At 29.9% G+C, this 57,671-nt stretch carries 36 protein-coding genes (1 of these 36 running past the window's edge); 6 read left to right on the forward strand and 30 right to left on the reverse strand.

What is annotated here, in order from left to right:
• The 4 genes in view from IPH62_18290 to IPH62_18305 are tightly spaced (at most 11 nt apart) and all read right to left on the reverse strand, a layout consistent with a single transcriptional unit that may run on beyond the window.
• Nucleotides 1-1,790: the 5' portion of an Ig-like domain-containing protein gene (locus tag IPH62_18290; protein ID MBK7107228.1), read on the reverse strand. Its footprint begins 586 nt before the window's first position; only the first 1,790 of its 2,376 coding nucleotides appear in the window; the start codon lies at nucleotides 1,788-1,790; the stop codon falls past the left edge of the window.
• A gap of 9 nt (nucleotides 1,791-1,799) precedes the next feature.
• On the reverse strand, nucleotides 1,800-2,726 hold the full coding sequence (locus tag IPH62_18295) for a PD40 domain-containing protein (GenBank protein MBK7107229.1): 927 nt from the start codon (nucleotides 2,724-2,726) through the stop codon (nucleotides 1,800-1,802).
• 4 nt (nucleotides 2,727-2,730) lie between these two features.
• Nucleotides 2,731-3,729, reverse strand: a complete 999-nt coding sequence (locus IPH62_18300; protein ID MBK7107230.1) for a hypothetical protein — start codon at nucleotides 3,727-3,729, stop codon at nucleotides 2,731-2,733.
• 11 nt (nucleotides 3,730-3,740) lie between these two features.
• Nucleotides 3,741-5,237 (reverse strand): T9SS type A sorting domain-containing protein, encoded by a 1,497-nt coding sequence (locus IPH62_18305; protein MBK7107231.1) that lies wholly within the window; start codon nucleotides 5,235-5,237, stop codon nucleotides 3,741-3,743.
• 133 nt (nucleotides 5,238-5,370) lie between these two features.
• Here IPH62_18305 and IPH62_18310 point away from each other — a divergent pair, with 133 nt between their 5' ends.
• A complete protein-coding gene (locus tag IPH62_18310) occupies nucleotides 5,371-5,877 on the forward strand; it encodes a ferritin (GenBank protein MBK7107232.1) in 507 nt (168 codons plus the stop codon).
• Nucleotides 5,878-5,961: 84 nt separating this feature from the next.
• Nucleotides 5,962-6,201, forward strand: a complete 240-nt coding sequence (rpmB, locus tag IPH62_18315) for a 50S ribosomal protein L28 (GenBank protein ID MBK7107233.1) — start codon at nucleotides 5,962-5,964, stop codon at nucleotides 6,199-6,201.
• A gap of 109 nt (nucleotides 6,202-6,310) precedes the next feature.
• On the opposite strand, the gene IPH62_18320 is transcribed toward rpmB, so the two are convergent.
• Complete coding sequence (locus tag IPH62_18320; GenBank protein ID MBK7107234.1) at nucleotides 6,311-7,516, reverse strand: hypothetical protein; 1,206 nt, start codon at nucleotides 7,514-7,516, stop codon at nucleotides 6,311-6,313.
• A 193-nt stretch (nucleotides 7,517-7,709) separates the two neighbouring features.
• Here IPH62_18320 and IPH62_18325 point away from each other — a divergent pair, with 193 nt between their 5' ends.
• Nucleotides 7,710-9,374 carry a peptidase gene (locus IPH62_18325; GenBank protein ID MBK7107235.1) on the forward strand — a complete coding sequence of 555 codons (1,665 nt, stop codon included), beginning with the start codon at nucleotides 7,710-7,712 and terminating at the stop codon, nucleotides 9,372-9,374.
• 26 nt (nucleotides 9,375-9,400) lie between these two features.
• Here IPH62_18325 and IPH62_18330 read toward each other — a convergent pair whose 3' ends face one another.
• Together IPH62_18330 and IPH62_18335 are read right to left on the reverse strand one after the other, a co-directional pair.
• Nucleotides 9,401-9,553: a hypothetical protein gene (locus tag IPH62_18330; protein ID MBK7107236.1), complete on the reverse strand. Its 153-nt coding sequence runs from the start codon at nucleotides 9,551-9,553 to the stop codon at nucleotides 9,401-9,403.
• 149 nt (nucleotides 9,554-9,702) lie between these two features.
• Nucleotides 9,703-11,472 (reverse strand): N-acetylmuramoyl-L-alanine amidase, encoded by a 1,770-nt coding sequence (locus tag IPH62_18335; protein MBK7107237.1) that lies wholly within the window; start codon nucleotides 11,470-11,472, stop codon nucleotides 9,703-9,705.
• Between the two features lie 91 nt (nucleotides 11,473-11,563).
• Here IPH62_18335 and IPH62_18340 point away from each other — a divergent pair, with 91 nt between their 5' ends.
• Complete coding sequence (locus tag IPH62_18340; GenBank protein ID MBK7107238.1) at nucleotides 11,564-12,202, forward strand: thioredoxin family protein; 639 nt, start codon at nucleotides 11,564-11,566, stop codon at nucleotides 12,200-12,202.
• A 67-nt stretch (nucleotides 12,203-12,269) separates the two neighbouring features.
• On the opposite strand, the gene IPH62_18345 is transcribed toward IPH62_18340, so the two are convergent.
• Nucleotides 12,270-13,382 carry a TonB family protein gene (locus tag IPH62_18345; GenBank protein MBK7107239.1) on the reverse strand — a complete coding sequence of 371 codons (1,113 nt, stop codon included), beginning with the start codon at nucleotides 13,380-13,382 and terminating at the stop codon, nucleotides 12,270-12,272.
• Between the two features lie 59 nt (nucleotides 13,383-13,441).
• On the opposite strand from IPH62_18345, the gene IPH62_18350 reads away from it, so the two are divergent.
• Nucleotides 13,442-14,716: a hypothetical protein gene (locus IPH62_18350; GenBank protein ID MBK7107240.1), complete on the forward strand. Its 1,275-nt coding sequence runs from the start codon at nucleotides 13,442-13,444 to the stop codon at nucleotides 14,714-14,716.
• Nucleotides 14,717-14,980: 264 nt separating this feature from the next.
• Nucleotides 14,981-15,508, forward strand: a complete 528-nt coding sequence (locus IPH62_18355; protein MBK7107241.1) for a hypothetical protein — start codon at nucleotides 14,981-14,983, stop codon at nucleotides 15,506-15,508.
• A gap of 25 nt (nucleotides 15,509-15,533) precedes the next feature.
• On the opposite strand, the gene manA is transcribed toward IPH62_18355, so the two are convergent.
• The 22 genes from manA to IPH62_18465 form a co-directional block, all read right to left on the reverse strand.
• The gene (gene manA, locus IPH62_18360) at nucleotides 15,534-16,733 is read right to left on the reverse strand and encodes a mannose-6-phosphate isomerase, class I (protein ID MBK7107242.1); all 1,200 of its coding nucleotides are present in this window, start codon (nucleotides 16,731-16,733) and stop codon (nucleotides 15,534-15,536) included.
• Nucleotides 16,734-16,823: 90 nt separating this feature from the next.
• The gene (locus IPH62_18365; protein MBK7107243.1) at nucleotides 16,824-17,645 is read right to left on the reverse strand and encodes an endonuclease/exonuclease/phosphatase family protein; all 822 of its coding nucleotides are present in this window, start codon (nucleotides 17,643-17,645) and stop codon (nucleotides 16,824-16,826) included.
• A 59-nt stretch (nucleotides 17,646-17,704) separates the two neighbouring features.
• Complete coding sequence (locus tag IPH62_18370; GenBank protein MBK7107244.1) at nucleotides 17,705-22,117, reverse strand: Ig-like domain-containing protein; 4,413 nt, start codon at nucleotides 22,115-22,117, stop codon at nucleotides 17,705-17,707.
• 143 nt (nucleotides 22,118-22,260) lie between these two features.
• A complete protein-coding gene (locus IPH62_18375) occupies nucleotides 22,261-22,902 on the reverse strand; it encodes a response regulator transcription factor (protein ID MBK7107245.1) in 642 nt (213 codons plus the stop codon).
• A gap of 5 nt (nucleotides 22,903-22,907) precedes the next feature.
• Nucleotides 22,908-25,970: a hypothetical protein gene (locus IPH62_18380; GenBank protein ID MBK7107246.1), complete on the reverse strand. Its 3,063-nt coding sequence runs from the start codon at nucleotides 25,968-25,970 to the stop codon at nucleotides 22,908-22,910.
• A 33-nt stretch (nucleotides 25,971-26,003) separates the two neighbouring features.
• Nucleotides 26,004-26,498 carry a T9SS type A sorting domain-containing protein gene (locus IPH62_18385; GenBank protein MBK7107247.1) on the reverse strand — a complete coding sequence of 165 codons (495 nt, stop codon included), beginning with the start codon at nucleotides 26,496-26,498 and terminating at the stop codon, nucleotides 26,004-26,006.
• Nucleotides 26,499-26,767: 269 nt separating this feature from the next.
• Complete coding sequence (locus IPH62_18390; protein ID MBK7107248.1) at nucleotides 26,768-29,533, reverse strand: CotH kinase family protein; 2,766 nt, start codon at nucleotides 29,531-29,533, stop codon at nucleotides 26,768-26,770.
• 87 nt (nucleotides 29,534-29,620) lie between these two features.
• Nucleotides 29,621-30,454 carry a glycoside hydrolase family 16 protein gene (locus IPH62_18395; GenBank protein ID MBK7107249.1) on the reverse strand — a complete coding sequence of 278 codons (834 nt, stop codon included), beginning with the start codon at nucleotides 30,452-30,454 and terminating at the stop codon, nucleotides 29,621-29,623.
• A gap of 18 nt (nucleotides 30,455-30,472) precedes the next feature.
• Complete coding sequence (locus IPH62_18400; protein MBK7107250.1) at nucleotides 30,473-32,110, reverse strand: sodium/sugar symporter; 1,638 nt, start codon at nucleotides 32,108-32,110, stop codon at nucleotides 30,473-30,475.
• Between the two features lie 32 nt (nucleotides 32,111-32,142).
• The gene (locus tag IPH62_18405; GenBank protein MBK7107251.1) at nucleotides 32,143-33,999 is read right to left on the reverse strand and encodes a glycoside hydrolase family 3 C-terminal domain-containing protein; all 1,857 of its coding nucleotides are present in this window, start codon (nucleotides 33,997-33,999) and stop codon (nucleotides 32,143-32,145) included.
• 100 nt (nucleotides 34,000-34,099) lie between these two features.
• A complete protein-coding gene (locus IPH62_18410) occupies nucleotides 34,100-35,920 on the reverse strand; it encodes a family 16 glycosylhydrolase (GenBank protein MBK7107252.1) in 1,821 nt (606 codons plus the stop codon).
• Nucleotides 35,921-35,946: 26 nt separating this feature from the next.
• Nucleotides 35,947-36,978: a PorV/PorQ family protein gene (locus IPH62_18415; protein MBK7107253.1), complete on the reverse strand. Its 1,032-nt coding sequence runs from the start codon at nucleotides 36,976-36,978 to the stop codon at nucleotides 35,947-35,949.
• A 15-nt stretch (nucleotides 36,979-36,993) separates the two neighbouring features.
• The gene (locus tag IPH62_18420; protein ID MBK7107254.1) at nucleotides 36,994-40,110 is read right to left on the reverse strand and encodes a hypothetical protein; all 3,117 of its coding nucleotides are present in this window, start codon (nucleotides 40,108-40,110) and stop codon (nucleotides 36,994-36,996) included.
• A gap of 16 nt (nucleotides 40,111-40,126) precedes the next feature.
• Nucleotides 40,127-42,850 carry a TonB-dependent receptor gene (locus tag IPH62_18425; protein ID MBK7107255.1) on the reverse strand — a complete coding sequence of 908 codons (2,724 nt, stop codon included), beginning with the start codon at nucleotides 42,848-42,850 and terminating at the stop codon, nucleotides 40,127-40,129.
• A gap of 87 nt (nucleotides 42,851-42,937) precedes the next feature.
• A complete protein-coding gene (locus IPH62_18430) occupies nucleotides 42,938-45,559 on the reverse strand; it encodes a T9SS type A sorting domain-containing protein (protein MBK7107256.1) in 2,622 nt (873 codons plus the stop codon).
• Nucleotides 45,560-45,639: 80 nt separating this feature from the next.
• Nucleotides 45,640-47,205 (reverse strand): sodium/solute symporter, encoded by a 1,566-nt coding sequence (locus IPH62_18435; protein ID MBK7107257.1) that lies wholly within the window; start codon nucleotides 47,203-47,205, stop codon nucleotides 45,640-45,642.
• 182 nt (nucleotides 47,206-47,387) lie between these two features.
• Complete coding sequence (locus IPH62_18440) at nucleotides 47,388-49,721, reverse strand: T9SS type A sorting domain-containing protein (protein MBK7107258.1); 2,334 nt, start codon at nucleotides 49,719-49,721, stop codon at nucleotides 47,388-47,390.
• Between the two features lie 87 nt (nucleotides 49,722-49,808).
• Nucleotides 49,809-51,092 (reverse strand): T9SS type A sorting domain-containing protein, encoded by a 1,284-nt coding sequence (locus IPH62_18445; protein MBK7107259.1) that lies wholly within the window; start codon nucleotides 51,090-51,092, stop codon nucleotides 49,809-49,811.
• Nucleotides 51,093-51,104: 12 nt separating this feature from the next.
• Complete coding sequence (locus IPH62_18450) at nucleotides 51,105-53,117, reverse strand: cellulase family glycosylhydrolase (GenBank protein ID MBK7107260.1); 2,013 nt, start codon at nucleotides 53,115-53,117, stop codon at nucleotides 51,105-51,107.
• 260 nt (nucleotides 53,118-53,377) lie between these two features.
• The gene (locus IPH62_18455; protein MBK7107261.1) at nucleotides 53,378-54,829 is read right to left on the reverse strand and encodes a sigma-54-dependent Fis family transcriptional regulator; all 1,452 of its coding nucleotides are present in this window, start codon (nucleotides 54,827-54,829) and stop codon (nucleotides 53,378-53,380) included.
• 9 nt (nucleotides 54,830-54,838) lie between these two features.
• Nucleotides 54,839-56,317, reverse strand: coding sequence for a histidine kinase (locus IPH62_18460; GenBank protein ID MBK7107262.1), 1,479 nt, complete (start codon nucleotides 56,315-56,317; stop codon nucleotides 54,839-54,841).
• The gene (locus IPH62_18465) at nucleotides 56,314-57,594 is read right to left on the reverse strand and encodes an extracellular solute-binding protein (GenBank protein MBK7107263.1); all 1,281 of its coding nucleotides are present in this window, start codon (nucleotides 57,592-57,594) and stop codon (nucleotides 56,314-56,316) included. Before IPH62_18465 ends, IPH62_18460 begins: the two co-directional genes overlap by 4 nt.
• Nucleotides 57,595-57,671 lie beyond the last annotated feature (77 nt).

Genomic DNA, 57,671 nt, shown 5'->3' on the forward strand with positions numbered 1-57,671 from the left:
CTAACATTTTCTAATTTACAAATTCCAGAAGAATCACTAATAAAACTATATTTTAGTTTTCCGGAATTTGAACCGGAAATAAATCTGCTCGCAGAAATTGTAAATGAAGTATTTACTTGATCAATTCCAAATGTTGAAATACTTTGTTCTGGCTGCAGCCAATTTCCAATTTCTTCAAAATCAAATAAAATATTTCCATTTGTCTCAGTAACTGATTCCGTTCTAAAAATTATTGTCGTATCGGAAAGTAAATTAGAGCCTTCAGTATCTTTAATTCCATTAAGCAATTTTATTTTATAATATGTATTTGGATTTAACTCGTGCATTGGTTCAAATATAATTTCACCATTCGAATAATTTTCTTCGTTGATTAATAAATAAACATCATTATCAAGTAAATCTTGGAAGAATACATTTCCGCCAAGCGAATAAGGGTCAATCGGACCATCAAATTTTAATTTAATTTTTACAGTCCTGCTAATGTCAGTGGAATTTTGTTCCGGATACGATTTTAAAAAACTTAATGCCGATCTTGTATTAAACAAAATATTAAACGGCTGTTCAATTAAAATATTGTAATAACTTTTTGCAAAAATATTCAAGCTCACTTCATATTGAGTTCCACCAGTAAGATAATTTGATGGAGAAAATATTAATCGTTTATCATTATTTTCCCAAGTAAAAGTACCTGGAACACTTGGTGTTATTTTAAACGCCAACTGAGTTGAAGCTTTATCCATTTTTACATTAAAGTTTAGAATAATTTTTGAATCAAGTCTAACATTTTCTAATTCATTGGGAAAATATTCTTTTACAATTGGCGGAGAATAATTTGGAGCTTCCGTTAAGTATGGGTCAATAAAAGTAGTTTTATTTTCTTCAACAATTACATGCAAGGTATCTTTATTATAATTTTCCGCATCAACAATTAAATCATATTCGCCTTTCAATACTTCATCAAACAAAAAGAATCCATTGTTGAAAGAATCGCCATTATACACAATACTATCCGGCATTAAAATTGCATTAACCAAATTTGCAGGCTTGTTTTTATCTTTTGTTCCATTTAAATAAAAATAATCTACAGTTTCAAAAGCATCTCTTACAGAACCAGCAATTTCACCAAACGCGAAATCATTTAATCCATAATATTTTACAAAAGCTTTTGTAATTGCCCAAGCTTCATGCTTCAAATAAGCTTGATTTTTCAATCTGTAAGATTCCGGGATGTAATCATGAAAAGAACCTTCCGACAAAGTTCCCGGCATTGTTAATCCTTTTAGCACACCCAAATAAGGCTGTCCGGTTCCATAAAAATCGGCATCCCCCCTATTATATTTTGTTGTAGTTCTATGAGCTTTATAAATTTCATCAGCTAAATAACTACCCATAATTTTTGCTTCAGGATATGTTGGCGCATTGTCCTTTCCTTGAAATAAAATTAAAGTATAATTTGATTGACCGTTATATCCATTACTATGAATTGAATGAAAATAATCAGCATCAAAATTATTTGCATCGGCAACAATAACAGATAATCCCAAATCATCAGAAGAATTGTTTGTCGTTCTGCTGATTTTTGTTACAGCATTTAATGAATCTAATATTTCTTTAAGAAATAATCCTTTGGCTAAATTTCCTTCACTTTCCCAAAATCCGGTTTGAGAAATATATCTATCATTAGAATCGTGTCCGCCGTGACCCGGGTTTATATAAATTCTTATTCCAGAAAAATCTTGAGATTTTATACTCAACGAAATAATAAAAAGTATTAATAATATTTTCTTCAATAAATTCATTTAATTTTCAAAACTAATTTTTGCTAAATATATTTCACCTAAAATAGTATTGTAAACAATACTGGTTTGATCGTTAGACCAATCTGCAAAAATCTCAATCATATTTTCGGTATTTGTAATTTGATACTCTTTATTTTCTTCAATTGAATAAATAAATAAATCCGAAGAAATATATTTCTGTCCATCATCTTTATCTTTCATAAATAAAATAAATTTATCATCCGGAGAAAATTTTGGATAATGAGCATCTTTTATGTTTAACAAAATATTTCCTTCTAAATCACAAACAAATGAACCTTGATTTCCAAAAGTAAATATTATTTTTTCACCATCGTTCGAAAGAGATTCCCAAACATAAACTCCTTTTCCCAACGGACTAATATTCTTTATCTCATCATTTTGAATTAGAAATAAATTATCATTTTCAGAAAATATTGCTTTAGAAGTCTGATTTGTTTTAAGAAATTTATCATGCAATATTGTTTTTTTATTTACTGTAGAATTTTCAACAATTAGTAATTCCGAGCCAATAATTTGATTTGGGATTTTAATTTGTCTTTTAGATGTTTCGATAATTTCTATTTTTTCAGAATTGATATTTTTTAGATAAACTGAATGTACTTTTCGCCCTTTTTCAAAATTGAAATTTCTCAGAACATAATTTTCTTCGTCAATCAATACCGGTTTATACCCAACGCCATTTTCATCTGAAATAATTTTCGTTTGATTTGATCTCAAATTGTGTGAGAATAATCCTTTATAATTTTCCGAAGTGAAAATAATATTTTCGTCATCTTTACTAAATTGCGGATAAAATGCCGATGAATATTGGTCAATCTCAACTTTTTCAATTGAACTAATCTTTATATTTTGAGAAAAACATATTGAACTAATTAAAAATATTATTGTAAAAAAATTTTTCATCATTATTTTATTTCTTAGAAATGTTAAAAGATATTATTCTTATTTCTCCAAATTCTGTTGCAAAGACAATTTTATTTTCAATTGGCGACCAATCCGGATAAAGTTTTTGATATTTTTCATCTTCCAATATTTCTATTTCTTTATCACCGTCTAAAAATCCGATAAACATTTTTGAATCTTTTAATTGTTGATCATTGAAAATTTCTTTTGTAAATATTACTAGATTACTTTTATACAATTTAGATAGAAATCCAGCTTTCTTAAAATTATTTATTGGTTCACCGAATTTGTTGTAAATTAAAAACCCTATTGAGTTTGTAAGTAAAAATATATTTTCCAAATCTTTTGAATAGTAGCTTTCAATAGGCTTAATATTGTTTGGAATTTTAAGAGTATCAATATTTTTACTGGCTTTTAGAAATACGTTATTATTAACAAATAAAAACGGAATCTTAAATTCTTTACTAATTTTTGAATTGGATAAATTTATATTTAAAGGTGTTCCATCTTCAACCAAATAAATAAGGCTATCAACCAATAACGGCGGGGATAATCTTTTATCGGAATTATAAATTACATTAATCTTTTTTGTATTAAGTGAATAACTTAAAATGGAAAATGTTTTTTTTCCTTGTGTAACTTTATTTCTAAAATAAATATATTCGCCGGTTTTTGAAATTTGAAAATTAACTCCACATTGAGGTAAACTAATTAATTTATTTATTGTTTCGTTTGTTAAATCGTAAATCCACAATTGACTAAAATCTTCGGTGGTAAAAAATATTTTTTTTCCATCAACACTAAATTTGGGATTTCTAAATTTACCAATTGCTTTATCAACCAAAATTTTATTTTCAATAATTTCAATATTAATATTTGATGAATTTAATTTTGCATTCTCAAAATCTTGCTGATGAATTGATTTCTTTTCTTCTATAACAACTTCCTTTTCTTTTGTGCAATTTGAAATTATAAATATTAGAAATAGATATAAAATTTTTTTCATTAACTACTCGGTTATTTAATTAAAAGCATTTTTTTTGTTATTGAATTATTTTGATAATATAATTTATAAAAATATATTCCAGCTGATAAATTTGATGCATCAAAAGTTACTTCATAATTTCCGATTGATTTATTTTCATTAACTAAAGTTGCAATTTCTTTCCCTAAAACATCAAATACCTTTAAAGTTATATTCGAATTGTCATTGAGATTTCTCATTTCGTTCGAAATGACAGAAAATGGTGAAACAGAATATTCTATTGTTGTTGTTGGGTTAAACGGATTTGGATAATTTTGTTTTAGTGTAAAAATTTTCGGTAAATTATTTTCTTCATCAACATTTACCGTAACTGAAAATTTTCGCTCAAGTAAATTCCAAAGTTCCGATCTGCTTCCATCGTAACCTAAAGCCCACATACCAACGCCTTTTAGCTTTTTAGAAATTGCTAAATCATACTTCAAAGAAAGACTTGAATCAGTATCAAACCAAACTTGATGATTTTGTAAACTTTCTACGTAGCTAAACCAAGAATTCTTAAAAGTTGGCGACCATTTTATTCCATAGTTTTCTGCCAATGATTGAGCATCTCTATATCTTTTTGACTCAATAAATTTAACAATGGATGAACCTTCTTGAACAGAGGAAGTTTGCCAATGCGGACCATAATATGGTACTCCTAATATTATTTTTTCTGGATAAAATGAAGTAACCGTTTGATATTGAACATTTATAGTATTTGTAACATTATAACTTCCGCCCATTAGAGGAGCTGTTGGACCAGTAGATGTGCTCCAGCTTCCATAAAAATCATAACCCATAACAAAAAGATAATCACAACTTTGTGCTAAACCAGTTAAATTCCATCCTCCCCAATTAACTGCCGGTGCGGCAAATGAAACTTCAAGATCAGGTGAAATTGAATGGACAGAATCTGTTAATTCTTTCATAAAATCGTTTATAACATTTCCTCGGTCAGCTGTATTTAATCCTTCAAAATCAATGTTCACACCATCTAAATTATAAGTTTTTATTTTTGATTTTACTCCGCTTAAAAATATCCATTTTGAAATTGAGCTTGTTAAAATTTCATGAATATCATTTGCAGTAAAATTTACAATTACCATTATAATTTTTGTACCACTTTCATGCGCTGAGTTTATAACATCTGTCCAAGGCCAACTTGGCGGTTCTGAAATTGCTCCGGTTTTAGAAACAGGAAAATCAAAAACCGCAATATGCGAAAGCAAATCATAATTAAAATCTTGATGTGCATTTTCCAAATATTCCCAATCAGGTAAATATCCAAAAATACTTTTACTTAAATTTTTAATTACTGATTTATTCAAAGGTATTATTGGTTCCGAAGAAATAGGTTTAGAAATATTTTTTAGTTTTTCCTTAATTATCGGTTCAAATTTTTCCCTATCCAACTGATGAATACTTTTATATTCTTGTGCTGAGATGATAGACACAATTGTTAGTAAAATTATTATTAATGCTAATTTCATTTTTATTTTCTGTAAAAAGTTTATTATTCTAAAATCAATATAATTATTATGATTAAATTAAAAATAATATTTCAAAATTTTCTTACATTTGTTAATAAGATCAATAATTTCAAATCAATTAGAAAGGTTAAATATGGTATCAAATAAAATTGAATCAGCATTAAACGATCAACTTAATAAAGAAATGTTTTCATCTTACTTGTATTTATCAATGGCTGCATATTTTGAAAATAAAAATTTAGCCGGAATGTCAAATTGGATGAAAATGCAATCGCAAGAAGAATATTTACACGCAATGAAATTTTACGATTTTATTCTTCGTTTAGGCGGAAAAGTAAAATTGGGAACTTTAGAAGCACCGCAAATTGAGTGGAATTCACCAAGAGAAGTTTTTGAAAATTCACTAAAACACGAAAGATTTATTTCGGATAGTATTCACAAACTTTTTGATTTGGCAATTGCGGAAAGTCATCATCCTACAAAAAGTTTTTTACAATGGTTTGTTGATGAACAAGTTGAAGAAGAAAGTACTGTTCTACAAATTGTTGAAAATTTCAATTTAATTGGTGAAGATAAAGGTGCATTATTTATGTTAGATAGAGAATTGGGTTCAAGAATTGCTTCACCGGAAGAAAATTAAGTTTGTAAAAAGAAAAAATTATTTTTTTTAGAATATTTTTTAGCTATATTTAGAATCTTAAATTTTAAGACTTTGGAGAAAATAATGTCAAGAAGATGTGAATTAACCGGCGTAGAACCAATAACCGGAAGCCGTATTTCCCATGCTCATAACAAAACAAAAAGAAGATTTCTTCCAAATTTACAAAAGAAAAGAATTTGGGTTAAAGAATTAAATAGATTTGTAACTGTTAAGGTTAGTTCCAAAGCTTTAAAAACTTTAGCTAAAAATGGAACTTCTGAATTGGCAAAATTGGTTCAAGAAAAGAAAATTAAAATTTCCTAAAATAATTTAGTTTTACAGAAAAAAGCCCATCAATTTGATGGGCTTTTTTTTTATTTCAAAACCGATACTTAATAAAAAATCAAAATAAATATCGGTTTTTTACAGTGAGTTATTTTCTACTTTTTACGGTTCTTTTTTCTTCTTTATTGTCATCAATCTTTGAAGAATTTCTTGTTTTTTCTGTTTCTCTCTTTACTTCAATTTTAGGTTCTTTTGGAACTGAATTTCGTTCAATATTTCTTGAAGTTGATTTTTCAAATTCCTTTGAATCATTTTTCTTACTAATTTCCCTACTTTTTGAAGTAGAAGTTTTTATTTCAACATCTTTTTTTCTGCTAATAACTTTATCATCATTTTTATTTATACTTCTTGAATTTTCAACTTTTCTATCAACTTCCCTTTTTTCAATTGTTCTATCTGCTTCTCTTTTATCAACTTTTCTATCAATAGATTTTTCATTGGAATTTTTAACTTCGGTTCTTTTAGTGATTACAACTTTATCAGTTCTTAAATTTTTCAACTCTTTTCCTTTCGTAACTTTTGATCTATCAAATGAATTTTCTCTATTTATTTCATTATCATTTGGTCTAAATTCTTTTACATCGTTTCTGCTTTTCAATTCTCTTGAATCATAATTTTTATCACTAAAATTAACTTCTCTTGTTGATATTCTTTTTCCAATTCTCTTTTCAACAAATTCTCTATTTATTCCGCCGTTTACAATTCTGTTATCGTTTGAATAATAATTAGTTCTATGTTTTGTTCGTTTGTAAATACGTTCTGCATTATTTCCAAAAATATGATGTTTGCGAATATCAACAGAAACAAAGTGATTATATTTTACAAAGTTCCAGTAAAAGAATCCCGAGTTCCATCTTATTGAAAATCTAATTCCGGAATTTGGATAAAATCTTGCATAAGGTGGTAAAGGAGCCCAGCCAATATAATAATCATCATATCTCCATTCTACCCAAGATGGTCCCCATTCGCTATCTGGCATCCAAACCCAGCCGTAATAATCATCAAAAAACCATCTTCCGTAATGATATGTTGCCCAGCCGAATGGCTCGTAAGAAACCCAATACCAGCCGTTATATGTCCATTCCCATCTTCCTTCAGTATATGGTCGCCAATCGCGATATGTATTATAAGGTCTCCAAACAAATTCATCATATCCAATTTCTATCCATTCTCCGTGTGGCTCAAGTGCAGAATAGAAATAATCCACATTAATATTTTTGTTATAATTGTGTGCGTTTAGATTTATTACAAATAATCCAAACAAAATTGCGGTTAAAAATAATGTCTTTTTCATCTTACACCTCGTTGATAATTACAACTATATAATTTCACATTTAATGCCAATTTTAAATTGCTAATTTTGCAATCATTTTGGCAACTTTTATAATTTACTGTATATTCTTGTATACATAATAAGTTAAAATTTTGCACAATTTATTATCAGATTAGTTAATTTTGAATCAGAAAAAAACCGAATTGAGGTAAAAATGTTTAATCAAAATAAAATTTTAATAATTGTTTTAGCATTAATTTTTTTTTCTTGTAAAAACAATATTGATAATAAGGAATTAGAAAATATGGAAGAAAAAATTTCTCAATTTGCGGTAACCAAAATAAAATATGATAAAAATCTGCTTGATGAAAATCAGAAAATAATTATAAAAAAACTTTATGAAGCTGCAAAAATTATTGACGAAATTTTCTTGGAACAAGTTTATTCCAAAAATTCCGAAATTAAACAAAAATTGATAAATTCCGATGAACCACTTGATAAATTAAAATTAGCGTATTTTAATATTAATTTTGGTCCATTTGATAGATTAGATCATAACAAACCATTTATTGGTTCCGATGAAAAACCGCTCGGCGCAAATTTTTATCCCGAAGATTTAACTAAAGAAGAATTTGAAAATTGGATTAAAGACCATCCGGAAGATCAAAAAGGATTTACAAGTGAATTTACAGTTATTAAGCGAGACGGAAACAAATTGCGTTCAATTCCCTATTTTATTTATTATAGAGAAAAACTTGTAAAAATTTCAAAACTTTTGCGCGAAGCTGCGGAATATGCGGAAAATCAATCGCTTAAAAATTATCTTTTATTAAGAGCCGAATCTTTTGAGACTGACGATTATTTTAAAAGTGATATGGCTTGGATGGATTTGAAAGACCATACAATTGAAGTTGTAATTGGTCCATATGAAGTTTATGAAGACGAACTTTATAATTACAAAGCAAGTTACGAATGCTTTCTAACAATTGTTGATCCGATTGAGACTAAAAAATTAGAAACATTTTCTCAATATTTAAATAAAATGGAAGCAAATTTGCCTTTGCCGGAAGAACATAAAAATTTTAAAAGAGGAAGTGATTCGCCGATTGTTGTTGTTCAAGAAGTTTTCAGCGCCGGTGATAGTAAAGCCGGAGTTCAAACTTTAGCTTTTAATCTGCCGAATGATGAAAATGTTAGAAAATTAAAAGGTTCCAAAAAAGTAATGCTGAAAAATATTCATGAAGCAAAATTTGAAAAATTACTTAAACCAATTGCGCAGACAGTTTTGGATAAAGATCAATTAAAATACGTTACATTTAATGGATTTTTCACGCATACTTTAATGCACGAAATGTCGCATGGAATTGGTCCAGGATTTATTAAAGTTAACGGAAAAGAAACGGAAGTTAAAAAAGAATTAAAAGAAACTTATTCTAAAATTGAAGAATGCAAAGCTGATATTTTAGGCATGTTCAATAATAAATTAATGATTGAAAATGGAGTTTTGCCAACCGAGTTTGAGAATGAAATGTGGATAACATTTCTTGCCGGAGTTTTTAGAAGTGTAAGATTTGGAATTAACGAAGCTCACGGAAGTGGAACGGCGATTATTTACAATTTTTTATTAGAAAATGGCGGATATGAATTTGATAAAAAATCTGAAAAAGTTAAAGTAAATTTTGAAAAAATATATCCGGCTTTAAAGCAATTAGCAAATAAAGTTTTGATGATTCAAGCAACGGGAAATTATAATGATGCGCAGAAATTGATTTCCGATTATGGAAAAGAAACCAATTCAATTAAAAATTTGGTTAATAAATTATCAAATTTACCGGTTGATATTAAACCCGAATTTCAGATTGAAAGTGAATTAAAATAAATTTGATATTTAACTTTGTTTTAAAACTAAAAAGTAAACAAAGAGCCAATAATTATTACCAAATATGCAATTATTGAAATCCATTTTACGGTTTTGGACTTTGTTTTATTTTTAAGATTGCCGGAATGATTAATAAAATGATTAAGATTTGACTTAGGAATATTATTTAATATATCCATTTCTTTGCTTTCTTTTAGGATTTCTTTTTTGATAATGTAATTTAAATAATACTTGATATCTAAATTGTGTTCTAAATCACATAATCAAATATATTGTCTTGTTTTGATACATGCAAGAATTTTATATTTATAAAAGAGTTTTTATCTCGTTAATTCCAATTATCTTCACATTCGTACAGAAAATCTTGAACTCCTTGAATAATTTGTTTGCACATTTTATCCTTGAATTCGGAATCCATTAGTTTTATTTCATCATTTGGATTTGACATAAAAGCAGTTTCGACTAAAACATTCAATATTTCCGTAGGAGAATTTAGCGTAAAATTGAAATTTCCAACATTTCCAAAAGGTTCTAATCCTAATTCTAACATTCTTTCATAAATTTTTAAAGAAAGCGGTCTAAATGCAATATGTTTATAATAAGTGCTTGTTCCGCTAATTTTTACCGGATCAGCATTATAGCCAATAGAATTTGCATGAATACTTATTAAAATATCCGCATTAAAAGAAAATATTTTTTGTAATCTTTCACCGTTTAAAGTATAAGTATCATCTTCTCTGGTTCTGTAAACTTTAGCTCCCTTTTCGATTAACATTTTTTCAAGCCGATTTACAATATCAAGAGTTACATTTTTTTCAAGCAAACCGGTTGCACCAAGAGCACCATTATTTTCACCGCCATGTCCGGCATCTAAAACAAAAGAAAGTTTATCAAACTTTAAAATTTCCGGCTGTTTTTTAATTTCAATTTCGAGTGTTGAATTTTTATAGCCGATTTTATATCCCCAAATTTGTTTTCTTTTTGGCTCAATTGTAATTCTAAATAAATTATTTTCTACTTGTTCATAATTTAAATTCTTTATTCCTTCTGTTGTTAAATGTTGAGTAATCCAATTGCTGTTTGACGTTGCACCATAAATATCAACAATTATTCGTGTAGGATTTATTTCTTGTCGTGTGGAAAAAGGCAATTTCTCATTTAGATTGATAATAATTTTATCAAAATTTTTTCCGCCGTAGGCAGCCCAAGAATCTGTAAGCGAAATTGGCAAATGAGTTCCAAGCTGAAGCAAATCAACTTGATCTTTTGAAATATATGCCACCAAATTATCTGTTAATTTTACACGATATTGATCGCCGTACATTCCATTAATTATTAATTTTATTCCTTCTTCCAAAAATGATAATTTTGAGCCGCCAAGACGATCTGTTCCTAATCCATAATTTAACGAAGGTCTTTCTCCTTTTGTTATTGCAACTCTTGGCAGTTTTGTCGGAATTAATGAAACTTTCGCTTTAGAATTTTTAGTTACAATTTCTCCATCTTTTTCAAGTGAAAATGTTATTGGTAAATTTTCTAAATTATCATTATCCGTAACTTTATAAATTCCCGTATAAATTCCTCTAACACCTTTTGTTTCCTTTTCGGGAAGTTCAATCATTTTAATTCCATTCATAAATGTTGCATTGCAATCCGGAGTACCTTTAATTTTAACTTCTAAAATATCGCCAGCATCAAGCCATAAATCTTCACTCGGCATCATTAAATTATCTTCAATAATTAATTCATCAGAATTTGTGGTTTTTAACTTTTTTTCTTCCCTAATAATTGTAAATTCTTTGGTGATTTTTTCCCCATCTTTTGTTGAAATTATTTTAAAAATATTTTCACCGAATTCTAATTTCAATAAATTTACAAAAGCTCCGGAATTATAAACTTTTATATTTTCATCATTAATTGTAACACTGCTTCCGGGAAGTGTATTTGCGGCAAGTCTGTATTTTGATAATGACGTTGTAGTAATTTCATCTTCGGGAATAATTACGGAAATATAATTTTCCTTTTGTGCATATATCTTTGTGAATTCCGAGAATAAAAAAGACGTAATAAATAGAAATACTGAAATTTTTCTGATCAAAATATTATCCTTTTTTGAAGTCATTATATTATGAAAATATACTAAATTGTTAGCTTAATTTTTTGATTTAATCAACTTTTATGGTTTAAATATGAATATTGCTGTTAAAAAATTTTTAGACGAATTCCCAGTTAACAAATTATATACTTACGAAGAATTCATGAAATTTTCTGAGGAAAAAGTTAAAAATTGTGAAATAAATAAACTAACGGAACACGAGAAAATTCTTTTTGATTACAGTAAAATTAATCTTCAAAGAAGTAATAGAATTAACAAAACTTTTAAACCAAATCAGCAATTAGTTGAAATTTTTCAAAGATTAAATTTTCATCAAACTTGGCTTGTGATTACTGAAGATTGGTGCGGAGATTCAGCTCAAAATCTTCCATATTTTATTAAGTATGCCGAACTAAATATAAAAATTGAAGTAGTTGTGATTTTACGAGATAGTAATTTGGCTGCAATTGATAATTATTTTAATTCGCCGACTTCACGCGGAATTCCAAAAATTATTGGTTTTGATGAAAATGGAAATGAATTATTTGTTTGGGGACCAAGACCAAAATTTGCGCAAGATTTGGTTAATCGATTAAAATCAGAAGGTTATTCCAAAGAAGAATTTAATAAAGAACTTCATTTATGGTACGCAAGAAATAAAGGTATAGAATTAGAAAAAGAACTTATCCATATTTTTGAAAATATTAACAGCAAAGTTCACAAAGAAAAATAATACACAAAGTACACCAAATTGATCTAATTTGGATTTCATTTTGAAAAATCTTTGTGTGCTTTGTGTTTTAGTTTTCCAAAATAAATGGAATAATTATTTTTACAGTTGATTCAACAACTTTTCCATTTTCAATTGCAGGCTCAAATTCCGATTTTATGATTAAGGATTTAGCCGCTTCATCACAACCGTAGCCAATTCCCTTTATTACTTCCGCACTTATAACAAATCCTAAATCATTTATTTTTGCTTCAACTTCAACTTCGCCGCTAATTTCATTACGTTTAGCTTGTGATGGATATTTTAAATTTTTAAGAAGTTCATTAATTCCGCCAACTGGTTTTGGACAAACATCGTTTTCACAAATTATAAATTGTTTTTTGGGTGGTTCAATTTTAAGTTCGTCTTTTATTTCATTTGTTGTAACAAACTTGGTTTGGTTATTTTCCGATAATTTAAAATTTATAGAAAATATAACTTCTGTTTCTATAACTTCGCCTTTTTTTTCACCCGGAATAAATTTCGTCTTTTTCACTGCATCAATTGCGGCTTCATCACAACCCAAGCCTAAACCTTTGTGAACTGCAATCTTTTTTGTCTCGCCTTTTGTTCCAACAATTACCGAAACTAAAACCTTACCTTCCAAATTAAATTTTTTAGCAAGTTCCGGATAAACAATATTTTTCTCAATTTCCTTAATTCCGCCAATCGGCATTGGACAAACATCAGCATCGCAAAGTAAATCTTCATTATTATAATTCTTTTTATTTAATCCAGCTTCATATGCTGAAAAAGGTGCAACATAATTTGAATCATAATCTAATTCTGAAACCGAAATTAATTTTCCAAAATCGTAAGTTCTAACTTCTTTTAATCCGCCATTTTCAAAATAAAATTTATTTACTCCATTTAATATTCCATCAGAATAATGAATTTCTTCTTTGAGTAAACCGTTTTCATAAAAACTTTTATTTGAGTTATTTAATTTTCCATCAGAATAATTTTTGATGTCTTTTATGTTGCCGTTTTCAAAATACCAAAAAGATTCACCTTCAAGTACTTCATTTACAAATGAAACTCTTGAACTTACTTTTCCTTTTCCATAATAAGTTTTTACAATTCCATCTTGAGCAAATAAATTAATCACAAAAATTATATATAGATAAAAAGATAGTTTTAACATTATAGTTTTTAAAAATAATTATATTAAATTGGATTTAAATTAATGTTGGATTTGAATTAATGAGAATTAAAACCCGTGTAAATTTAATTATTTTGATTTTATTATTCGGTATAAATCTGTGTTACCCGCAAAAAATTTTAAAAGTAGAAAATTTTAAAAGTGAGTTTGCAAAAAAAGTAAATAAGAAAAATTATTATGGAAATTTGGAACGTGAAATTGATAAAACTCTTTCAAATGTTAATGAAATAAATAGTAAAAATTGGATTTCAGCATTTTCTAATGCTCAATCAATATTTTATAAAAGTCAAATTGTTAAAACAGCATTGAACAAAGTTTTAAAATTTCCTATTGATAAAAATATAAAATTGCAAAAATCAGCTTTAGAAACTGCTTTTACACTTTATTTAAATGTTTTCTCAAATGAAATTCAAAAAATTGCAAATTATACAAATGATAATGTTTCATTCGCAATTAGCGTAAATTATTTATTGGCAAATGAAAAAACTAATATTGAAAAATATTTATCTTTATTAAAAAGTAAGTTCCCAAATTACCTCAGCATTCCGGTTCTAAATAATTTGAAATATGATTTAGAATTGAAATCGGGAAAAATATCTGAAAATATTCCTTCAATAAAGAATTTATTAGATCATCCATTTCAAAAAGGTAAAACAATTATTTATTCAATTCAAAGAAAGAATAGAAAATTTACCGGAATTACAATTATTAAAAAACCGGATGGCAGCTTTGTTAAAAATAAAGATGGTTCAGTTTTTAATATTCCGCAATTGGCACTTTCATATTCTAATTTACCGGAATATATTCCAAACGGAAATACACCGCAAGGAGTTTACTCAATTATTGGGACTTACATTTCTCCAAACAAAACAATTGGACCAACTCCGAATATTTTGGCAAGAAGTCCTTTTGAAGTTTCACCAAATATTTTTTTCCATTCATCAGATAAAAATATTAAATGGGATTATGAAGATTATAAAAATTTATTGCCAACGAGCTGGCAGAATTATGTTCCAATATTTAAATCTTTTTATGCCGGAAAAAGCGGAAGAAAATTAATAATAATTCACGGCTCAACAGATGAATTAAACTATTACAAAAATGATCCGTATTTCCCTTTAACTCCAACTCAAGGATGCTTAAGTTCAAAAGAAATTTGGGATGAACAAAACGGTAAATGTTTAGAAAGTGATCAAATAAAATTGATAAATGCATTTAATTCTACACATCAGAAAAAAGGGTTTTTAATTGTTTTTGAAATTGACAATAAAGAAAAACCGGTTTCAATTGAAGAAATATTGCCTTATATAAAATAGGTCCCTAAAAATAGAAGGATTATTAATAGGGACCTGGGTCAGGGGGTATTACAATACTTATATAGTCTAATTCTATCCATTTTTGAATTTCCTTCTATTTTTTTTCTAAATATTCCATTTTGCTTCATAATCATATTTTTTTATCTTATTAAATAATAAAATATTGATTTAATATAAGTTCAAATTTTTTTAATTTTTTGTAAAAAAAGTTCAAAAAAGAGGAAAATTGGATTATAGATAGTTTATAACAATTGAAAGGAAGAAATGAATATAACAGAAAAAGATATCTTTACGTTTGTTTTCTCCAAAGATAATTTAGCAAAAGTAAAATTTGATTTTATTTTTGAAAACTCTAAAATTTTTGAAGAGAAAATTAAATTTCTTAAAGAAATGCTGAATGAAATTTCAATAAAATTAAATCCGCAAGTTTGGAATAAAATAAAAGCTAAAATGAGTATTGTTATAGAACCGAATTTTATCAGACTCCAAAAAAAAAAATTTATCCCAACTAATTCATACAAAAATTTAGTTCTAGCCGCTGATAGTCAGCCAAATAAAGAAAAACTTATTACTGATACATATATTGATAAAGACTCCAATTTTATTGCTAAAGTATTTACGCATTCTGAGAGTAATAAAATTTATCTGTTTTCAAAAGGAAATGAAAATAGTAGAAAGTATGAAATAAAAATTAGTCCTTCCGGAAATAATTTTACAATTTTGGATATTTCAAATCCGCTTATTATTAAACCAAAACAGCAAATTGATGAGATTTTAATTAAGGTTATTTAATTTCGATTAAGAATAAATTTTAAAATTAGTTTGAAACTGTGGCAATATAAATTTCCGAATCTTTATTTATGATAGTTAATGTATAAGAATTTAAAATTGCCGGTTTCAAAAAAGTTTCACCTTTTGAAAATATTGATGTTTCTTTCCCCCAAGAAACTATAATTTTTCCTTTTGTCACTAAATGAATTTCAGGTAATTTATTTTTAAAAGTTACTTTTGAAAATGCAGAATTTAACCTCACATTTTTAATTTTAAATTCTTCGGCAGAGGTTTTATATTCCGTAATATTTTTATTTCGATGAATTTTTACATTCGTTTTACTTAAATCAGTCTGCAAAATTTGAGTCAGAGTTTTTATATCCTTAAACTTATTTGTCAATCCGGCGCGAACAACATTATCAGAATTTGCCATACACTCAATAATATTTCCACCAAGATACGCATGAGGAATTCCGGCGGGAGTAAAAATTGCTTCGCCGTTTTTCAGTTCAATGAAGTTAAATAACAAAAGAGAAATTAGACCAATATCAATTCCATAATTTTCATATTCCATTAAAAATTGATTTTCAATTTTACTTTTTTTCTTTTGTTGATTTATTGAATTAACTAATGATTTAATTACAAATTCTAATTTTTCAAAATTGCAATTCATTATTTGCGAATAAATTTCTTTGTCTAAATTTTTTGCGGAATTTTCATTACTTATTTTTTCCTTTAGATTTTCATCAATTAATTCATACAAAATTTTATACGATTCAAAACTTTTTTTCAATTGCTGAATATTTTTTAATCCAACTATCGCATTTAATTTATCTATTGCAATTGCAATTTCCGGTTTGTGATTTTCATCGGGATAATTTTTCGCATCATTTTTATGTAGAATTTTTGCAGTTCGTTTATTTGGATGGGCTTGAATTGATAACGCTTTTTCTATAGACAAAATTTTTAATAAAAACGGTAAACTTTTTTTATACTTTTTTGAAACTTCAGCTCCAAGAATTTCATTAGGAAATTTTTTAATAATTTCATCTAAAGGAAAAATTAAATTTTCAATTAAAATATCCGATGGATTTTTGGGATGAGCTCCAATCCACAATTCCGCGTAAGGTAAATTTAATTCTGCTTTTATTCCTAAATATTTTGGAATAAAAGCTTTTTCGTTTTTTGTTCCCCAATCATAATTTTGAATTTTGGGAATTAGTTTGTAAGGTTTTGCGTTAATCATAATTTATCGTTTTAATTAAATAATTATTCCAAAGAAATTTAATTAAATAATTAATTTCTGAGGAATAATTATTACAAAAATAAATTACAATTATTTTTCGATTTGAAAATCAATAATTACCGGCATGTGATCCGAAGGATAAATTTTATCAAACTTATCACCAATTACAGCATGATGCAGAACATTTATTTTATCAGAAACAAAAATAAAATCAATCTTTTCTCGGTCAGTTAAATCATCTTGAAATCCATTAAATGTAATATCGGTTCCGTATCTATATTTTGAAACTGTTTCAGAATCTTTCAGCAAACCGGAATCATTTATAAATTTATAACCTTCAAAACTTGAACTAAAATTAAAATCTCCCATAAGAATTGACGGCAATCCATTTGATAATTCAGAAATTTTTGCAATTATTAATTTTGCACTTTCGCTTCGGGCAACAATTCCCATATGATCAAAATGAGTATTGATTACAAACATTGATTCTTCTGAAATTTTATTTTTCACAATTGCCCAGCTCGCAATTCTGTTTAAACTTGCGTCCCAACCTTTGGATGGAATTTCCGGAGTTTCAGAAAGCCAAAATGTGCCGCTCTTAATAACTTCAAATTTATCGGAAATAAATAATGCACTGAATTCTCCGCCTTCTTTTCCGTCTTCCCTACCAACGCCAAGCATTGTATAATTTTCAAATTCAGATTTTAAATAATCTATTTGCTCCAAAACTGCTTCTTGAACTCCAAAGATTTCCGGATTGTGAAATCGTATCATTTCTGCAACTTTACTTTTTCTTACAACCCATTCTTCTCCGGGATTATTATTTGCGTATCTAATATTGTAAGTCATAATTCTATTTTGTGCAAGAACAGTTGAGGCAATTATTATTGCAAGGAGAAATATTTTTTTCATTTTGAATCCTTAAGAAAAGTAAGAAGTCTAAAAATTTTAGACTTCTTACTTAAAGTTGGTTATTTCAATAAAATCATTTTTTTTGTCTGAACAAAGTTACCAGATTTTATTTTATAAAAGTAGATTCCCGAAGATAAATTTGAACTGTGAAAATCAATTTCATGAAAGCCCGCATTCAATGTTGAATTTATTAGTTCATCAATTTTTTCGCCAATTACATTAAAAATTTCTAACGAAACTTCTGATCTCTGCGGAAGTGAAAATCTTATTTTTGTAGATGGATTAAACGGATTTGGATAATTTTGCTCTAAACTAAATTGAACCGGAATTTCTTTTTCGTTTTCAACAGAAGTTAAAAGGTCGCCGCTAAACAGAGATTTTATTTCTTCCGGCAATAATCCTCTATTATAGATTTGAACATTATCAATTAATCCGTTAAAATAATGTGAACCATCTTGACCAATTCTTGCAGCTTGTCCGGATTTTACAGCACCGGTAATTGGATGAGTATCTTTTAGTTCGCCGTTTAGATAAATAATTGCTTGAGATCCATCATAAACTCCAGCAATATGAATCCATTCATTTTTGGTTAAATCATTTTCCGAAATTCCCGGTCGCTCTGCCCCGTTTGTTGTAGAAACTTTAAATCTCAATTCTTTATTTCCTTTATCTTCGTAAATAACATAACAATCCTGAGGTGCGTCATAAATTGGTCCAATTCCCGTAGGCATTTCAGTCGGTAAATATTTTAGATTAATCCAAGCAGAAACTGTAACTCCTTCAACAGCAATATCTAAAGAAGTAGAATTTGGAATTTCTACATAGTCATCAATTCCATCAAAGGAAAAAGAATTTCCAATAATTCCATCTTTTCTCAAAGGTGAATTAGCTATGTTCCCATTGTTTGTTCCAACAATGTCCAAAGCGGTTGTATCACCAATTTCATCTAACTTCCAATAGCTAATCAATCCGCTAAAATAATTATTAAATGAAAATAACTTTTGCGTATTTGTTTCTATTACATTTCCGGCAAGAGAAACATCTTTAATATTATTTAAAGTTAAAGTGAAATTTGCATCAGTTGAAAATTTATCAATATTTAGAATTACATTTTTCTTATCAACAGTAAGCTCTGAACCAGTAACAGTAACTCCATTTATTGAATAATTACTTAATACAGTAGCGCTTTGTTCATCTAATACTTCATCAAAATTTAGATACAGTTTATTTGTTTCACCGGTTGTTTTTACACTTAATAATTCCGGAGCAGTAAGATCAGCTTGAGTTTCTGCCGAAACAATATTTGTAAAATACGGATAAGGATTGCCGGAATTATCCAATGCTCTTACTTTATAATAAAATGTTTTTAACTCTTGTCTCGTTTGATCTGAAAATTCGGTTGTATCTTTAACAATTGCTAAAATGTTATTAACCAATTCTGAAGTATCTCGATAAACTTCATAACCGGAAATTCCCAATAAAGGATCATGAACATCATTCCAACTAAGATTTACAATTGTTTCATCAATGCTGGCAATTTTTAATTCAGAAGTTTTAACTCCGGAATACAAAAATTTTATTTCTTGATCCGATAAACCTCTATTATAAATTTGAACATTATCAATTTGTCCGTTAAAATATGAAGTTCCATCTTGACCAATACGAGCAGCTTGTCCGGGTTTTACATTTCCGGTTAAATTATGCGAATCCATTAATTTACCATCTAAAAATATTCTCGCAGTTGTTCCATTGTAAACGCCGGTAATGTTTTGCCAAACTCCCGTTTTTAAAGAATCTGTCGGAATTCCGGGTCTTTCAGCGCCATTAAGAGTTGTTACTTTAAATCTTAATTCCTTATTTCCCTTATCTCCATAAATTACATAATTATCAGTTGGGGAATCATAAATTGGTCCATATGGATAAACCATATCCGGCGGAAGAACATTTAAAATTACCCAAGCAGAAACTGTAACGCCATTTGTATCAATATTTAAACTTGGTGAATTTGGAATTTCCACATAATCATCAGTCGCATCGAATTTCAAACTATTACCAGTAACTCCGGTTATCCATTCCGGATTATTTCTTATGAGCGCATTATTTGTATTTAGCCAATCATAAGCAATTGTATCAGCTCCTTCATCAAAACTCCAATAAGAAATTAATCCATCCGGAAAAGTTTTATGTGTGAAAACAATTTCAGTATTTTCCAAAATAGTATTTGGAATGTCTGCCAAATCTTTTATTCCATTGATAGTAACTTTATAAATTATATTTTCTTGCAGTTCTGATGTTGTAATTATTGCAGTTTTTCCATCCACTGAAAGCTTTACAGAATTTACCGAAACTCCGTTATCAAAAGTAAAATTATTTGTTGATTCAACAGAAAATTTATCAACTTCTTCATTGAAGTTTATGAAAACAGTATTGTTTGCGCCAATAGATGAAGCATTTACAACTTCCGGTGAAATTAAATCAATAAAAGAATTAACAAATTCCGAATGTAGAAAATTAATTTCTTCTTGTGTTAAAGCTTTTGCAAATACTTGAACATTATCGATTGAACCTTTGAAATAAGTATCTCCGTTTTTACCGATGTTTGTAATTTGTCCCGGTTTAACAGTTCCCGTTAAAGGATGTGTATCTGCTAATTCTCCATCCAAATAAATCATAGCGTTAGTTCCATCATAAACACCAACAACATGTATCCACTTATCAGTAACTAATTTTACAGCCGGAATTCCCGGTCTTTCTGCACTATTACTTGTTGTTACTTTGAATCTCAATTCATTATTTGCTTTATCTTCATAGATTACATAATTATCAGTTTCCGAATCATAAATTGGTCCAAATGCTCCGGGTAAATCAGCTGGAAGATAACCTAATTTAGTCCACACTGAAATTGTAACCGCATCGCTATTTATATCCATGGAAGTAGAGGCCGGAATATTTGCATAACCATCAATTCCGTTAAAATCAATTCCATTGCCTACAAATCCGGATGACCAAGTTAAACCTCCATTAATATTTCCGTTATTTAAATTTCCGGAATAATCATATATTGTAGAACCGGTTCCTTCATCAAAATCCCATGCGCCGGCTAAATCAGAAAAATAACTTTTATGAAGAAAATTAAATTTTAAAGTATCTGAAATAATATTTTGGTTTAATGCGAGATCTTTGATATTTATTACTGAAAGTTGGTACTCGGTATCGTCAGTCAAATCCGAAGTTACTAAAATTACTGAAGTTGAATCAACAGACAACACTGCATTTTGAACAACAATATCATTATTTATTAAATAATTTTGAACATCTTCCGCAGAATTTTGCTCAACTCTTTCGTTAAAATTTATTATAACTTTATTAGGAACTCCATACGAAGAAATTGTTTTAACTTTTGGCGCTTTATTATCAGAGCCGGTAACAACCATAATTTCATTACTGTAATTACTGCTTAACAATCCGGCATAATTAACTGCTTTAATTCGATAATAAAAAGTTGCACCTTCTTTTAATGTTTCATCAATGTATGATAATTCACCTTTAATTGTTTTTATAAGCTGAGCAGCATCCGGATTATCACTTCTATAAATTTCATAATGCGAAATTCCACTTTCTAAGTCAGCAGCTTCCGACCAAATTAATTTAACTTTTGTACCTAAAATTTCTGCATCATTTAAAATTACATTTGAAGGCATGGTTGTATCCATTGCTGCAATTGCGATAATTGGATTATCTGTTGTTACGGCATCGTAACCTTCTTCAATTAAAGTTTTTATTGTTGCAGCAGAGTTAACCGTCCATCTGTTTACTTTTACATTTTTGCTATGCGCAAGATTTAATAAATCTGTTGTTAAATTACTTCCGGAACCAGCCCACTCAGCTCCAATAGATGCTAAATTATTTATCATTGTTTCAGTAAACGGACTTGCAAATAACTGCGCCTCAATTTCCGGTTCTAAAGTTTTTGATCTTGAAACTTGACTAAATGTAAAACTGCTGATAATTACTCTGTCATTCATATTTTTACTTTTTACCAAATTCAAAACTCTATCAACAATATCGCTTTCGGTTGATTTTATTTCAATCACAACGCCAATTTCGAAAGGTGCGTTAATTGCAATATCCAAAGCTTCTGAAAGCAGAGGAATTTTTTCACCGGCAAATTCTGCGCTAAACCAAGAGCCCGCATCAAAAGCACGCAATTGTTGAAACGTTAAAGCCGAAATATTTCCGGTTCCATCTGAAGTTCTATCAATTGATGCATCATGCATAAGAACTAATGAATCATCAACCGACATTCTCACATCCAATTCAAAGTAATGTGCACCAACTTCAACAGCCTTTTCAAAAGCTGCTAATGTATTTTCCGGTGCAAGTAAAGCTCCGCCGCGGTGACTAATTACTTTAAAATTTTGCGGGAATAATTGACTTGCAAAAACTAAAATAAATAAAAATATTTTTTTCATTCTGCCTCCACTATTAATTGTAAAACCAATTTGTTAATCTTTAATTCATCACTATATGATTTCATAATAATAATAAATTATATCTTAATGAAGGAATTATCAATAGCACAAACGTGGTATATGGAAAGAAAAGAATTATGAATTTATATTATATTTTCTTTGAAAACTTTTGTAACAACACCGCTTTTTGAATGCACATGTAATTTATTATAAATATTCTTGATGTGTGTATTTACCGTATGGAAACTAAGAAATAGTTTTTCTGATATTTGCTGTTTTGTAAATCCATCGACTAAAAATTGTAAAATTTCAATTTCGCGTTCGGTTAAACCATAATCATTTTTTTTTGGTTTAAATTGCGTAAACATTTTCAAAACTTTATTGGCAATTGACATGTTCATTGGAGCACCGCCTAAAAGTACTTCCTTTATTGATGCAATTATTTTTTCCGGCGATGAATCTTTTAATAAATATCCTGATGCGCCGGCACACAAAGCATCAAAAAGTTTTTCATTATCATCATATACCGTTAAAATAATAATGTAAATTTCATCTGAAATATTTTTGATTTTTTCAATGCATTTTATGCCGTTAATTCCCGGCAAGCCAATATCCAAAAGTATAACATCGGGCAATTCATTTTGATAATTTTCTTTAACTGAATCTTCGCACATTGTAAAAATATGAGAACATTTCATTCCATCTGATTTATTAATTAAATTTGAAATTGTTTTGCTATAAGCTTCATTATCTTCTATCAGCCATACTCTGATTATGTTTTTCATAAAGTTTATTTTATTTTTGATAAAATAATTTTTGTTCCAAAATTAAATTTACTATCAATATTTATAACTGCATTTATTTGCTTTGCTCTGTTTTGAATATTTATAATTCCGCTTTTTCTTTTCAGATCATTTATATCAAACCCAACTCCATTATCTATCACTTCCAAACTAAATGAATTTGAATTACTGTTTATTTTAATTGTGCAATTTTTTGCTTGGGAATGTTTTACAATATTATTTAAAATTTCTTTGTAGATTAAAAATATATTTCTTTTTGCTTCCAAATTAAGCCAAGTTAAATTTGATTCTTTTGAGTTTTCAAAAATCCATTCTAATCCTAATAATAAGTTTGATGCTGTTTCACGCATTTTAAATATTAAGTCTTTATTCATTTCTTCTTTTGGATTTATAAACCAAATAATATCTCTAATGGCATTCATTGTTTCAACAGATGTTTTTCTAATTACGGAAAGTTGTTCTTTTACATTTGAGGGAACATCTTCCTGACTCATTAAAACTTGGCTTTCAACACTTATACTGCTAAGGCTGCTTCCAATTTCATCATGTAAATCTCTTGAAATATTTAATCGAATTCTTTCAATTTCAATCAATTGATTTACTCTAAATCTATAAATTAAAAATGCAATAATGCTTGCAATAATTAAAAGAATAATTTTGAACCACCAAGTCATCCACCATGCCGGATTTATATTAATTCTTAGTTGAGATGGTTCACTCCAATATCCATCGGCATTAGAAGCTTTAACATAAAATATATATTCTCCGGGATCAATATCTGTGTATGAAGCAATATTGTTATTATTCGTTTTAATCCAATCCTGATCAATGCCTTCAAGCTTATATAAATATTGATGTCTATTTATTGAAGTAAAATCTAATACAGAAAATTCTATTGTGAAAAAGTTTTGAAAGTGATCCAGTTCAATATTTTTTTCTTTATTCAAAATATGCGAATTATGAATTTCAATATCATTTACTTTAAATGAAATAAAATTTACTGGAAGAGTTAAACTATCTTCAATTATTGATGCGGGATCAAAATAAATAAATCCACTAATTCCCCCAAAATACATTCTGCCATTTTTATTTTTAAAATATGCACGCCAATTAAATTGATTATTTATCAATCCATCCGATTTATCAAATATTCTAAATTTTTCAGTTAATGGATTAAATTTTATCAAACCCTTCATTGTACTTATCCAAAGTAATCCTTTTTCATCAACAAGAATCCCGAACACAACATCATTCGGTAGCCCATTTTGAGTTGAGTAATGTTTAAATTTATTTTTGCTTACGTCTAACTTATTTAATCCGCCGCTATGCGTTCCAATCCACATGGTGCCTTCTGAATCTTCAACAATTGAAGTTATCTTACTTGAACTGATCGAATTTCTATTTTCATTTTGAGGTTTGTAATGAACTGTTTGCTTATTTGTAAAATTATATTTGTATAAACCATCCAACCAAGTTCCAATCCAAATATTATTTTTAGAATCTTGAGACAAAGCATTTACTGAAATTTTATTTGGAATTTTACTGGAATAAATTTGGGAAAATCTTCTGAACTTTTTATCATTTCGATTAAATATTTCTAATGATTCATTTGTTCCGATTAGTATTTCATTTTTGTTTAATTCCATAATTTGCTGAACCCAATTTGACCTAATGCTTGAGCTATCATTTGGGTTATGAAGATATTTTTCAAATTTATTTTTAATTGGATTATAAATATTCAATCCGCCATGACTTGTTCCAATCCACAAATTACCTTCGCTGTCTTCATACAAACAAACTACATCACTTGCACTCAAACTATTATCATTACCAATTTGTTTAATAAAATATTGGGTTTCGCCGGTTAATAAATTTATTTTATTAAATCCATCTCCACCGTAGCCAACCCAAAGTATATTATCTTTTCCCTCAAAAATACTGCTTACAACTCTTCCGCCTATTTTAGAATTTTTTCTTGGAAAATATTTATACTGGAAAAAATCTTTTGCAGCAGAAAGTTTGTTTAAACCATCTTCCGTTCCAACCCAAATATTTTTGAGCTTATCTTCGTACATCCATCTGATTCTATTGCTTGAAATTGTATTGGGATCATCATCAGAATATTGCAGCAATAATGAATATGAATTTAAATTCCGGTTCTTATCAAACAAATAAATTCCATGATAATTATAAGTGCCAATCCATAATCTATTTTTCGAATCCAATAAACTCAATCTATAAAATTCATTTTCATAAAAATTATTTGAAGTTTTTTTTTCGAAATTATATTTAATAAATCCTGCATCAGAACTTAAAATAAAATCATTGTTAACAATTGGAAGAATATGCCAAATAAGATTTCCAAAAGCGGGATTATCCAATTTTTGATTAAATAAAATTTGCTCATAGTTATTATTTTTTTGGTTCAGTTTAAATAATCCATTTTCCCAAGTGCCTATAAGTAAAGTGCTATCGAGTTGATTTATAAAAGTTATGTTGTTTGCTGGAAAATAATTTTCTTTTTTCTGATGAGTTGAGTAATTTATAATTGTAGAATTTTCCGGATTAAATTTATTAAGTCCGCCATCTAAAGTTCCTAACCATAAATTCCCAATATCATCTTCAAAAATGCATTGAATATAATCATCATATGGTTCAGCAAAATTAAATTTCTTAAAACTTTCATTTTCATAATTGAATTTGCAAATTCCTCCGCCCCAAGTTCCAATCCAAAAATTTTTCTTTGAATCTTCAAACAAATACATTACATAATTTTGAGGCAAAGTAGAAGAATCAGCTATATTTTGCTTAAATATTTTAAATGTTTTTCCGTCAAATCTATTTAACCCATCTTTAGTTGCAATCCAAATAAAACCGTCATTAGTCTGCAATATACAGTTAATGCTATTATTAGAAATTCCTTGATCTATTGAAATCCTATCGAATGAAAGAGATGTGAATTGTGAATATAAATTTTCTTGTAAATTAATTATTAAAATCCAAAATACCAGAATTCTAAATGTTCGAATGATTGGCTTTGCTTTTTTCAATTTAACAATTCTAAATTGTAAAAAATAAAATTTTTATTTTAATAAAATCATTTTCATTGTTTGAACAAAGTTACCGGATTTTATTTTATAAAAGTAAATTCCCGAAGATAAATTTGAACTATGAAAATCAACTTCATGAAATCCCGTATTCAAAGTTGAATTTATTAGTTCATCAATTTTTTCTCCGATTACATTAAAAATTTCTAACGAAACTACTGATCTCTGCGGAAGTGAAAATCTTATTTTTGTAGATGGATTAAACGGATTTGGATAATTTTGATAAAGTCTAAATTCATTTGGTAATTCTATATTTTCTTCAATTGATGTAACAATAAAATTACTATTTTGTTTTCCGGGTGTTCCATTTCCATTTGAACTGCTCCAATTCCCAAAATAGCCATTATCTAAATTCGGATTTTTTAATTCAAGTGTGCTTCCGGAACCATCCGGATTTATAACCCAAGGGCTTTCATCATCGTACCGAACACTATCAATAAGCAGCATCTCATTATTAAATAATCGAATCAACTCGCCGCCGTTACTCAAGTTAAAATCAATATTTCCAATTAAATTTTTTAAGTAATTATGGAAATTGAGTAAATTATTTGTGTCCGCGGAAATTACTAAATATTCTTCCGGTTGAATTATTTTATTTTGCGGAATGATAAATTGATTTGTATCATTTTCATCACTAAAAATCCATCCGCTAATATCAATTGCTTCATTTGAATTATTAAAAATTTCAATCCAATCTTCCGTATCAAAATCTGTATTTGAATTATAATTTATTTCATTAATTATAATTTCTTTAAAGTTAGATTTTTTTGAAAATTTGCTTTAAGATCTACCAAAGAATTTACTTCTATTTCCAAACTATCTTCTGTGGAATTTGATGATCCGTTCCATCCAATAAATTCATAGCCCGGATTAGGATTTGCTTTAATAAATATTTTAGAACCTTTAAAATAACTTCCGTACCAAGTATTTTGATTAATAGAAATTGAATTTAGATAAACCTTTCCGCCGTTCAAATCTGCATTACTAATAACTACAATTTGCAATCCATCGAAACCAAAATAATTTTCAAAAAATTGCCTAAGATATGAAATTCTTAAATCAGCAAAATTTTTAAGCACCGTAATATTATATTCCCAATTTGATAAATCAAATGTATTCCATCTTTCTATATGATCCGGGATTTCCGGAGCAATTTTACTCGATAAAGAATTTAAAATATTATTAACATTTTCAGCAGTAAAAGTTGTATTGCTTAAATCGGAAAATCTATTAATAAACTGAGTTTTAAATAAATCATTTTCTAAAAGTTTTCTCAAAATCAAAGTTCCCCAAGGCGGATTAGGCCACTCCGGTCCAAATGCATCTGTAGCATATTCTAACGTATTATGGTGATAATCGTATTCATTTAAAAATCCAAAACCAAAATCCGTATCAAAAAGAAGCCATCTCCATTTGGGCTTTTCAGTTCTTGATCGCCAAAATTTATTATTGTTTCCGGGCCAATCCGTATTGGCAATATAAATTTGAAATAAATTGTAATCGATAAAACTTGGAATATCAATTTGGTTTTTAATAATTTCATAATTAGCATTGTCATCAAGACTATTTTCATAGAGAAATTCCGTCATTGCAATATAACTTTCGTTATTTCCGTCAATTACAAATCCTTCTAATTCCAATAAATCAATTGAATTTTTATCAACATTGTAGTGCGATGACAAATAACTTAAATTTACTTTTTCTCTAATATTATGAATTCCCCAATATTCACCGTTCAAATACATCACTGCCGGAGTGTATGATAAAATATCAATATCCAAATCACCGGCAATTGTTTGCATGAATCCATCTCTTAACAAAGTTGAATTCCAATCATTACCGGAATTTCTTAAAACAATTGATTCAAAATTATCAATTGAACTATTTGGAAAAAATTTATAATTAAAACTCTCACTGCCTTTTGCAAAAACTGCTAAAGATTTTTGCGGATTTGCTCTGCTCCATGCGCCATATATTTTAATATCAGAATTCCACTGCATTGAAATATTTTTTTCAGGTTCAAAATATTCAAATGAAACTGGTCTTGACCAATCTTCCCAAAAATTTGCACCAAAATTTGGAATCGCATTTTCTGCATTTGGCCCTAAGACATAAATACCGTAATTATAATCCCAAAGATTATAAGGATCAGTCGATAATGATACAACCGGCAAATATTCGTTCACGCCAATAAAATAAGTCTGCGCAACCGTTTTACTTGGAAGATAACCGTTCTGATATGATTTTACTTTTACAACTTTTGTACTTGTGATAATTAAATTCTTTGGAAATAGATTTGAAGTTGTGTCCGGTTCTGAGCCATCTAAGGAATAAAATGTCTTTGTAAGAGAATTTGGATTTTCTAAATTAATTGAAATTCCATTCTGATAAAACCCAGCTGGGAAAGTTAAAGTTGGCGTTTCTAATTGTCCTAAAAAACCATTGTAAATATTTTCTGTTCCCGGAGTTGACTGATTAAAAAAGTAAAATTCATCTCCGCCATTTTTTCTTCCAAGAGAAATATCTGAATCAGTTTGTGATAATTTTAAGGAATCAATAATCTGACCAAAATTATTACTTAAGTAAAGCGTTTCCTCTCCATTTGCCAAACTGAAATTTGTATGTAAAGTTGGAATTGAATGTGTAATTTCTTCTGCAATATCGTTCTCATCTTCGCTGATTTTTAATCCAATTGTTAAAAAAGGTATTGCTGTAAGATCACTCGATGAGCTTCCAAAATTATTTACTTGAATAGATAAAACATTTATTCCATCCATCAATATTGACTCAAAATCTTGCACAAAAAAAGATTCCAATTTCTGGTTCTGAAATAATTTTGCTTCAATCGTATTATCAGCAAATCTATCAAATGAAATATATTCTCCATTTGTTCCTAAATTTGATCGAGCAATTTCTTCACCATTTAAATACGCAACAAAACCGTCATCATAATCAATATTCAATAAAATTTCCGAAACATTATTTTTATCAGTTATAATAAAAGTTTTTCTAAGATAAACTGAATTAACTTCTTCAATTATTGTTTGATCGTCATCATCACCATATCCAATACCGGTTTTACCCAAGCTCCAACCAAAATCATTAAATGAAATTTCTTTCCATCCGCTTGGAGGTTCTTTTGTACCAAGAAAATATTTCCAATAATCACTTTTGTTTATTATTGTTTTCCAAGATGAAGATTGAGTTTTTATATCTTTACCCGAAGAACTTATTAATAAATATTCACTGATATTTATTTTAATTGCCGGGAAAATCCATTTCTGCAAATTAGTTTTAGAATCAGAAAGTGAATATCCTTCAAGATCAATAATTTCATCATCGTTATTAAATAATTCAATCCAGTCGGGAGTTTCACCAAATTCATCAAAATAAGAATTAGAGTTTGAAGACATTACCTCATTTAACAAAAGATTTTGTGAATAAGAATTTATTTGAAGTGAAATAAATAAAATTAAATACTTAAAATATGTGAAGTTATTTTTCAAAAAGTTCCCCCAACCAAAATAACCATATAAAAAAATAGTGAACCAAATAAAATTCAGTTCACTATTTTCGAAAAAATAATTTGAAAACTAATTTGCAGTTTTTTGATAAACTCTTACATAATCTATTTCCATTGTTGCGGGAAATGCATCCGGATCAATTCCTTGAACACCGCCCCAATTGCCGCCGACTGCTACATTTAAGATTAAATGAAATCTTTTATCAAACGGCCATTTTTCCCAACCATTATTTTCATTTGAAAAAGAAAAATATTTTTGGTCGTCTATTAAAAAATCAATTTTTTCTTCACTCCAATTTATAGAGTATTTGTGAAAATCAGAAATAGCTGTTGGAATTTTTAACTTATTAGTTTTTTGAGTTCCGATAACGTGATTATATGCTTTTGTATGAACAGAACCATGAATTACATTTGGATCATAGCCAACGTGTTCCATAATATCAATTTCGCCGCTTTCAGGCCAGCCGCCATATTCCCAATCTGTTGAGAGCATCCAAATTGCGGGCCAAGTTCCTATTCCCGTTGGAATTTTAGCATAAACTTCAATTATGCCGTATTTCCAATCACCTTTATATTTACTTCTTAACCTTGCGGAAGTAAAATTTCTTGTTCCATCAGTGCTGGTATATTTTTCATCAATTGCAACAATTTTAAGTTTTTCATTTTCAATAAATGAATTCTCTTTTCGTGCAGTATAATATTGTTGTTCATTATTTCCGCCGCCATCCGCATTTACTTCATATTCCCATTTGCTTAAATCAATTTGAGTATTATTAAATTCATCATTCCAAACTAATTTATAACCTTCAATCTGCGGAATATTTTCTTCGTCTTTAGGCTCACTTCCGGATTCATTGCAATTGAAAAAAGTAAAAATCATTAAAGTGTATAATATTGTTATCATTTTTTTCTTCATTATTTATTACCAAAAAATTGCATATAAAAGTGCTAAGACTAAACAGACTGTATATGAAGCTAAATTAAAAGTTTTATCTGTGCTAAATATTTTTGCCGTTAAATTAAATCCTTTGGGATCATCATCATATTGATTTGATGATAAACTAATCATTGCCGCAATTACAATTGTTATTAGAAATGTATACAGCATTTGATCCATAAACGGTAATTCTATTGCCGGAACTTTTAGAACCAAAGCTACCGGAATTGATAATATTGCTCCCCATATTGCTCCGCGTGTTGTTACTTTTTTCCAGAATAATCCCAACATTGAAACTGCTAAAATTCCCGGACTTACTAATCCCGTATATTCTTGTATGTATTGAAATACTTGCGGTAAACTTTTTAAGAACGGAGCTACTAATAATGCAATTACCAATGCAACTGCTGCTGTAATTCTGCCGGTTGTTACCAGATTTTTTTCACTTGCATTTTTCTTTATGTATGGTTTATAAATATCCATTGTAAAAATTGTTGCAGTTGAGTTTAACATTGAAGCAAGTGATGAAACAATTGCGGCTGTTAATGCTGCTATAACTACTCCTTTTAATCCACTTGGAACAAATGTACTTATCAACCAAGGATATGCTTTATCATAATTTACAGATCCGTCTGTTTTTAAAAACGCATCTTTTACACCTTCAACTAATGCTGTTCCTTCCGGTTGAGAAAACATTACAAATGCTACTATTCCGGGAACCACAACAATTAAAGGAATGATAAGTTTTAAGAATGCCGCAAATGCAATTCCTTTTTGCGCTTCTCTTAATGATTTTGCTGCAAGTGTTCTCTGAATTATATATTGATTAAATCCCCAATAATATAAATTAGCAATCCACATTCCGCCGATTAATACTGCAATTCCCGGAAGATTATTAAACTCCGGATTATCTTTTGAAAGTATCATATGAAATTTATCACCGGCTGTATTATATATGTGATTTAATCCATTTACAATTCCGCCTTCCGGTGTAACATAATCTAACGCTATAATTGTTGTGATAATTCCGCCAAGTATAAGTAAAATTACTTGAATAACATCCGTCCAAGCTACTGCAGAAAGTCCGCCATATAACGAATATGCCGCAGCCAAAACTCCAAGTCCAATCATTGCCGGAAATAACAACGAACCATCCCCCGTTCCCATTACTGTATCTAAGGCTTTTGCGCCTAAAAACATTACAGTTGTTAGATTTACAAATACAAATAAAAATATCCAGAATATTGCAAGAATAGTTTTTAGAGTTGTGTTAAATCTATGTTCAATAAATTCCGGAATTGTGTAAATCTTTTTTTCGATAAAAATCGGTAAAAAGAATTTTCCGACTATTAACAAAGTTATTGCTGCCATCCATTCATAAGATGCAATTGCTAAACCGCCGGCAAATCCAGAACCGGACATTCCAATTATTTGTTCTGCAGAAATATTTGCAGCAATTAGTGATGAACCAATTGCCCACCATGTTAAAGTATTTCCGGCTAAAAAATAATCGTTGGAATTTTTTTCATGACCTTTCTTGTTTCTTGATACAAAAAGTCCAAGTGAAACAATACCAATTATGTAAATTCCAAAAATGATATAATCGAGACTATTAAAGTTCAATATGTGTTCTCCTTAAATTTTAAATTCTATTATCATTTTTTATAAGTTAATCCATATCCATATGGGAATAATGGATCGTAATTTTCATCACCTACATTAATTGGTATTTGTTCAATATTTTTAGGCCAAGTAAAAGATAATTTTCCGCTAAAATCAACATCACCAAAAAGTACGTCAGCAATTCCTTGTCCTTCTGAACCGGGAAGCCAAGCTGCGACAAATGCATTTGCTTTTTCTAATTCATTGTTAATTATCATTGGTCTGCCCGAAAGTAAAATTACAACAAATGGTTTATTTGATTCCTTTACTTTACTAATTGTTTTAATATCTTCTTCACTAAGAGTTAAATCTTGATCGTCTCCAAAGCCTTCTGCATAAGGATTTTCTCCAACAACAACAATTATAACATCAGCATTTTCAGCATTGCTTCCATCTAATGAAGTAATAACATTTGTATTTTTACTAACAGAATTTTTTACTGCATTTAAAATACTTGTTCCGCCTTTTACAACTTCACCATTATTTCCTTGCCAAGAGATTGTCCAGCCGCCGCATTGCATTCCAACATTATCTGCACCTCTTCCGGAAACTAAAATATTTTTAACTTCTTTAGAAATTGGTAAAATATTATTTTCATTTTTTAATAAAACTAAGGATTGCTGAACAGCTTTTCTACCAACTTCTCTATTTTCTTTTGATCCAACTTTTGCAGATAAATTATTTTCAATTTTAACTTTATTAAACAAATCAAAATTAAATTTAGCTTTCAAGATTCTGCTTACTGCATCATCAATTCTGGTAAGAGGAACTTTACCTTCTGCAACTAATTCCTTTAAATTTTTGATAAAGTCAAAATAAGTATTTATTGGCTGACCATTAACTCCAACTTTTCCTTGTAAAGCTGGACCATTAGGAATCATAATCATATCCAATCCGGCATTGATTGATTTTTCAATATCGCTTTTATAATCACCTTCTAATTGATCAATTGCTGCCCAATCAGAAACAATAAATCCCTCATATTTCAATTCACCTTTCAGCAAATCTGTAATTAAATATTTGTGCCCATGCATTTTTTCACCGTTCCAACTGCTGTAAGAAATCATAATGGTTGCTGTTTTCTCTTTCATTGCAGAAATATATCCGGGTAAATGAATTTTTCTTAAAGATTGTTCATCATATTCAGCATTACCTTGATCTTTACCGTTTGTAGTTCCTCCATCACCCATATAATGTTTTGTACAAGAAAGAACTGCTTCCGGTGAAGCTAAATTTCCATTTTCAAATCCTTTAACTGCGGCAGCGCCAAGCTGAGCAACAAGTTCAGGATTTTCACTAAAACTTTCGTAAGTTCTTCCCCATCTTTCATCTCTAACAACTGCAACACATGGCGCAAAAGTCCAATGAATTTTTGTAGCTGAAATTTCTTGTGCTGCAACTTTTGCAACTTCTTCAACTAACTCAGGATTTCTTGTGCATCCTAACCCAATATTGTGTGGAAAAATTACGGCATTGTTTACATTATTGTGCCCATGAACAGCGTCAATCCCTAATAGAATTGGGATTCCTAACCTTGTTTTAAGTGAAAAACCAATTAATGTATCTGCCATTTTTGTCCATCCGCCGGCAGAAATATCAGCTATTTCGGAATTTCCTCCCCAAAGAACTGAACCGATTGCATATTTTGTAATATCGTTATAATCAACAAGCGCATTTTGATCAACTTGTGTCATTTGACCAATTTTTTCTTCAAGTGTCATTTTGCTTAATAATTCTTTAACTTTTTCATCAACACCAACTTCAGCATTTTTAATTACATCAGTATTGTTAGAACAAGAAAGAGCCATAATAGAAAATATGAGTATAGAAAGGAAATTATTTTTTTTCATCAATTTGTCTCAATTATTATTGAATAAGTTTTGTAAAATTTATTGTGTGAGTCATTTAAAATATTGGTTGGGAAAAAATCATTTAACATGACAAACATTTTTATTTAAGATAAACCATTTTTTTTGAAAGTTTTGAATTTTCAGTAATTAAATTGATAATATAAACTCCGGAATTCACCGAATCACCATTATTATTTATAGCATTCCATAAAAACTGATGCTGCCCCATTGAAAGATTTATTAATTCTTTCGAGTAAATTTCATTTCCAATTACATCATAAATTTTCACAAAAACATTTTCCGTTTTGGGAAGCTGGAATTGAATATGCGTAGCACCGTTAAACGGATTTGGATAATTTTGATTTAATTTATAAGATGAACTTTTTTTATAAATTTTCTCATCATCAATTTTTGTAGCAATTTTTTCAATTACAATTCCGCTTAAAACTGCTCTATCTAATTCCGCACTAAAATTGAATTCTAAAATTTCATCGATTACTTCAACATTTTCAACTTTAATTTCATACGCTGCATTTTTTGGTACATGACTTAAAATATCCAAATTATTTTCTATCAAAACTCCTTCTACATGAACATCAAAAACTCTCTTCCCAATTGTATCAAAATATTTTTCTGCAAACATCAGATTTATATTATAACTTCCATTTGGGACTCTAATTTTATAACTAACTAAACCATTTCTTTCTGTTCGATAAATTTGATCCAAATCTGTAAGACCTATTGAAGCAGTAACTTGTGATTGATAACCTTCTGTAAAACCATATTCTTTACTTAAATCCCATTCTTGATCAGCAATAAATCCTATTTGTTCATCACCGCCAACATTAATTTTAATTGGGAATTGAAGTTCTTTTGTTACGGAAAAAGTCGACAATTTTCCAGCCATTGTATTGGGAGTTGCAACCAAATCTTTTATGTTAAGTGCAATAATATTGTAGGTTTTTGTTGAATCAAGATCAGAGACAGTTAAACGGACAGTTTTTTGATTTTCAAGAAGTTCAGCTTTTTCTATTGTAACGTTTACAATTGTATAACTTGATTTATTTTCAGCTGATTGTTTATTTATTTGTTCCGAGAAATATAAATCTATGGTATTTTTTAGTGCTCTAATTTCTAAAATTGTAGGAGGAGTTGTATCAGAATAACCAACATGCGTTTCATCAGTTAAACATAAAACTAATTTCCCATCATTAAAAACAGCGTTTTCTTTAATAAAATCACAGCCATTTCCATCCCAAGTGTGAGTTGCCTTATCCCATTTTGTTTCATCAAAATTATCAAAATTATCTAACCATTGAAATGTAAAATTATTTTCTGAACCAGAATCACCATTTCCGGGCGTGTATGAATAATATTTCACCCAATCATAATGGGCAAAAACCGGAAGAACTTCCGGCTTAAAAACTCCAACCCAATCTTCATAAATCGGATTCCATATGTTCATCATAATTTTTTGAGCATAAATTAATGTTGAAATGTGACTTCCGGTTTGCCTGTAAACTTCTTGATCATCGATAAACCAAGCTACATATTCCGGAGTCCATTCAAATCCGTAAGTATGATAATCTTCCGTTGGATCAAAATTCACAAAGTTAGATCTAACATGATTTGTTTGTCCAACCGTTATTGTGTTAAACTGAATATTGTTATTGTATCTGCCCAATATTTCAACATCAATTTCGTTCCATTTTCCGGTAGTCCAAGGAATTGAATCTGTTCCGGTGAAATAAGTGAAGAAGGATGCTAAAATTCCATCCTTCTGTTGTAATTTATAATTTGCTTCAAATCTTCCATAAAGATAAGCTTCTTTAGTTCTATATTCAGCTCCCTTATAATCTTTAGAAAGTAAATACGATTGACACATAAAAATAAGTAAGATAATCTTTATAGTTAGTTTCATTTTTCGCTTATAATTTTCCGATCAATTTAAAAAGTGATTGTTAATGTAAACTTTTGAACATTACTTAATCTGCCAAAATTTTGATAAGCATAATCAAATCCTAAAGAAACATTTCCCAATAAATATTGCTTAATTCCGGCACCGAGAGAAAATGATTCTTCCGATTCATCTAGGAACAATGATTTATATCCGCCTCTCAAAGCAAATAAATCGTTAAATACATATTCCATTCCAAGATTGATACTTTCATAATTATCGCTTACATGCAATGCATCTAAAGCAATTAACAGTTCGTGATTGTCAATCTTTATCGGATCATAAGCAACACCAACTCTAAAGTTTAACGGTAAATCCCATTCATCTGTTTGAAGATATGCGGGAATGTTTCCATTATTTCCGGAGTTTTCTTCATCCGGATCAAAAACTATTAATGCTGAGTTTCCCTGCAATTGCATTTTAGTTCCAAAATTAGAAATTGCCATTGCAAGCAGCATTCCATCAAATGGAGTTACATATTGAACTCCCATATCTATTGCTATTGCTGAGGCTGACATTTTCCAAATACTCTGCTGCACAAATTTAGGATTAAATCCAATTGAAAAATTATCGGTTAGCTGAATAGCCCAAGCAACACTGAACGCTATATCAGTTGCGCTGAAGGTTTCACCCGTTCCATTTGGATCATCAATTGTTGTAACTTTCATATCACCAATATCTGATGTAGTAAAGCTTAATCCAATTGCTCCAAGTGAACCTAAGTTATAAGTCAGCCCAATAAAATCATATTTTACATCCGCAATCCATTGAGTATGATCCACAATAAAACTTGCGCCTTCGACTTTTGTAATTCCAGCCGGATTCCAATAAAGTGCACTTGGATCATCAGCTACTGCAACAAATGCGCTTCCCATTCCCATTGATCTTGAACCTTGACTGATTGATAAAAATGGAGCCGCAGTTGTACCTCTTTTTGAAACATCACTTACAAATCCTTGCGGAAATAAATTTGAATTAGCAAGTATGATTAAAGTAAAAACTACTAATATTTTATTTTTCATTTTCAATCTCTACGCTTATTTAATGACTGCAAATTTGCCAATTTTTTCTCCTACACCAGGTGAATCTAAGTGATATATATAAACTCCGTACGCTATATCCATTCCGTCATCAGTTACAAGATTCCATGTTAAAGATCCGTCTGTAGGGGAAGAATCTTTATAAAGAGTTTTAATCAATGCTCCGGTAATTGTGTATATTCTTACTGTACATTTTGAAGGCAAGTTGATAAAATCTATCCTTCGTTCGCCTCTTCCAGATTCGGCAATTGTTCTTTTTTCCCATTTATTTGTAACAATGTAAGGGTTAGGAACAACACTAACATTATCCAATTTGTTTTTTGCACTATCCAAATCAACTCGTGCTGATTTTGATGTAAATGTAAAATAATCACCCGTAGCAAATGGTTTATTTATTGATAATTGAAAAATATCTCCAGTTACCGGCGGAGAAGGAAATGGTGCACTAATTGGGCCTTCCCATTTAATTTTCCATGCATAAACTAATTTATTATTAACTTTTTCAAGTAAAATAATAACATCGCCTATATCTAATTGTTTAGTCTTATTTAAATCAAAAAGTTCTACTTCAACTGTATCGCCTCGAGTAATATTTTTTGCAATAAAATTGATTGGAATTTTTGTATAAGTAGTTGTAACAGAGCCCATTGGTACAAATTCCAATTGATAATCAGCCGGAATTCTTAAATCATTTGTTTTAGATTTAATTAAACCAGTATCCGGAACAGCATGCAGGTTATAATTGCTGAACCCTCTTACCCAGCCCGTTAAATTTGAATTAACAGCAAGTGTATCATAATTTATTACATTTAAAGCAATACCGTCAAATGGAGTTCCGAGCAAGCCGGTACCAAAAGTTGAAGAATCAGAAGCAGCTTCACTTAATGTATCAACTACTCCATTTAAGTCTCTAGTAACATAATAATTTGTAGTTCTATAATTTGTTTTACTTCCCGGTAAAATATTCTCTGTTGATGAAACAAAATTAACTTTATAATTTGCTCCGTCTTTTACATCTTCTCCATTAATTACTGTAATTCCCAAAGATCCTGTTCCCAAACCTTGAGGATCAGACAATCCAACTACTGCTGAAGGATTATATCCAACCGCTGGTGCATTCGGAGTTACCATTGCGCAATTAATATCTATCCTTGTAATATTTCCCGCTTCATCAGCTTCAATAATTTTTGTAGTTTCTGTAGGAATTAAACCTTTTGTACCTTTTTCAGGATCACCCATGTCGTAAGCAACACAAGCATAATAGTAAACTTGACCATTAACAACATCTTTATCTATAAATGAATGCTGCAATCCGGTATCGTCACCTCTCCAAAAATGTGCACCGTTTACACCAACCGGATCAGGTCCTTTAATTCCATCATTAAGATCATACTGGACAATTGGTTTATAGTATTTCGCACTTCCTTTTGAATCAGTTATAACTTTAACATCTTGAAATTCCGGTTCTTTACTTCTTAAAATTAAGTACCCTTCGAAATCCATTTTGTTGCCTAAAAACGGATCGTATGATTTTTCAGCAACATCATTCCAGAAAAGAGATACTTGTCCATCTCCAGGGACTGCTTTAAGAGTCGGCTTATTCGGTGGACGAGAAAAATTGTAATCAGCATTATAAATTTGTTGAACTGTTTCTTTATTAAAAACAAGGTCTGCAAGATCATCGCCAAAAGCTAATGCTACAGAAAATCTTTCATTGTCATTTCGGCCTAATGGAAAAGCTCCCGAACCAAAAAGTATTTGAATATTTGCGTTTTCCAATACTGTATCAAATGTACTAACTTGGAACTTTGAATAAATTACATCGTCATTCTTAAGCCAAATATCTTTATTACCTTTACTGGCTAATCTTTGAATTGCTAAACTTGTTAAACCAATTTGATCTGATTCATCTTTATCAGTCGTATCAAAATTAGGTTCACCTGTAGTTGGTAATCCGTCACCTTCACCTTGATCTGGAGCTTCATATTCAAGATCGAATGGACCTAATCCGTCTTTTCCAACATCATTTCTTAATGGCTCTTTTGCATCGGCATCCCAAACTCCATTACCATTTATATCTTCAAACGGTAGCCAATCATTATTATTATCAATACCATCATTCATGTCTTCATCAATCATTCCGTCTTCATCATCATCAATATTATTTCCTATTCTTCCTGGACTTTGTAAAAAAGCATATCCAATAACACCTGTTTTATATCTGGCAGAAAGTGGTCCGCCCATTGGAGGATCGTTATATGCATAAGCAATATCAAGTGTTTTATCGTAAGATGCAAAATCTCCGGTATTTGCATCGTAATATCCACCGACACCTGTATCACAATAAAAACCGAAATATGTTGAATCATATCCCGCATCAGCAAGATTGTAAATATCATAATGCCAGAAAATAATATCTTCTGCCAAAACGTTTACCCATTGTAAACCTCTAATTTCGATTCTAAGACCTAATCCCCCTCTATCCGGCATTGAAGCTACCGGGAAGTAAGAGTATGGTGGTCGCGTAAATTCGCGATCTTTAGAATCATCGATTACATAAAATGTTTCTTCATCGGCATTTGATTTTTTGCCAAAATATCCGTACCAAAAGCCATCCCAAGAATCATCAACCAAAGGAAGTGCTCGAGGCCAATTTATAGGCCATGTTGCTGTATTTGTACTGACTGCAGGAGATTCGCTTGATGGAGCAACATATCCCGGAACCGGCCTTGTTACCCATTCCTCATTTGTAACCGGATCTTTATCAACTTCTTCTCTATATGCACCTTCCGCCGGGGTAATTACATTATTATTACCAGGAGCAATCGCTCTTGCAGTAACAATTGGAGTACAACCGTCAATATAACTATGTTGACTTCCTTTAGGCCATTCACCAGAATTTGTAATTGCAGCACCATCAACCCAATAGCCAAGTTCGCCAGTATTTTCAAAAACCGAACGAACCAAATTTCCCTGGAGTACACCTCTTTTCTTATATAATTTATTTCCGAGCGGTTCGTTTCTGTAATTATCATATTGTTGATCAGCTGATTGCCCAAGAACAAAACTTGATGAAACAAATATGATTAAAAAATAAAATTTCCATCTAAACATTCCAGACTCCTTATAATTAAAAACCAACGCTAAATCCGATTCTTACTTGCCTTGGAGCTGAGTAATCGTTAGGATTTAGTAAATATTCTTCTATCGTGTTTAATCCATAAATTATTCCTGTATAATCTTCAGCACCTAAATCAACTCCGGCTCTTCCAGTCGATGCATTAATTCCATATTCATTTTTAATATCAAATATATTATATACAAGTAAATACGTATTAAATAATAATCCCGAAATTTCTAAAGTTTTGGTTGCTTTTAGATCTAAATTTAAGATGGTTGGTTTTCTACCATTATTTTCAAAACGCAATTTTTGAGTATATCTAGCATCTTCGGTATATGGCATTCCGGAACCATAATTAAAAATTAATCCAACAGTCCAATCTTTTTGATCACCAATAGTTACTGATGCATTAAGTGTATGGTTCTGATCCCAATTTAAAGGAACAACTTTTTTATTTGTTTCTCTTGGCGGAAATGTCTGTTGGTTATAAAAATTTGTTAAAGGATCCGATGCATTTCCCTGTGCAACTTGATATGTATAATCAATTTTTGCACTGAACATATCGGCATAACGTTTATCTAAAGTAAGAACTAAACCTCTAACATTTCCATAATCTCTATTATAATAACGGCCATAAAGATCGCCGTCATAAGTTTTTATTACTTCTGTTCCTAAAAGGTTGGTTATATCGCTATAATAAATTGAAGCATCAATAGAAACATTTGGGAAAATTACCTGCTGAACACCAAGCTCATATTTCACCGTTTTTTGAGCTTTCAACTCAGGATTTCCAATAATTGAACTTAAGGCTCCTTCAACAATTACATACGCTCCATTTGTATAAAGTACATCAAATGTTGGTATTTGGAAAAAATGCCCGTATGAAAAATGTATTGCACCCTGATCCGAAATTGGGAAAGAAACTCCTAATCTTGGACTAATTTGAAATTCTGGTTCTGAACTTGTTTTTCCGAGTTTGCCATATTTTTCTAAAGTTGTTTCATAAAACAACGGATTATTCCTTGGATTTTGTAAATCAACCGGTAACGAATCATTTGCATTAAAATAGTCTAATCTTATACCGGCATTGATAATCATTATATCATATTCCATTTTATCCTGAATATACGCAGAGAATTCAAATGGTCTTCGCTGATATTTTTCATTATATTGGGTTCCTACGTTATTGTAACCAATTGTATAAACTGGTAAACCCGTAATTGAATCTGGCGGTGCACTTTCAGTTTGATTTCTAATATCTTTCCAGTGATAAAATAATTTATATTGTGTGAACTCAGCACCAAATTTTACTTTATGCTGTTTCGTTACTTGAGATTCCAATGCAAAAATTGCCGTATTTGTATAAGTAAATCTATTATATCTATCTGTTTCGTTTCCGCCATGTCTAAAAGTATATGAAGATTGCGTAGATGACAATGTTGGATCAACATAAGTTGAATCATATTCATTTTCGTGTAGATATCCGCTATATCTATTAAAATTTGATGCTAATTTTAAAGTTGCAAAAATATCTTGTGTTGGATAAAATGATATTTGAACATTATTGCTCGTATTGGTTCTGTAATGATTTTTCAATCCATCCGGAGCTAATCTGTAATCATGGCTGTAATATTTATTCCAATGATCATCCCAGTAAAAACTGTAACTGAATTTCCAATTTTCCAAACCATAGGATATTTTTCCATTAAATGATTTATTTTCTTCGGGATTCATCGGAACATATTTCCCATCACCTGAATAAATATTAAAAAAACCTTCCGGATCATTTGGATCAAAGATAAACGGTGCAACATCTTCTATATTATAAACTCTTTTTCCATACATGTATCCGTCATTTTTGAAATATCTGCCGGTCATAAAAAAGTTTAATCCATCGGCAAGTTTCGTTGGTCCGCTTAGACTAAACTGAATATCTTTAGGACCGGATAAGTCAACCTTATTCAAATTATAAAAAATATCCGTATGATTTGTGAAATAACCGCCCACGTATGCAGACGCAAAACCTTCATAGAAAGAAGAACCGTCTTTGGTTACAATATTAACAACACCGGATAAAGCTTTACCGTATTCCGCATTAAAAGTACCACTGATAACTTCTAATTCTCTTACGGAATTGTTTTCAACTTGTAATGCGTTTTGACCATTGTAAACATCGTTTACAGGAATACCATCTACTAAGTATGCAACTTCATTTGATCTGCCGCCTCTAAAATGTCCATCAATAACACCGGCTTGTAAATTGATAATTTGCCCAATGTTTTCAACCGGCATCATTTTAATATCTTCTGATGTAACAATTGCGGAAGTAGAAGTTAAATCTTTAGTTATCATCGGTGCTTCGGCTTGAATAACGATTTCGTCAATTTTAATTGATTCGGAAACTAAAGAAATATCAAGATTGGTAGTAAGGTCAATTCGGATACCAACATTTTCAATTCTTGTTTTGTGATATCCTACCGCACTTACAATTACGGTATATTTTCCCGGAGGAATATTGTTAATATAGTAATCACCTTCTATATCAGCGGCTGCACCTAGAAAAGTACCTTCAAGTAAAATATTTGCACCGATTACGGGTTCGCCCGTATCTTTATCTAAAATTTTACCGGATAGTTTTCCTGTTGTACCGGCATTTAAAAGTCCGGCAAAAAATATAATACTAATAAAAAGTGATTTATAAATAATTCTTATACATCGAAAATCTATTCTCATAGTTTTTCCAAAATTTTAAATATCGTTTTTGTTAACTCAAAATTTAAAGTTGGGCAGCTAATTAAAACTGCCCAACTAATTATTTTCTTACTTCAATAACATCATTTTCTTTGTAGCTTTGAATGAACCTGTTTCAATAGAATAGAAATATAACCCTGAAGATAAATCTGAACCGTTAAAATCAACTTCATAAGAACCAGTATTTTGTTGTTGATTTAATAATTCTGCAACTTGTCTTCCAAGAACATCGAATACTTTTATTTTTACAACACCTGGTTTTTCAATTGTGTACGTAATTTTGGTACTTGGGTTAAATGGGTTTGGATAATTTTGATCTAAACTATATTTGCTTGAAACCATTGGAATTTCTTCAACACCAACAATTTCGTCTTCAATCCATGTATGAGCCCAAACTGAAACATTTTGCCAGCCTTGATCACCATTTTTAGCTGAGTAGAAAATCATTCCTTCTCTTAATGCACCATCATTATCGTTTACGCCAAAATCAAAAGGAACTTTGTAACCAGCTTCCCATGTAATTGGCTCATCAACAATTGCTGTTTCAAGATTTCTCTTTGTTGCTAAATCTACTAAAGAAATTTTAGCTTCAAGTGTGTAACCTGAAGGGAATGCTCTTTCAACCCATGCATAATTTTCTGTTCCGGCAACAAGCAATGAATCAAAAGCAGAATCATTTTGATCATTTCTTGCAAGGAATTTACCGAATCTTAAATGGTAATCTGGAGTTGCTCCGTGTAAATAACCAACGTGTGAATCTGTCAAATTATATAATCCAATAAACAAATCCGGTGCATCATTTTCATAAGATTGTAATGCAGGATCATGATTAACAACATCATCGGTAATTTCCATTGCTACGTATAAATAATCGGCATCTAAAGCAACATAGCAGTCTGCTGAACAATCTGCATCATCGGTAACAGTAAGTACAGGATGAGCTGTACCATCTGATAATTTTATGCTGAAAGGCGTAACTCCAGACCATTCTGTAAGATCACCATCAGCTACAAATGCAGGTGGATTAGTAGAAACTACCGGAATACCTTTTGCCAAATTTGTGATTGGGCCAGTAACACCTGGAAGACTATAATTTGGTTTAGCATCATAACATACAACTGCATAATAAAATGTTTTTTCTCTATCAATTCTTCCTGAAATAATTGGGTGCTCAACAACTTGAACGTTTTCTGCAATTCCGGTTCCAATTCTTTCAACACCGGCAGCTGTAACATCGGTGATCGGGCTTTCGCTTGCATAAACATTATATTTTTCGCCGGATTCATGAGGAACATCTGTCCAAGTAACTAAGTTTGAATAAGTTCCTTCAACAACAGCAACAGCAGGAGCTTCTGGAGCAATAAAATCAGCAATTTGGAAACCTGATGTTTGCATAACATCTATTAACAAAGAACCTTGAGCTAATAAAGCACCTGAATAACCATCTTCAGTTCCTCTGCCAAATGGTTCTATTCTAATTTTAAAAATTGCAGCAGGATTTAGTGAACCGTCTCCAGCGCCATTTTTAAGAGCAAAACCATCTTTAGGAGGGAATCTATCATTAACTCCCATATCTTTTCTTACAAGAGGTAAATGATAATGAGTCCAGTCCGTAACAACACTTAAATCAATACCCGGATCAATGATCCATTCTTCAGTAGCAGCAGTTTCATTGTCATTTTCAAAAACGAAAACACGCATAAACCCTCTTGCAGAATCTGTAGCCATTGCAACTAAATTTTTCATATAAAGAACTAAAGCTGTTCTTTCTGCCATACTATCATGAACAGTTACTTCTTTATCAATTGCGACAAAACCACCCCAAACTTCTGGAGCGCTTAAAGTGAAATCCATTTTTAAAGCACCTGTACCTTCGACAAAATCAGTATTTTCATCTGTAAGAGTAACATCGCCTGGAATTGCATTCCAAGACATTTCGTCAACACCCCAAGTTGATGCAGAATTATCAAAAGATTCAATTGCGCCATAACGTTGACCAATTAATTGAAGATTATCCATTTGGAATTCACCAACTGCGGAAGGTGGATTATCTTGATTTCCGCCGGTTATATAAACCATAGCCATTTCAAAGCCTTTTACTCTATCAAACTGTAAGATATCATCAACGCCGCCGCTTTGAACAGCGAAACCTGTTGTATTATCTGAAGTCTGAACTAATGGCATTTTTACATTTACCCATTCGCCTGATTGATCAAAGAAATCAATGGGGACATGATAATAATAATATTCTCTTTGATTTTCGTTATCGAATTCGGCTAATTTGAATTCCATAAATACACTGCCACCCTGTGATGTATCAGCAGGAACAGTAACTTTAACCCAAACACTTAATTCTGTTCCGGATGATAAATCAAGATAAGGAACAGAAGCAATATCTGTTTCATGGTAATTAGTTCTAACTGTATAACCGCCCCAACCATCAAATGCTTCTATTCTATACTTAACTAACATAGAACCGGTACCAACTTTTGCATCTGCACTATTAAAAAGATCTGTATATGCAGTTGGACCATTTGTGTAAAAATTAGTATTTGTAATTGCAGTATCTGCCCAGTTTGTACCAATACTTGTATTGGGTTTTACTGCATTATCAAATGATTCAACTACCCATTGGGCATTCAAAGCAGATGATAACAACAAAATGATTAATAACGAGAAAAGTTTCTTCATGTGTTGCCTCCTTTGTTTGATTTAATATCACCAATTAAAGATTTTACTTTAACCAGCAGTTATTTGTAACAAAAAATTATTTATTTTTCTTTTAAAATCCTACTATATGAATTAGTTGCAAAATTAGTTTTTAAATCACTTACACTAATTGTTAGTTTTTGCAAAGATTCGGAATTATCTACAATATTAATTTTAAGTAAACTTATTCCAATCATTATTGCTGAACTTATAAAAAATAATATAAAAGCAAAATGCAGAAAATTAATGCTATTTAAGTAAACGAGAATTTCAAATTTTGATACGGTCTGCGGATCTAAAATTGTAACTAAAATTTTCATAAATCCTATAAATCCGCCAATTATTAAAGTCCAAATTGCGCCTAAGCTGCTTGCTTTTTTCCAAAATATACCAATTAATAATACACTTACGATTGGAGGAGCAATAAATGATTGGATTGACTGCAAGAATAAATAAATGTGAATATTTATCAACTTTGTAAATGGAACAATTGCTATTGCTAAAATTACAAAAAACATCGTAGCCAGTCTTCCGACTAAAACCAATTCCCTTTCACTGTAATTTTTTCTAAATATTTGATAAATATCTAACGAGACTAAGGCTGCGGCACTATTAAAAGAACTTGCCAACGATGACATTAAAGCAGCAAAAAATCCGGCAATTACCAATCCTTTAATTCCCACAGGTAATAAATTTCCTGATAAAAGCATTGAATATGCGAAATCACCTTTTACATCCGGATATAAAACCGCAGCTATCATTCCCGGAAATATTAAAAAGAAAATTGGGAAAATTTTAAAAAATGCTGCAAGCATTGTACCTTTTTTTGCTTCTTCAATTCCTTTAGCGGCGAGAACTCTTTGCACAATATATTGATCTGCACACCAATACCAAATTCCAATTATTGGCGCTCCAATTAAAATTCCTAACCAAGGTACATTTGGATCTGAAGTTGATTTAAATAAACTAAAATAATCAGATGGGAGTTTAGCTGCAAGCTCACTGAATCCGCCAACTTCAATCAATCCAAATGCTGAAAGTAATACCGCGCCAAGTATTAAAATAATTGCCTGAAAAACCTGAGTAAATGCAACAGAAGTTAATCCTCCGATAACAGTATATAATCCGGTTATAAAGACAATAATTATTGTAGATGTAAACATATCCCAGCCCAAAACTTCTTTTAGAACAAAAGTTCCGGCTAAAAGTGTAACTCCAATTTTTGTAAAAATATAAGTAAGAATTGAAACAATTGTTAGATACAATCTACTACTATTATCAAATCTTTTTCCAAAAAATTGCGGTACCGTAAAAATATTTGATCTAAGAAAAATTGGGGCAAATAACCAGCCGAGTAAGAAAAGAATTATAACTGCAAGCCACTCAAAATAACCAACGGATAATCCGTGAATTGAACCGGCTCCGGCTAAACCAACAAAATGTTCACTGGAAATATTTGTTGCAAATAATGATGTGCCGATTACTATCCAATTTAAATTTTTACCGGCAAGGAAATATTGGGATATAGAATTTCCTTTAGATCTGCCAAAAAACAGACCAATTCCTAATACGATTAGGAAATAAGTTAAAAGAATTAAATTATCAAAAGTATTGAGATTGCCGCTCAAGGGGCCCCGTTCCCTTTAGTTTGCAGAATAAAATATTAACACACAAACTATGCCACTAAACAATATGCTTAAAACAAATTATTTTCATTGTTTAATTTGGATTGAATTTGAAATGGTTATTATTTCAATAACTATGAGTTATTAAAATAATAACTCATAGTTACCATAAATATATTTTGCGTTTATTTTAGAAGCGATAATTTTATTGTTTTTTGTATTTCTTTAGAATTTTCTTGCACGGCATTCATTCTAATGAAATAAATTCCCGAAGATAAATTCCCGGCATTAATATTTAATTTATGATTTCCCTTTTCTATTGTTGAATCTACTAAAACGATAACTTCTTGACCGATAACATTAAACAGCGAAATTTTAATTTTACTTTTTTCCGGGACCGAATATTCAACAACTGTATTTGGGTTAAACGGATTGGGATAATTTTGTTTTAATTCAAAAGTTTTGGGAATAACTAAATTTTCCTTTTTTTCATTTATACTTGTTAAAACTCCCTCTTTATCAAAATACGGATAATATAAAGTTTTTATTTTCTGCGCTACCGGTTTTTCAGTCTGCCTATCCATTGTGAATAAACCCATACTTTGGTATCCTCTTGGAATTCCGGCAGTGTACCAATCAAAAATACACCACCAAGTACATGCCATAAGCGAACCAGCTTTATTTACAGTCCCGTCTTGATTTAATGCCGCGTGAATTTTAAAAGCTTTAAAAGTTTCATCTGCAACTGTAACTTGATCTTGAATAGTTGAATTATTTTCAGATGACCAATAACCGAATTCCGTATCTAAAATTGGTTTCTCCGGAAAACTTGTTTTCGCCAAATTTATAAAATTGTAAGTTCCGCCAAAATAAGTTGAGCCGTGAAAAATTCCAAAATACATTGTCCATCCGGCAATATCCACAAGGCTTTGTGTAACATCTGTCGGTCCCGGATTATCCGCAGCCGGCGATTGAGAAATTAATCTTCCATCATCATAATTCTGCTCAAAATCATCTTTCACCATTTGATTGTAAATCATTCTATTTGTTTCTTCATGGCATTCATTTGACATACTCCACATAATTACCGAAGGTCGATTATATTCTTTATAAACCATTTCTCTAAACATCTGTAAATGCATTTTTCTATCATTGTTTTGAATTTGCCAAGGTTCATCGGTATCAACTTGCCAAAGCGGAATTTCTTCCATTGCTGTAATTCCGAGACGATCTAAAATTAAATATGTATATGGATGATTTGGATAATGCGCTGTTCTCAAAAAATTTATATTTAAAGATTTTACAAGCTTTAAATCATTGTAAATAATTTCTTTGGGAAGACTTCTTCCGTAAACCGGATGATCTTCATGTCGTGCAGTTCCGGTTAAAAACATAATTCTATCATTCAACAAAAATTTATTTTCCGAAGTTTTTACGGTTCTAATTCCAAATTGAGTTGTATATTCATCGAGCAAATATTCATTTTGATAAACACTAACTTTCATAATATAAAGATTAGGATTTTTTGGGGACCAAATTTTAGGATTTGCAATTGAAATATTTGTTTCCAAAATTTCTATTGAATCTGCACTAATTGATGAAGTGAAATTATTTTGTCCGGAAATATTAATTTCTTCACCAGTTAATTCATAAGTAAATTCTGTTGAAATATTAAAGGAATCAATAACTGCTTCATAAACTTTTAAATTTACCGAAACATCGGAATTAAGATTTTGTCTGTTCTGAATTACAACTTTTGCTTTAAGATTTCCATCCAAATCAGTTGGAATTATATCCGTCCTAACTACAGAAATTGGATTGGAAAATTCAATGTAAACATCTTGAATTATTCCGCCATAATTAAACCAATCAACTTGTTTATGTGGAATTACATCAATTCTTGCGCCCCAATTTATTACATCAACTCTAACTGCAATAGTATTTGTATCGCCATAATTTAAAAATGATGAAACATCAAATGCGAAAGGTGTATATCCGCCTTCGTGATATCCGAGATATTTTCCATTTATCCAAACATCTGCGACATAATTAACCGAAATGAAATTCAATTTTGCAAATTTTGCCGAATCTTCTTCATCAATAAAAAATTGTCTTCTATACCAAACTCCGTCTTTAAAAAATTCCGGCGCATTCGGATATTCGTTCATTTTATTTTCAACTGAAGGAATTTGTTTTTCTTCCCAAGCTGAATCATTATAATCGACTAAATATTTTCCAGCAGATTCATTAATTAAATTTTGATAACCGGTAGAATCTCTTTTCGCCAATGTGATATTATCATCTGCGGCTGTTCTTTCCTTTTTCCAAGTTCCGGAAAGATCAAACATTTTTCTATTTTGCTTTTCGAAAGTAGTTAGCGGAATTCCATTCTGGTAAGGAACACTAAATCCGCTTACATTTTTGATTTCCAAAGTTTTTTCTAAAGAAGCAATTTGCGAAAATATATTTGACTGCATCGCAAAAAACAAAATGAAAAACATTATGTATTTTTTTTTCATATAAATTCCTTTCAAAGTTCCTTTACAATTTTAATATGGAAAATAATTTTCCAAAATTTAGCAAGAATAATATTTTTCAGTATTATTTTATTTTAACAACAACATTTTTTTTGATTCAAAATAATCATTTGCTTGAAGCACATAAAAATAAGGTCCGGCAGCTAAATTTGAAGCATTCCAAACTGTTTTATGAATTCCGGCTCTCAAATTTTCATTGACCAAAGTTTCAATAAATTGTCCCAAAATATTATAAATTTTTATCACAACTTTTGATTCCTTTGATATGCTGAATTGTATCGTTGTTGTTGGGTTAAAGGGGTTGGGATAATTTTGCGCAAGTTCAAATTTTGAAGGAATAATTTCAAAATATTTATTAACCGAAGTTATTACTGCTTGCTCATAAATTTTTTCATCAACAACTCTATTAAATAAAATTCTATGACCGGCATCATTTAAATGAACTCCGTCGCCGGAATCGAAATTTGAATTTATTGTTCCATCCGCATTTGCCAAATCTGTCCAAAAATCAATTGCAAAATTTTTAAATTTGGAATAAGTAGAATCTCTAACTTCCATTTGTTGCAAACGTTGAACTTCCGTTAAATTTCTTGGTTGAGTTGTAGAAACCCAAACCGGAATATTTTTTGCATCAGCATTTGCTAATATGGTATCATAATTTTCAAGCTGTTCGGAAATTGCAAATCCTTGAGTTACATCATTTGAAGGAAGATTTATGATAATTGCTTTCGGATCATAAGATAAAGCTTTTGTAATGTTTGCAGAAATCTTAGGAGTTGGTCTTCCGATTGGCGGCGTAAAACCATCCGGCATTAAATCATAAGTTGTATAACCGCCAACAGCTAAATTTATTACTTGAACATTTGTATTTTTCTGCACTAAATGTTTACGATATCGATTTACCCAAGCGCTATCAGTATTGCTTGGACCAATTCCCGCAGCAGTTGATGAACCGATAACAACAAGTTTGGTAATTACCGAATCTTCCGTAATTGTAAACGGCCATTCGCTAACATCAAAAATTTCATTATTATCAAATTTGGAAAGTTTAATCAAACATTCATCTGAAGATATTTCGGGAATTATCCAGCTTGAATTTGAAAAATTTGCAGCAATAGCATAAGGAACAATGGTTTCCCAAGTTGAACCGTTATCATAAGAAATTTCAATTTTAATTAATGTTACATTTTTGCTTTCCCAACTTATTATTGGGTTTGCGCCTACAGTCCAATATTCGCCGCCATTTGGGCTAATTAGTTTTAGATATGTAGAATCTGTTTGAGAAAAAACTGAGATATTAAATACAATAAAAAGTAAAAATATTTTTTTCACATAAAGAATTGTTTCTTTCATATTATTTGATTTTTAATTTAGAAGTAACATTTTTTTTGTTTGATTAAAACTACCGTTATTCAATTCGTAATAATAAACTCCGCTTGGTAATTCTGAAGCATCAAAATTTATTTCATAATTACCAGCCGGTTGAAATTGATCAACTAAAGTTTCAACTTCACGACCGAGAATATCAAAAATTTTTAATTCAGTACTTGAATTTATGTTTGAAGCAAAATTTGGTATTGAATATTTTATTGTTGTACTTGGGTTAAACGGATTGGGATAATTTTGAAATAGTTGAAAATCTTCCGGTAAAATTTCTTCATCATTTAATCCAACCGTGCTTTGTGTAAATTCAAAAAAATTAAAATTGTATCCGGAAAAATAAAATTTCAGAATAATTTCATGCTGACCTTTCGATAAAAAATAATCATTTAAAATTGTTGTTTTCCAACTTTGCCAACCGCCGGAAACCGGAACATCAATAAAATCAGTAAGATTTGTTCCATCAATAGCAAATAGAATTTTGCCGCCTGCTTCATTCGCAGAAGCACGAATTGAAAGTGTATAATTTCCATCTTCAATAACATTTACAGAAAATTTTAACCATTCGCCGGTTTCAATCCACCCAACATTATAACCATTAGTAATTTGATCAGTACATTTTTCAATATCCACACCATCATTTCTAAATTGTCCACCGCTGTTCCATTCTGCATTTCCCAAACCTTTTGTGTTATCGTAATCAACATCATTATACGCAACAAGTCGTGGACCTAAATCGTAATCAGTTGCAAATATTCTTCCGGGAATTGTAAGCTCTTTAAATGTTTTTGAAGTTTTATCATTTGTATGTCTTATTAGTGCATCAACAACATCCGGTTGAAAAATGCAATTCTCAAATTTCAAATTTTTAAATTGAGCCAAAAGTGTTGCATATGCAAAAAGCTCATTGGGTTTTGCTCCGGTTCCGTTCCAATAATCCAACAAACTTTGATAACCCGAAACCATTGGTGCAGAAAGCGGACCAACTACGTTATCAATTTTTTTGTGAGGCCACCAAGCCCAGCCGATATTATTTGTTTCCATTAACTCAATACAATCCAAAAACCAAGAATTTGAATTTTCACCGGTTTCTCCAAGCCATAGCGGAACATTATTTTGTTCGCGGAGATTTACTAAATATTGAATTGTACCTTGATCATTCGAATTCCAATATCTATGAAAACTGTATGACATATTTTCATCCCAAGTTGGAGTTAATCCGTTGAAGTCAGTTGCGTACCAGTTTCCTTCAATAAATAAAATATGATTTGTATCAACCGTTCTGATTGAATCCGTAATTCTTAAATATAAATCGCGCAAAGGTTTATTTTCAGAGCCCAATTCCCATTTGGGTTCGTTTATTAAATCATAACCGCCAATCCATTGTTTATCAAAATATCTTTTTGCAATTTCTTTCCAAAGTTCAACAGTTAAATTTTTATTTTCTTCACTTTCCCACAAAGATGGTTTGGAATTATCATAATCACTTATTGCTTCATCGCTTTGTCCGCCGGGAGCTGCGTGCAAATCAAGTATTAAATATATTTGATTATTTTCGCACCAAATTAATAATGAATCAATTGTTTGAAATCCATCTTCAGAAAATGTAATTGGATTTGTTTCAGAAATTAATTTGTTCCAATGCATTGGCAAGCGGATTGAATTAAATCCCCATTTTGCAATATTTTCAATATCAATTTCTCGAACATAATTTTTATGATAAATTGAGTAAAGTTCAGCTGTTTTTTCTTCGCCGACTAATTTCTGAATTTCATTTCTGATTTGATGTTCAGCACCGGCAATTGAGTAAGGGGTTTTAAGCATATATCCTTCTTGCACAAGCCATCCGCCAAGCCCAATTCCCTGCAGATAAATTTCTTGATTATTTCCATCAACAATTTTCTTTCCATCTGCATGTAAAAAGCCTTGAGCAAAATTTAAGTCTGTTAATAAAAAAAATACAAAAAGAGTAAAAGTAAATTTGTATGTATGTTTCATAATTGTTCTTTATTAATTTTAGTTTATTTTATAATCAAAATATGAGCCGAAGAAAAATCTTTGGAAATTTGTTCAAAATTGTGATTAATTATTGGAGTTTACTTTTTAAATTATTTTTGTAATAACGCAAGTTATCATTTTAATAAGTTCACTAAAAATAATTGAGTGAAAAATCCAACTTATAAGTTCAAACAAAATTGAGATATTTCACTTCGCTCAATATGATAAAATTACCAATTTCAGATAATGTGAATGAGAATTTACTTTAATCCCAATTCTTTACTCATTCTGTAATAATTTGGTGGAGCCAAACCTAATTTTTTTGCAGCTTCTGCATCGGAAATACTTTTTTCTCTAACGAAAGAAAAATATTGATGCCTGAATTCCATTTCTAAGTCTTTAAGAGGTAAAATATCTTGAATTGAACTGAAATTAAAAATTTTACCGTCTTTACTTTCCGAATAAAGTTCTGTGCTTAAAACGCTTTTTATTAATTTTTCATCAATTTTATTCGAATCCAAAAATAGCAATCTCTGTACAACATTTTTTAATTCTCTTACATTTCCAAACCAATTATAATTTAATAAATAATCAATTCCGGATTTATCAATCGTAGGATTTTGCAAACCCATTTCTCTGCTGAATCGATTTAAAAAATGATCAATCAATTCAGTAATATCCGATTGGCGTTTTCTTAAAGGTTGAATTTTTATTGGAACAACATTTAATCTATAATACAAATCTTCTCTAAATCTATTTTCACGAACAAGTTCTTCAAGATTTTTATTTGTTGCGGCAATAATTCTGACATCAACTTTTAATCTTTCAGTTCGTCCGATTTTTTCAATTTCACCTTCTTGAATTACACGAAGCAATTTAACTTGTGCAGATTGCGGAAGTTCAGAAACTTCATCCAAAAATATTGTTCCGTTATTTGCGATTTCAAAAAGTCCGAGTTTTTTACTCACCGCGCCAGTAAAAGCTCCTTTTTCATAACCGAATAATTCGCTTTCAATTAAATCGTGAGGCAAGCCTCCGCAATTTATTGGTACAAATTTTTCATACTTTCTGTTGCTTCTATAATGAATATTATTTGCGACTAATTCTTTTCCGGTTCCGGATTCTCCGTAAATTAAAACGTTAACATCCGTCTTTGCATATTTATCAATTTGATCTAATAACAACTTTGTTGCTTCATCATTTCCAATTATTCTTTTTTGAATTAATATTTCTTCAATATTTTGTTTCAATTTAGTTTTGGATATTGAATTTTTTAATTCCAATTTTCTTTTTTCAAAAGCATTGAAAATACTTATTAAAAAATCCGTTGGCTGGTAAATAAATTTTTCAATATCGCCGGGATATTTTGTGCAATACCAAAAAGCACCGGCGTTTAATAAACGATTAGCAAATTCAAAATCCGTCATATCAATTGTAAGTTTTGTAACAACGATTATTTGAATTGCGAAATCTATTTTTTTTATTTCTAAAATTAATTCTTCGCCGCGCAAACCTCCCGCAATTTGATAATCCATAATTATTACATCAAACGAAACTGATTTATCTTTTATCAAACTTAAAGCATCCAATCCGTTAGAAACAATATCAACTATTTCCAAATTATGCTGCATAAGATCGATTGTATTTTTAACTCTTCTAACATCAAAATCTTCATCTTCTATTAAAAGTATTTTTACTTTTTCATTTAACATTAACTTCTCCTAATTTTTAATAACCAAAGAAATTTTAGCTCCGCCTTCTTTAAGATTTTCCGCATCAATCATCCACAAACATCTTTTTGTTGCCATTTGATGTGCGATATAACAGCCGTATCCTCTATTGGTTTTTTCATCATTTGTTGAAACACTTTCCGAAAATATTTTTTTAATTCCTTCATCGCTTAATTCTAATAATTCTTGTTTAATTCCAACGCCATTATCTTTAATTTCGATTAAAGATGTATTTGTTTCCGAATTATATTTTGTTGTAACTGTAATTACAACATTTTTTACTTTTGAGTGATCAATCGAATTTTGCATTAACGGTTCGACAATTTCCCAAACGACAAATTCATTAATTTTTACATTTGGAAGTTTGTCATCCAACTCCAATTTGAAACTGAAAACATTTGTGCTTCTTGATATTCGCAAAAATAAATTATCAATAATAAATTTTATAACTTCATTAATATTTGTAGAGAAAATAGGATTTCGAATTGTGTGAATCGGCGGATCGTACCATTTCATATCATAAATTACGCGGGAAATAAAATTTGCATATTTATTTAATTTATCTTTTGATGAAGAAATATTTTCGGTCGTAAGATGTCGCAAATCTTCTTTAATAAATCCCATAACTTTTTCAGCTTTATGATGCGTATGGTAAATACGTTTTGTAAACATTGCTTCTTTGTTGTGATCAATTTGATCTTTTAAATGTTCTTCTCTTTCTTCGTAAAATAAAGTTTTTGCTTCGTCCCTTTCTCTAACTGTATATGATGAAATATAATACATTGCCAATAATCCCAAAACAATCAGCGAAGTATAAATTATCGCAACCTCATCATAGCTTGATAAAATTTCTTCTGTAATGAATTTAAAATTTGGTTTATTCTTCATATAAAATACACCAATAAATTCGCCATGCGGAACAAAAGGAACAAGAATATGAAAAGTTTGATCTTCATCCAACAAACTGTAAATTTCTTCTTGTTTCATCAATTCTTGTTTATGCTGAAGAAATAAATCGGCTGCAATTTTGAAATAATTATTTACCGGAGAAAGTTCTGTTGTTTTATGATTTAGAAAATCATAAAATATTTTCCCATCATTTATGATATATGGAATATTATCCTTTAAAATAATTAAGCAAGTTTGTTTAACATTTGGTTCAAGCAATTGTTGACTAAAAATAATATTAAACGACTGTATTATTTTTTTCTTACTTTCCTCATTTTTTTCAACGCTGTTATTAATATTTTCAACTAAAAGTTCTAAAGAAGTTGTATTTAGATTTGCCATTCTTTCTGCAGAATCTCTTTGATACCAATTTTGAGTTTTATCTAAAAAATTTTCCAGCGAAGTTTTTTGAATTATTGATAAAATTATTTGAAATGCAACCAAAACAATTAGCAATACCGTAAGGTGTTTAAATTCAAATCTGTATCTTCCAAAATTTTCTGAAATTGTATTCTTTTTCATCTTATAATTATTCTGCCGGTTTTAATTGTTTCATCAGCTTTTTCAAGAGCTTCTTCAATTGTAAAATCCTTTTTAATAACTTTATTTACGTAATAAGAAATAACATCGGAAAGTTTTGTGTAATCTTCCAAAAACGGCCGATGAACTCCGTTCGCCAATAATTTTTTATCTTTTTCCAAACCAGGATATTTTTTCAAAAATGCTTTATCGGAATATAGCGAACTCAAAACCGGCAAGTAAGATCCAATTTTGTACATTTCTTTTTGTGAATTTTCATCCAAAATAAATTTAATAAACTGAAATGCTTCCTTTTTGTGTTCGCTGTATTTAGAAATCATTATATTCCATCCGCCTAAAACAGATAATGATTTTTTACCTTTTAAATGCGGAAGCGGCGCTTTACCAATTATTGAATCAACATTTTTCCAATTTGCTAAATCTTTAAAATCTCTTTCGGAACTCGGCCAGCCTCTTAGAAAAATTGCATTATTTTTTATAAAATAATCATAACTGTCGTTCTCATTGAATTCTGAAAGAGCAAGCGGACTTAAATTATAAGTATAGAAAAAATCATAAAGCAACTTGAATGAATTTTTATTTTCTGCTGATTTAATTCTAAACTTTTCATTTACGGATGTGTGAGAAGAATAATTATATAAAATTTCCATATATGAGCAAACTAAACCTTCATAATTATCTGCTTGGAAAATATAGAACTGATTTTGATCCAAATTGAAATATTTTCTTAATCCAATAAATTCATCCCAAGAAATTCCATTTTTAATTTTCTCTTCAATTTCTAAAGAATTTGGAATTTGCTTTAACAAATCTTTTCTATAATACATTATTCCAACATCAATATAAATTGGCAAAGCTACCAAATGATTTTTAAGTCGGCATGATTCTAAAGCTTGTTTTAATAATTTTGCAGTATCATTAGGAGAAATATATTTATCAAGAGGTTCCGACCATTTTGCAAATCGAGCCGACCAAATTAAATCGACTGCAAAAATATCTAACTTTTTACTTTTACTTCTGAGCGAGCGTGCTAATAATTCTTTTCTTTCATTTGTACTGAATTTACTGAACGGAAGATTTAATGGTTCAATTTTAATTTTGCCTTTATTCAGCTTATTAAATTTTTCTATAATATGAAGATGAGCGGGTGAAATATTATCAGCATAAGTAATTGTAATTTCGTTTGAGGAATTATTAATATTTGTTGAATTTGAAAATGTGCTGATTAAAACGTAAAAAATTCCCAAAATAACAAACACAACGACTACGGAAATGACAAAATAATATGTCTTGAAATTGGTGTTCATCCAAATAATTTATTTAATGATTGAGAATT

Source organism: Ignavibacteriota bacterium, assembly GCA_016708125.1.
In the GTDB taxonomy this organism is placed as follows: Bacteria; Bacteroidota; Ignavibacteria; order Ignavibacteriales; family Melioribacteraceae.

Excerpts from the sequence above, each read along its gene's own strand:
- IPH62_18295 (MBK7107229.1), bottom strand. The coding sequence starts at position 2,726 with ATGATGAAAAATTTTTTTACAATAATATTTTTAATTAGTTCAATATGT.
- IPH62_18300 (MBK7107230.1), bottom strand. The coding sequence starts at position 3,729 with ATGAAAAAAATTTTATATCTATTTCTAATATTTATAATTTCAAATTGC.
- IPH62_18305 (MBK7107231.1), bottom strand. The coding sequence starts at position 5,237 with ATGAAATTAGCATTAATAATAATTTTACTAACAATTGTGTCTATCATC.
- IPH62_18310 (MBK7107232.1), top strand. The coding sequence starts at position 5,371 with ATGGTATCAAATAAAATTGAATCAGCATTAAACGATCAACTTAATAAA.
- rpmB (MBK7107233.1), top strand. The coding sequence starts at position 5,962 with ATGTCAAGAAGATGTGAATTAACCGGCGTAGAACCAATAACCGGAAGC.
- IPH62_18320 (MBK7107234.1), bottom strand. The coding sequence starts at position 7,516 with ATGAAAAAGACATTATTTTTAACCGCAATTTTGTTTGGATTATTTGTA.
- IPH62_18325 (MBK7107235.1), top strand. The coding sequence starts at position 7,710 with ATGTTTAATCAAAATAAAATTTTAATAATTGTTTTAGCATTAATTTTT.
- IPH62_18330 (MBK7107236.1), bottom strand. The coding sequence starts at position 9,553 with ATGGATATATTAAATAATATTCCTAAGTCAAATCTTAATCATTTTATT.
- IPH62_18340 (MBK7107238.1), top strand. The coding sequence starts at position 11,564 with ATGAATATTGCTGTTAAAAAATTTTTAGACGAATTCCCAGTTAACAAA.
- IPH62_18345 (MBK7107239.1), bottom strand. The coding sequence starts at position 13,382 with ATGTTAAAACTATCTTTTTATCTATATATAATTTTTGTGATTAATTTA.
- IPH62_18350 (MBK7107240.1), top strand. The coding sequence starts at position 13,442 with ATGAGAATTAAAACCCGTGTAAATTTAATTATTTTGATTTTATTATTC.
- IPH62_18355 (MBK7107241.1), top strand. The coding sequence starts at position 14,981 with ATGAATATAACAGAAAAAGATATCTTTACGTTTGTTTTCTCCAAAGAT.
- manA (MBK7107242.1), bottom strand. The coding sequence starts at position 16,733 with ATGATTAACGCAAAACCTTACAAACTAATTCCCAAAATTCAAAATTAT.
- IPH62_18365 (MBK7107243.1), bottom strand. The coding sequence starts at position 17,645 with ATGAAAAAAATATTTCTCCTTGCAATAATAATTGCCTCAACTGTTCTT.
- IPH62_18370 (MBK7107244.1), bottom strand. The coding sequence starts at position 22,117 with ATGAAAAAAATATTTTTATTTATTTTAGTTTTTGCAAGTCAATTATTC.
- IPH62_18375 (MBK7107245.1), bottom strand. The coding sequence starts at position 22,902 with ATGAAAAACATAATCAGAGTATGGCTGATAGAAGATAATGAAGCTTAT.
- IPH62_18395 (MBK7107249.1), bottom strand. The coding sequence starts at position 30,454 with ATGATAACAATATTATACACTTTAATGATTTTTACTTTTTTCAATTGC.
- IPH62_18405 (MBK7107251.1), bottom strand. The coding sequence starts at position 33,999 with ATGAAAAAAAATAATTTCCTTTCTATACTCATATTTTCTATTATGGCT.
- IPH62_18410 (MBK7107252.1), bottom strand. The coding sequence starts at position 35,920 with ATGAAACTAACTATAAAGATTATCTTACTTATTTTTATGTGTCAATCG.
- IPH62_18415 (MBK7107253.1), bottom strand. The coding sequence starts at position 36,978 with ATGAAAAATAAAATATTAGTAGTTTTTACTTTAATCATACTTGCTAAT.
- IPH62_18420 (MBK7107254.1), bottom strand. The coding sequence starts at position 40,110 with ATGTTTAGATGGAAATTTTATTTTTTAATCATATTTGTTTCATCAAGT.
- IPH62_18425 (MBK7107255.1), bottom strand. The coding sequence starts at position 42,850 with ATGAGAATAGATTTTCGATGTATAAGAATTATTTATAAATCACTTTTT.
- IPH62_18430 (MBK7107256.1), bottom strand. The coding sequence starts at position 45,559 with ATGAAGAAACTTTTCTCGTTATTAATCATTTTGTTGTTATCATCTGCT.
- IPH62_18440 (MBK7107258.1), bottom strand. The coding sequence starts at position 49,721 with ATGAAAAAAAAATACATAATGTTTTTCATTTTGTTTTTTGCGATGCAG.
- IPH62_18445 (MBK7107259.1), bottom strand. The coding sequence starts at position 51,092 with ATGAAAGAAACAATTCTTTATGTGAAAAAAATATTTTTACTTTTTATT.
- IPH62_18450 (MBK7107260.1), bottom strand. The coding sequence starts at position 53,117 with ATGAAACATACATACAAATTTACTTTTACTCTTTTTGTATTTTTTTTA.
- IPH62_18455 (MBK7107261.1), bottom strand. The coding sequence starts at position 54,829 with ATGTTAAATGAAAAAGTAAAAATACTTTTAATAGAAGATGAAGATTTT.
- IPH62_18460 (MBK7107262.1), bottom strand. The coding sequence starts at position 56,317 with ATGAAAAAGAATACAATTTCAGAAAATTTTGGAAGATACAGATTTGAA.